We start from the raw sequence: 57671 nt of genomic DNA on the forward strand, positions 1-57671 counted from the left end.
ATTTTCATTAAAACAATGGCATTATAAACTGGAATAGCGGCTTCCCATCGTTTTCTTCCTGCGCTCTCGTATAATTTCCATGTTCCTAAAAAGTGTACTACTTGTAGAATAAGGAAAAATATAAACCATTGATATGCTGACATAGTTTTTTGTTTAAAGTTTGAAGTTTAAGGTTGTCTCGTTAAAAATTTGCTTAAACAGCCGAATAATTTTATTTTAATTCTAAAACATCTTTCATTGTAAAAACGCCTTGTTTGCCCACAATCCATTCTGCGGCAATTACAGCGCCTAGTGCAAATCCTTCGCGATTGTGTGCAGTATGTTTTATTTCGATCGCGTCTACCGCTGAATTGTAAGTCACCGTGTGTGTTCCTGGTACCGTTCCAATGCGCTTGGTTGCGATGTGAATTTGCTTGGTGTCTGGAGTTTCTAAAGTCCAGTCGGTATAGGAACTATTTTCAATTACTCCTTTGGCTAATGATATTGCTGTACCGCTAGGTGCATCAAGTTTTTGGGTGTGATGAATTTCTTCCATTGAGACTTTATAACTATCGAATTTTGACATGATTTTAGCCAAATATTCATTGAGCTCAAAGAAAATATTCACTCCTAAGCTAAAGTTCGAACTAGAAATAAATCCGCCATTTGTAGCGGCACATAGTTTGGTCATTTCATCATACTGTTCCAGCCAGCCTGTTGTACCGGAAATAACAGGTACGTTCGCATGAAAACAAGCAGAAATATTGGTCACCGCAGCTGTTGGAACGCTAAAGTCAATAGCTACATCTGCTGTAGAAAGTCCCTCAAAAGTGTTGTTTTCCTCTTTTTTCAAAACAATTTGATGGCCTCTTTCCAATGCAATTCGCTCAATTACCTGGCCCATTTTTCCGTATCCTAAAAGCGCAATTTTCATTTGTTTATTTTTTAAATTTTGAATACTGCAGCAGTCCTGCAAACAGCAGTCCTAGCAGAATTCCAGCGATGAACCCAGAAAAGAAATTATTCATTCGAATAGGTTCCAAGGCATGAATTTCTGAATAATTTATTAAAGTAATTAACAGTAAAACTGTGGTAATGATAAAAAAATATTTCTTACCTATTTTAGTGAGTAATGACATACTGATCGTTTGTTTGATAGCTTTCTTGTTTTCGAATTTGGACTAGAAAGTATAATTAAATGTTAGTCCTACATTTGTCTTTAATGTTACATCATTTGGGTAAAGAACGGGTCTTACAGATAAGTTTTCATCGACATTGAACTGTATTAAAGCCGCATCTACATTGGCATCAAGAATATTTAAGGCATAAAATGCCAAAGTAACTAAAGCTGATAAATCGCGGTTGCGTTGGTAGAATTTTTGTCCGGCAATTAATCGATTGTTGTCTAGGAAAGCTAAGTCATCTGTGACTAATCCCTCCAATCTGCTTTTGTAGGCGTCTCTATATTGATTGTATTTTTTATTGTTATCAATATAAAAATAAATACTGGTTCCTAGCGCCCCGTATACAAGGGGTATTTTCCAATATTTTTTGTTATACGCTTGGCCTAATCCCGGTAAAATAGCCGAATAGAATGCTGCCTTTGCAGGAGTCAACGGGTCGATATCATTTGATTTCAAAGTATCTCTAGCGACCAACACCGCTTCTGTTTCCGTTTGTGCAAAAACGGCAGTGTTTCCTAACGAAAAAAGGAATAGAGCGATGAAAATGATTTTATTCACTATTCGTTTATTAGTTTGATAATTCTGTTAAAATCTTCTTCTGAGTGAAAAGGAATGGTTATTTTTCCTTTACCATTACCAGCGACTTTAACATCTACTTTGGTTCCAAAATAATTGGTAAAAGTGCTTTTTTGAGCATCTGCGATTTCAAATGACGCTGCTTTTGGCTTAGATGCTGTTTTTGGTTTTAAGCTTTCCTGATAATTTTTTACCAAAGCTTCCGTGTCACGTACCGAAAGATTTTGGCTTACAATTTTCTGATAAATATCCGTTTGAATATCTTGATCTTCAATATTGATTATAGCTCTTCCATGACCCATACTGATAAAACCATCACGAATGCCCGTTTGGATGATTGGATCCAACTTTAAAAGTCTCAAGTAATTAGCAATTGTAGAGCGTTTTTTACCAACGCGTTCACTCATTTGTTCCTGTGTCAATTGAATTTCATCAATCAAACGTTGGTACGAAAGGGCAATTTCTATTGGATCTAAATCATGGCGCTGGATGTTTTCCACCAAGGCCATAACCAATGATTCATTGTCATTTGCGATTCGGATATAAGCGGGCACGGTTGTTAATCCAACCAAAGTAGAAGCACGAAGACGGCGCTCTCCAGATATTAATTGGTATTTATTAAAATCTAATTTCCTAACGGTAATGGGCTGAATAACACCAAGTTCTTTAATAGATGTGGCTAATTCTCTAAGGGATTCCTCATTGAAATTACTTCGGGGCTGAAAAGGATTAATCTCAATTGCTTCAATTTCAAGTTCAATGATGTTTCCTACCACTTTATCTGCATTTTTATCTGCAACAGATTTGATATCGTTCTCAGGATCTTTTAATAACGCGGATAATCCTCTGCCTAAGGCTTGTTTTTTTATTGCTTTTGCCATAAAACTATTTACTGTTTTTCTTTATAACTTCTTGAGCTAGGTGCAAATAATTAGTTGCTCCTTTGCTTGTTGCGTCATAATTTATAATGCTTTCGCCAAAACTTGGTGCTTCACTCAATTTCACATTTCGCTGAATTATAGTCTCAAAAACCATATCATTAAAATGTTTCTGCACCTCTTCTACCACTTGATTGGACAAACGCAAACGGGAGTCGAACATCGTCAATAACAATCCTTCAATGTCTAAATCTGGATTGTGAATTTTTTGGATACTTTTGATGGTGTTCAGCAATTTTCCCAAACCTTCTAATGCAAAATATTCGCACTGAATTGGGATAATTACAGAATCTGCCGCTGTCAAAGCATTTAATGTAAGTAATCCTAACGATGGTGCGCAATCTATGATGATAAAATCATAGTCGTCCTTGACACTTTCTAGTGCCTTTTTAAGCATATATTCCCGATTTTCTTTATCTACCAATTCAATTTCAATGGCTACAAGATCAATATGCGAGGGAATCACGTCTACATTTATTGCAGTACATTTTATGATGGCCTCTTTTGGTGTGTGACTGTGTTCTAGAATTTGATACGTTCCTATTTCAACAGATTCGACATCAATTCCTAATCCTGATGAGGCATTTGCCTGTGGATCAGCATCAATAAGTAATACTTTTTTTTCTAAAACTCCCAATGAAGCCGCAAGATTAACTGATGTTGTAGTCTTTCCAACGCCTCCTTTTTGATTAGCAATCGCGATGATTTTGCCCATTTATTTTTCTAAATTTTGAACCGTAAAAATACAATTATTTATGGTTTCTAAAAATCTATTTTGTTAACATTTGTTAAAGCTTGATTCCTCGCTATTTGACATTTCTAATTAGTTAAAATAGCTTTGCTTGTGAAAGAGCGAACGCGGTATACTATCTGACTCAAGAAAAATGCGAAATCCGAATGTCGCGGTTATTTACTGCCATCCTAGCAAAGACTACTGACGCTCAAAAAGCTACGGTCGACAGTGATGTAAGCGAATTGCTGTTCTAATAAAATTGCGTCTTAATTTCTACAATAGTTTGCTTAAGCCAAAAATAATGCTATCTTTGCACCCGCTTTCGGGGTGTAGCGTAGCTCGGTTATCGCGCCTGCTTTGGGAGCAGGAGGCCGCAGGTTCGAATCCTGCCACCCCGACAAAAGCCGAACAATATGTTCGGCTTTTTTTATTTTACAGCTATGTACATTGTCTACATAATTCAGAGTGAAACTTCTTTTAAATACTACACGGGTCAAACGCATGACCTTGTCGATAGATTATACCGACATAATTCTGGCTTTAGTTTGTCTACAAAATCTGGAATGCCATGGATTTTGATTTATCAAGTTGAACATTCAACACGTTCAGAGGCTATGATTTTAGAAAATAAAATAAAAAAAAGAGGCGCGAAAAGATATTTAGAAGATCTTGGTTTTTTTAAATAAATGTTTGGTAGCTCGGATGTAGCGTCCCGCATAGGCGGGAAGGCCGCAGGTTCGAATCCTGCCACCCCGACAAAAGCCGAACAATATGTTCGGCTTTTTTTATTTTACAGCTATGTACATTGTCTACATAATTCAGAGTGAAACTTCTTTTAAATACTACACGGGTCAAACGCATGACCTTGCCGATAGATTATACCGACATAATTCTGGCTTTAGTTTGTCTACAAAATCTGGAATGCCATGGATTTTGATTTATCAAGTTGAACATTCAACACGTTCAGAGGCTATGATTTTAGAAAATAAAATAAAAAAAAGAGGCGCGAAAAGATATTTAGAAGATCTTGGTTTTTTTAAATAAATGTTTGGTAGCTCGGATGTAGCGTCCCGCATAGGCGGGAAGGCCGCAGGTTCGAATCCTGCCACCCCGACAATAAATCCTTTCTGTAGTAGTACAGAAGGGATTTTTTTATTACCAAATAATTAAAACTGATACTACAACGTCCTTTGTACCGTAATTATATCCTATTTTTGCACGGTAAAAATTATAATTCACATCATTATGTCTGATACAATCGAAAAAATTAAATGTCTTATTATAGGTTCTGGTCCTGCAGGTTATACTGCTGCTATTTACGCCGCCAGAGCAAATATGTTTCCGGTTTTATACCAAGGAATGCAGCCTGGAGGCCAACTAACAACAACTAATGAAGTAGAAAACTGGCCAGGGAATCCTGAAGGAATAACGGGGCCTGAAATGATGGTTGGGTTACAAGCCCAAGCGCAGCGTTTTGGGACTGATGTTCGTGATGGTTGGGCTACAAAAGTTGATTTCTCTGGAGATGTTTTCAAAGTTTGGATCAATGATGTAAAAGAATTGCATTGCGAAACAGTAATTATTTCTACTGGAGCTTCGGCTAAATATTTAGGGTTGCCTTCTGAGCAACACTATTTAAAAATGGGAGGTGGAGTGTCGGCTTGTGCGGTATGTGACGGTTTTTTCTATAGAAATCAAGAGGTAGTAATCGTTGGAGCTGGAGATTCAGCTTGTGAAGAGGCACACTATTTATCTAAATTGTGTAAAAAAGTAACGATGCTAGTGCGTAGTGAAAAATTCAGAGCTTCTAAAATTATGGAAGAGCGCGTTCGCAAAACAGAGAATATTACCATTTTGATGAATCATGACACGATCGAAGTTTTAGGAGATGAACAAGTTGTTACTGGTGTAAAAGCACTTAATAAAACGACAAATGAAACTTTTGAAATTGAAGCCACTGGTTTCTTTGTCGCTATTGGCCATAAACCAAATACTGATATTTTCAAAAAATACATCTCCTTAGATGAAACAGGATATATTGTTAATACTCCGGGAAGTTCTAAAACAAATGTGGAAGGTGTTTTCGTAGCCGGTGATGCTGCAGATCATGTGTATCGTCAGGCAATAACTGCTGCAGGTACAGGCTGTATGGCTGCTCTTGATGCGGAAAGATATTTAGCTGCTAAAGAATAATTATAGTTAGATAAGTTACATTGAAAAAGTCCCATTTGCCATAGCAAGTGGGACTTTTTGTTGGTTATTATATATAGTATCAATCCAGTTTTTCTCCCGCTCCTTTGGAGAGGGTCGGGGAGAGGATTATTTCAATTTCTTAATCAATTTTGCTTCATCAGCAAATTTTCGTATTTCAATTTTTGGAGAACCAAGTAATTGGATTTCTGATTTATTAGCAGCATCAATAATCACGGTAGTTTCCACAAATAAACTACAGTTGGTATAACTTTCGGAGGTAATATCTGCATTTTTTGTTGTGAACTTATTTCCGGTAAATGAGGCATTATTGTCCAATCGCAGCATCGCATTTACAGCGGTACCTTCAAGTGTAGCATCTGATTTTTGGTACAAATCTATTTTCAAATCAGTAGTGTTAACTAAGGCTTTCAACGATGAATTTTTGCTTAATTCGAGGATTGTATTTTCTGATTTTAAATTCAATTCTGTTTTTGATTTATCGTCTGCCTGAAGTAAGAAATCCTTGGTATTGACATTCAAAAATAATTTGGACTCATCATGTGCTTTTAGTGTAATGGTATTCAGTAAAAGTTCTTGTATCGCATTAACGGTCGCTTCATCTTTTGCCGTAATGAGATTTAAATCTTTGGTATAGGTCACTCTGACTATTATTTTTTTGTAATTTGTAGCTTGCTGTGTGGTATAAATGCGCAATGTGTTATCACTTAAATCCAATGAAATAATATCGTGCAGGTTGTCATCGGCCTCGATTTTTAGTTCCGTTTTTTCTCCCCTTTCTAGATGTACCTCCAGGTTGTCCTCGACTAGTAATGCTTCAAAATTGCCAACGGCTCTCTGCTCAACAGTTACTGTTTTTGATCCTTTTATTTTTTCTTTTTTCTGCGCGAATAGTAAGGTAGTAAATAAGACGAATAGGAGTACAGCGGTATGTTTTTTCATGATAAGTTGAATTAGAGTCCGTACAAATATAAAAAAATCATCCACTTGTGATGGATGATTTTTTAATTTAATATGGGGCTGTCTTATTGTTGATTGATGCTGCCACCAGAACTTATATTTTTCTGCACTGTTTTTGGTTGGACGTTATAGATAATAGTACCTCCGCTAGACGCTTCGGCATCCAAGCTAACAATAGGGTGAACAGTGGTATTGGCTCCGCTTGAAACATCGGAAATAATTGTATTAGCTAATAAATCATCGGCATTGATTGCACTTCCGCTTGATGCGGTAGTTCTCATTTGTAGCGCTTTTCCATTGATTGTGATACTGCTTCCGCTGCTAGCATCACAGTTGATATCATCGGATTCGATATTCAGGTCGATCGTCCCTCCACTAGAAGTGTTGAGTCGGATATTTTCTCCTTTTAATGTATTCCTACTGGTAATGGTAGCGTTGCTTGTGGCTTCTAGCTCATCTATCAAAGGCATTTTAACCGTCACTTTTTTGGAACCGGTATTGATAAAATAATTTTTGTCACAAGAAATAATCAGGGTTCCATTTTTAACTTTCGTAGTGATGTGTTTTTGTAAATTATCATCTGCCTCCACAACTATTTCTGTTTTATCAGCTTGTACAATAACTACATCAATGCCATTGTTAACCTCTATGCTCTTGAAATCATCTTCAACATTTCTTTTCTCGGTTGTGACATTTCCGCTTCCTTCTATTGAATTCAAATTAATGGAGTGATTGCACGAAGCGAATAACAAAGCTGTTAACGCTATTACAATAAACTTGGTGATTAAGGTGATGATTTTTAACATGACTAATTCGTTTTAATGATTATCCCGTCTTTATTTATTTTTAATTCTTTACGATTCTTTTTTGAATTAATTAAAGTATCATTCGTTACAGAAACTCCGTTTTCATTGATAGTAACTGACGTTTCAATGCTGTCATTTTCAGTAGTAGCACCCACGTCATTATACTCGTTTTCATCTGCGGGACAATTTAAACATTTTATTTGAGAATTTTCTACTTTATAAATGTAATTATCTGAACTGTAGTGTAAATTGAAATATTCATCATCTGATCTATCGTAATTTTGTACACTAGAATCCACTTTCAGTAGCAATCCTTCTGGTACAAATAATGTTATTTCAATCTCTTGGTCTCTGTATTTGTTTTTTAATTCAGTTAGTAAATAATTATCTAAAATCAATTGGTTGCCAATAATTTTGTAACTGTATTTAATTTGTTCGGCTCTTTGTTTTGCATCAGATAAGGATTTTCCTCTAGCCTCTTTTTCAATTTGGATATAAGGTGCTTTCTCCTCTGTTTTTTCAATTTTAAAACTAACTTCATTTGAATAAATGATATCGTTTCCGGTTGAATCTTGGGTTACCATGAAATCATTACGGTCTTCTACATTTTTAGCAAAATAATCATTGTGTTTGAAGGCAATGAAAAGCGTGTCATTAGGCATCAAATTAATGGTTTCTTTTTTGACTACTCTACCATCAATCGCAAAAGCAGAGGCTTGTTTTATTCCAATCGAAATTAAGAGCGCTATTGCAATGATCCATAGGGCTAACAACGTGTATTTTGCTATATTTCCAATGGATTTTATGTTAGGTGATACTAATTTAAATCCTAAAAGTATTAAGAAAAAGTTTGGAATTCCCACCGCAGTAACTACTAATACTCCAAAAAACCAAATGGGATAATCAGTGAAGTTTCCAGATTCAATAAATTGATGAAAAGGAAAGCTACTGAAGTTGGCAGAACCCAAAGTCAATGCACCAATTAGGAAAACGATTATCATCGCTAAACCGGATAGGATTAAAATGATACCTAAAAATTTCGCAAAAACCTTAAAAACAGTAATAATAAAATCACCGAAAGAGCTTCCTATTTTGCCAGCACCTGTTTTTATTTGATTGCCGTATTTATCGTAGTCCGCATTTTTAATTTTGTCGGAAACATTCTCAAATTCTTCCCGAACTTTTTTTTCGATATTTGAAATCGTCACGGGTTCTCCCGTCATTTCTAGTTTTTCTGAGGTAGTCACCGCTTCTGGAGTTACAATCCAAAGAATGATGTAAGCCAGGATTCCAGTTCCAAATCCAGCAAAAACTAATAAGATAAGTACGATTCTGATCCACACAGCATCTACGCCAAAGTAATGTCCTAATCCAGCCGAAACTCCACCAATCATCCCTTTTTCTCTGTCACGGTATAGTTTTTTTGTTCTTCGGCTAGCAGTGCTGTACGCAGTATTTGCTTCTTTAAAATCATCTTCAATGATATAGTCTTCTGGTTGTCCCATTACGGCAATCACTTCATCTACATCTTTCAACCCAATAACATACTTATCGGTTTTTTGCTTGTCATGCAATAATTCCGAAACGCGCATTTCAATATCTTTTATGATTTCATCATGACCAGATGAGTTGGATAAAGAACGTTTTATGGCGTCAAAATAGCGGGTCAATTTTTGGTATGCGTCTTCATCTATGTGAAAAAACATGCCGCCTAGATTTATATTTACTGTTTTGTTCATGACTATTATTTTTGGTTGGTTATTAGGTTTACGGCATCTGATAATTCAGTCCAGGTGCTATTTAGTTCATTTAAAAAAGTTTGTCCAATTTCGGTCAGGCCGTAATATTTTCTCGGTGGTCCTGAGGTCGATTCTTCCCAACGGTAGTTGAGTAATCCATCATTTTTCAATCGGGTTAAGAGAGGATAAATCGTTCCTTCCACGACTAATAATTTTGCGTTTTTCAAAGTGTCTAATATTTCCGATGTGTAGGCATCTTTTTCTTTCAATACAGATAAGATGCAAAACTCGAGAACACCTTTGCGCATCTGGGCTTTTGTGTTTTCAATGTTCATAATTCCTTTTTTTTGATTTTGTGTTGATTAAACAGTTCATTTTTTGATTGATTTATTTTATTTGGAGCTTATTCCTGCTTTCCACTTTATCTTTACTTGCTTAAAGAAAGCAAGTAAAGGATGCCGTTGCAATCAGGGCTAGTTCGTTCGCTTTGTGTATTACGTTTATTCTCTTTTAATCTCTTTAGCTTTAATTCCTCGAAGCGCTGTTTGGTTTTTTTAGCCAAAGATTCACAGATTTTCAATACTCTTTTTTAATTTGTGAATCTGTGGCTGTTATTTTGCTAATACCTATGGGACTCTACCTCGAGATAATTTGTTCGGATTAGGTCTTATTTAAGGAACGGAATCGTTATTGGATATTTGTATTTTTCTCCATTTAATGTTTTGATTGAAGCATAAATGATTAAAAAGAATTCAGCCACTTTCAAAAGTCCAAAAATTAAAACACAAATTATTCCCAAGGTTAGTGCTCCAATATTATTCTCAAAGTTGAAATTTGAATAAGTAAATTCATGGTCGTGCATCAACGTGTTAAGGGGCATATCCTTAAATACAGAAATAAGAAATGAAGGAATTGCAATCGTAATTAGCAACAAAGAGTATAACAATAAGCTCAATTGAAAGTTAAGCACTTGTTTGCCGTGATGATCCACAAATTCAGAGTCGTCCTTTTTTGTACTCCATAATATAATTGGAAAAATATAATTTCCAAACGGAATAAAATATTGAGTCAAGGTACTCAAGTGAGTAAAAGTGGCGATGTTTTTTTCAGTAGTGGTTTCCATTTTTTTTGATTTTGATGATGATTGAAACTGGTTAACTATAAAAGCATTTAGGCTACATAGTAATTTCTTATACAAATATATATCTAAAAGACAGTATCTTGTTTCGCATAGTACCAAATATTAACATAAAATTAACAAATTAATTTAATAGGCACGCATAGTATTTTTTTGTATTTTAGCAAAAAACCCAGTGATATTGAACTCGCCGTATTCAATCCCGAAGTTTCGGGACATAAAAAAATAAGCAACAATGGTGATGCCCTATTGCTTCGCCTGTTCGCTGTCGTTCGAGTCCAATAAAAAAAAATAGTAGCTACATATGAAACTTACAGCATCAAAACTTAATAATTTTCTATTGTTCAAATTACCGTCGGCATTTATTTGTGGGGTGCGCGTAAAAACAATTGATGAGAACCAATGTGTGGTTTCGGTGAAGCACCGTTGGATCAACCAAAATCCATTTAACTCCATGTATTTTGCGGTGCAAGCTATGGCTGCGGAACTTTCTACGGGAGCTTTGGTCATGTTTCAAATTCAAAAAAGCGGTCGGAAGATCTCCATGCTGGTCGCCAACAACAAAGGTAATTTTACCAAAAAAGCTACGGGAAGAATCACTTTTACCTGCAAGGACGGGCATTTAATAGAAAAAGCGATTCAAGAAACTATTGCCACTGGAGAAGGGCAAACCTTTTGGATGAAATCCATAGGAACCGATGAAAAGGGAATACAAGTTTCCGAAATGGATTTTGAATGGAGTGTAAGGGTAAAATAAAAACAGTTTCCAAAAGAATATATAACTAGAAAACGCCTCTTACTGATGTAAAGAGGCGTTTTCGTTTGTATCAAATTCAAATGCAATAAATCAACTTTTAGTTAGCAAGCCGTTTTGCACGTTTTACCTTCCGCCTTGCATTTAGCTTTACACTTAGCCACTTCTGCAGCAGTCATAGTTTTAGCTTTCGTGTCTTTATTGGCACAACAAGATTCTTTTTTTGCTTTTTCTTTTGCGACAGCTTTTACTTCCTGAGCATTAACGCTTAGGGTAAGGAATGCGATTGCTACAAATGTTACAATTTTTTTCATTTTATACTGTTTAATTGGTTTTCTTTCTTTTGATATTATCTCAAATTTCTGACCAAATATATATAATAATTCAAATTAATCTTTAATATTTGGATTAATATTTACTTAAGTGCCTTGATTTTGCTCCTAAATAAACCTGTTATTTAATGATTATTTTTCTGCTTAAAACTCCTGTCGATGTTTTAAGTTTTGCAATATAAACGCCAGTGCTCATTTTTTTGACAGGAAGCTGAATATTTTCCTGACCTTGGTTTTCAATTTCCCAATTGGCAACTGCTTGTCCCAATATATTGAATAAGGTAACTTCTTGAACTGTTGTATCCAGCAATTTATTATGGATTACAAGTGAATTTCTATTTTGTGAATAGAGGAATGTAAGGTCATTTTCATTTTTAATTTGTTCAGTTGTTCCTAGCGTTTTATCTTTGAAACGCAATGAAAAACGGCTGTGGAATTCCCCTTCTGGAAGCGTAATTTCAAAAGTTTCGTTCCGGATGTTATGGTACATTTTAGTTTCGTCATCATACACAAAAATGGGTTGGTTTGTTTCAAAATTCTCAATAGCATCTATCATGAATTTTACGGACCCTTCACGATCTGTTTTTACGCCAATAGGGTAGGAGGACTCGCGATCAAAGAAGCCTTCGCCTTGAATGACCAATTGCTCTGCACCGTTTAGAAAATACATGTCAGTAGGAAAATCGTCTAGAATATAGCCGTCATAACCATAATCAATTGCACTCGTTGCTTTTTCCTGCATGAAGGCCAGCAATACTTGGCGGTGAAAATTAGATGCCGAATTGAAACCCAAGCGGATTCTTTTTAGGGTATCTTTTATTACGGGATCATTAGCATTTGTATCCCATGAATTTTCTTCTTTTGTTTTAGCTTTATTTTTGAAAAGAGTGTTGGATGTAGCGTCCGTTTCTCTTTGGAATGTTCGTTGACTATTATTAAAAATAACAGCACCGCCACCCCCAGTTTTTCCATAGACAAAAAATCCTTGCCCAACGGGAATGTGCTGCTTTGGAATTTTAGTACTCAAACCTACACCGCTAATCAAGTCTGGAACTACGGGAGGCAAGCCTCCTGATAAATTGAGCATGGCATATCCGCCTAAATACTCTTTGAGAACATGGGAATTGTTACTAGAGGAATGTTCCCAGAAATAAATGGTTCCGTCTAAACCCGTGTCTTGCGGTCGGTCTACTGAATTCAGATTGTCATTTATAAACGCATACGCATCTAAAGCGGATGGGTATGGGTTTCCAGTAAGCAATAATTGCTCCGCGCTAACGGTATTGGTTAGAATAGTTCCATTATTAGGTTTTCCTACAAAGGTATAATTTTGAGTTCCAGAGACTGCTCCGTCGCCTTTTAAGGTAAATCCTTGACCTACTCGCAACGGACTTGTTTCATTTATTTGTACCCAATTTGCGTAAGCGCTTGCATAGTTGTCAAACTTATAAAGCCAGTAGCGGGCCAGACTAATTGGACTTGTAGGAGCACCGTTATATCCACTTATCCACGAAATATTTGCTGGTGCTGCAGGGTTAGTTCCGTCTTTAAAAACGCTATTTACACTATAGTCTGTATTGTTAGTAACAGTACTTATTGGGCTTACTGGTGAACTCCAATAGTTGTAATTGTACAAGTTAGATTGTCCTTGCTGATCTCGTTCTATTGATCCAGCACTGGCTACGTCTAAATCGCTCTCCGTTGTTTGGACTAATTGTGACATACCTGCAAGATCAATAGAACCATCTAATTTCAGATACCAGTCATTCTGTATTTTGGTATCGTTATTCATCACAATTTTCTTTCCAGAATCTACCATCATTCCTAAATCAATGTTGTTGGCCGTTTCGGTAATGTCATGCTGCACTTTTACAATGGACCAGTCCTGCTCCATAATGTCATTTCCTATGATTTCTTTGGTAGGGCTATTTACTGCTTCGGCAAACCTACCTGTTCGTTCCGTTAAAAAAGGCATGGGTGCTTGTTGCTGATAAATGTTTTTGTGATTGTAAATTTTAGTGCCGCTGACATCAATTGCAGGTGTTGATAAGTCATCAATAATGTCATCTTTATAATAATCCATTCTGTAATAGCGGAGCAGATTGGCAAAAGGCAGTGTAGCAGGAGTGGAGGCAATATTTTTAGGAATACTACTGCCTCTAATTTCTGAACCAAAGTTCTCGATTTCTTGATAAACCATTCTTTGTAAATGTGAAGCCGTCAGCGCCACATTAAAAACGCGTATCTCGTCTATTTTTCCTTTTAAATAACTGCTGTTTGCTAGGGGGTCTTTACCTAAAGTCAGCAGTGATGCGTCCGCTGCGATGCTTCCCGTTTTAGTTTGGGTTGCCACCAAAGCACCATTAAGATACAGTTTTATTGTACTGCTATCATAAACGGCAGCGACATGGTACCACCGAGAACTGTTTAGTGCTGTAGCATAAGTTACCAAAGTGCCATTCACGACGGCTTCTAGTTTTTTCGCAGCAGAAACTCTAATTTGGAACTTATCCTGACCCACAACTACCCCAGCAGTTGAAAAAGTTGAATTTAAATTAATCCATCCCATCAGCGTGGCACTACCTAAACCGCCAAGAATCGACGTGCTTTGCCCGTAATCGTTTCGACCGTCAAAGTCCAGAAATAATTTGGTACGAAGGTCTCTTGGAGAACCAAATTGCGCTGTATTAGTGTCAAAGTTGTCTAGAATACCATCTTTATCTACATCAGCAGTTCCGTCAATACTACCGTTGTTATCAGCGTCCAAGGTTTTATAAGTATAGAGCAGCAAGTTGTTGGCAATATCAAAGGTCAGTCCGTTGGATTTTACATCAATATAGTTCGGAATTCCATCGCCATCGGTATCGAGAAGATAATTCAGAAAAGGAGCCACTGTACTTCCTTGTCCTAAATTGCCATATTGATTCAGGCCTGTACCATAATCATAAATATCCAGTATTCCATCACCAAAAAGTTCATTGATTCCATTGCCATCCGTGTCTTTGCTTCTAAAAGTTTCCGTATCTAATCCGTCTCCAGTACCATCGCCATTAATGTCTCCATCCCCGTTGATGAATCCTGCAACCGCATTTGAATTCCCTGCACCCGATTCGTCTACATCAAAAAGACTATCGTTGTCACTGTCTAAATCTAAGTAGTTTGGAATTCCGTCTCCATCAGAATCTAGTGCTGGCAGCATGGCGATAGCCTCCGCATTGTCGTGCAGTCCATTGCCGTTTGCGTCTGCCCATGCGGTAGCTATTTTTCCTTGACCACCGCTCAAGTGGGCTAAACCAACTTCGATTACATCTTCAATTCCATCATTATCGGAGTCTAAATCAAATACATCAGCAACGCCATCGCGGTCTAAATCACACAACGTTTGTGAAATTAAAATATCATCTAAAGCCAAATCATTACCGCCACCTCCAGGGGCATTATTTTTGAAACGGATGGTAAAGGCATTGATATTTCCTAAGTTGACACTGGTGGTAAATTGTTTCCAAACTCCTTGAGCGCAACTGTTATCTGTGGTGCTTCCAGAACATCTCCCAATGTCTCCTGTGTTGAATGACGTTAGAAAATTATTTGACAAATCATAAAATTCAACAGTAATGTTGGGTAAAATAGAATTAGGAAACGTATTTTTTGCCATGATATTTAAGGCCCAAAAACTGTAGGTTATTGGTAAATTAGACAAAACGCCGGTGATGGTGGTTTCATAAAAAATACCTGGAGTAAAACTGGCATTAAAAACGGCCATTCTACCATTAACGTCCCCTGGGGTATGATCTTCTCCATTGTACCAAGCTAAATCGCCGTGAATATTTTCAGGATCGCCGGCTGTTGTCCCCGTTATTTTAGAGACCACGGTGTATTCACCGTCATCCAATATTTTACTGGATTGAAAAGGACATTGGGTTGTATTCGGCCCAGCAATTCCATCCTCGTAGCAATAGGTTGTTGTGGCATTATAGGCGGCCGTAAAGCTGGCAGTTCTTCCTCCTGTGCCAAAGGTTTCATTTAGGAATTTGTAGGCTACTTTAGTACCATTTGCATTGTTACAATTTAGTTCTTCGGTAGCATCTAGTATACCATCATTGTCATCATCTATATCAAAATTATCATAAATACCATCGCCATCACTATCAAAAAAAGTTTGGATTCCTGTTCCTTGGATCGAATAATTATACGGATTTTCATCAATGTCATTATTTACTATCGAAAGGGCAGCCGTTTTTAAACCGAGGGTGTCTGGGTCAAAACGAACCGAAAAGCTACTGCTTCCTCCAGCGGGAATTATAGCATTTGGACTCGTAGCAAGTGTGAAATTAGCCGCATTAGCTCCTGAAATTGTGATAGCTCCTATGGATAAATCAGCCGTACCCGTATTTTGAATGGTGTAGGTTTTAATGATGGCTCCCGTGCTGGTTTCCATAGATCCAAAATCGGTCCAATCCGTACTCGTTGGAGTAGTGTCCCCGTCGACTATAGTCGCCGCATTACCCAAAATAGTGATCTCGGGATCAGCATAAGTCTTTAATATGGGGCTTGGAACTAAAAGTAGTTCGTTTTTATTGTCTGTTGCGGATTGGTGTGAATTACGGGCTCCTTCCGTTGCAATAACAACAGCACTTGGATCTGATTTTTTTTTAGTTTTCCAATGGTCTGTTGCAGTAGGAGCGATAGTGTTGTTCGTATTCTCAATTGCAATGCCATTTGCATTTGGCTTAAAGCACGAACCACCACCGAATGTTTCGATCGAACGGGTACTGATTCTAGTTTGCACAACAAAAGATTCTGATAAAATAAATGTTTGTAGTTGCGTAAATCCTAGAAACGGAAGGAGGATACATACCAATGTTGCATAAAGCTTTAGAGTAGTTTTTTTCATAATTTACTCACTGTATTTAATTAATTATGGGTCAAGTAACGAGGTCAAGTAAAAATAAATCTTCAAAAAAGACCTATTTTGTAGCTCGAAATTAAACTTATAATTTAAATAAATCAGATGAAGTACCTATAAAATCGATTAAAAGCATAAAAAAGTAAAAAATGTAAGTATATAATTATTTTAAAATAAAAATTTAAAAATGATTTTTTGCAGTGCACTTTCATAAATCCTCCCTTCACTTGATTTTGTAGGATCAAAAAAAAACTTCCCGATGAAGAGAAGTTTTTATGATGGTAAAAAGGCAATTTAAATTACTTAATAATAATTTTCTTGCTTATATTTCCTTTGGTTGTTTTGAGTTTTACGATGTATACGCCTGAAGATATGCTTGGAACTTGAATCTTTATATTTGTTTGTTCTTTATCAGTAATCTTCCAGTTTGAAATTGATTTTCCTTGAATGTCGTAAAGAGATACGGATTCTATCGTATTGTCTGCCGTTTTATTGGCAATATTCAAAATTTTAGTGGATTGCGTGTATTGAATAATAATTGTATTTTCATTGGTAAGGTCATTAATTGCAAGACTTTTATCAGTGAAGCGGAGTACAAAACGTTCCTCAAAATCACCAATTTCTGTTTGAAAAACATACGGTGTATCTTTTAAATCATGGATAATCCCTAATTCCTTATCTTCTAAAAGAATATTTTGATTGACAAAGAGCCCGTCTAAATGGTCAATTCTTACAGATAGTTTTCCTGAAATTTCAGAATAGTAGCCTAGTAAAACCCGATCGTTTTCATCAAATGGCAATGCACGCCCTTGAATGGTTAATTGTGCTTCAGGTATGATGGAATGGAAGCCAACATTATTTCCGCCGAAGGATTCTCCATCAAAACTCCTGTCCAAACCTTGCGTGGCACCCTCAATATACCCTACAAGTATTTGACTGAAAGCGCCCGAGTTATTAGTTAAGTTCAACCAGATACGGTGTCTCTCTATATCTGAAACATTTTTTGGAATTGCTTCGTTTTTTTGGTTTTTATTCATTTTGAAGAAATCACCATTCTTTCCTTCTACACCTACTCGCATACTATTATTGAAAGTTGCGAATTGTATAGTTCCATTATTGGCTGTACCAGTAGCTGCTTTGACAAAGAAGGCTTGACCCGACGCTATATATCCTGATGGCGGAGAACCACCAGTTGAAGCTGCTGCCGTCGCTGTGCCTCCAGACTTATTGAATGCGGCATAATCAGAATCTGTATAGTTTAATCCATAATCGCCATAGAAAGGATCTGGATATGAATTGGCCGGCAACGTATTGTGAGTCCATAAATATAGAGTTCCATCGATGATGTCGATATTAGAAGCCAAATTCAAAAATGTTGTAGCGTTAAGTGCTGATGGGTAAGGATTTCCAATTAGGTTCCATTCATCATCTTCAGCATTATCTAATACAACTGTGCCAATTAATTTCCCCTTTTTTATAGGTGCTGTTATATCACCATTATTTGGTGTACCAAAAAAAGTTGCAGTATAAGATACTTTACTAGATGAACTGTAAGAATTAGGAGCTTTCACAATATAGCCCTTTGTTGGATCCATTTTAGAGGACGTAGTTTCACTTTTCCAATTACCAGGACCATCAGAAATAGTTGGTTCCCAGCTAAACATCAAAGTACTATCAGGTGATAATAAGCCTAAAGTAAAGTTAGACGCAAAAGTAACAGGTGAATTCCAATAGGTATAATCTAGATTGAACATTGGTTTACTAATTCTTTCCATAGTAACAATACCTTCATTAGTTACATTATCTATTTGTATTAAGCTTGAATTATTTTTAATATTAAAAGTACCACCTGCGTTTACAGTTGTAGCTTCTTTAATAGTCAAAGTTTTTCCAGATTGAATTTCTAGTTTTCCCCCATTTTTAATTAATAAATTTTTACCATTTCCATCTTCTCCAGTACTTAATAAGGATTGATTCGTTGTCAAAGGTATTACTATACATGTACTTATATCGGGGATGCCGGCAGGTAACCAGTTATTAACGTTATTCCAGTCATTACTTGTTCCTTGCCAAGTTTTAGTTTTATTATAAATAGTAATCAATTTAGATATAGGACAACCATTTCCTAAAGTGGCAGTCGCCGTAAATGACCAAGTAGCAGTAGTAATTTGTGATCCAGATGGCCTTACATAAATACTTGATACTGATTGATTTGTGTAGGGTACAGTGCATGCCAAATCTGTAAATGCAGTAACTGTGCCTCCGCTCCAAGTAAAAGTGGTGTTTAGTGGTCTCGTTCCGTATACTTGAACATCATCTAAGGCCCATCCATCACAAAAAGCAGAGCCTTGTAATTGATATCTAAATCTAAATAGTACAGAGGGCAACCCAGCATAGGAACTAACGTTGATAACTACGTCATTGAATTGTCCAGCAAATCCTTGATTAGAAACATACTGTCTTAAGTTTGTCCAGACTATTCCACCATCTGTTGAAACATCTACATCAGCAAACTGTAACTCCTCTCCATCATAGTATGAAAAATAATGTCTAAAACTTAAATATAAATCTGAATATGCAGTAGTATTTAAAACTTTTGTTCTAATTTGAGTATCTTTTGGTACAGGTGCAGCGAAATCTGAAACTGCTAATGCAAATTTATTACCAATTGTTCTGGATGTAATTGCAGGTTTCCAAACTGACCCAGAAGGGACATATGGACTAGTTCTATTTGTCCACTGACTATTTACATCTGCAACACCATTTGTTCTAGTTAAAACCCCAAATCCAGTGCCTTCAAAATTTTCATTCACTAAATAATCGATTACAAGATCACCAAGTGCTGCGATTGTTACTATATTATTCTCTCCACATACCTCAGGTGTTGAAGGAGAAACAGTAATAGTTGTAGTTGGTTTTATTATCGCTTTTACTTCTGTCCGGTACCTTGATTCGCATGTCCCATTCCAAGCTGTAGCATAATAACTTGTATTACTTGATATTGATGGTGTAGTCCATGAAGTAGTTTCCGAAGTTCCAATCAATACCCCTCCAGTTCTTGCGCTGTAGTAACGATATTGAGTAGTTCCTGCTGATCCGTTTGCTGTAAGAACAACTGTACCGCTGTCACATCTGTTACCATCAACTACGCTTGTTATGTTTACTGTGCAATCAGCAACAACTATTAAGCTATAGTCTTCAGTTTCTCCAGTAGCTAAGTTTCCACATGGTCCAAAAGTTTGAGATGCTTCAAATGATCTCATTCGTATTCTATAATTTCTTGGTGGAGTTGTAGAGGGAATTACAAAACCAGCTGAACCAGCAATTGTTAGTATTCCACCAGTTGTATAAACTAATTCTGGAGCTGCATCTGTAAATATGCCATCGTTATTCCAATCTACCCACACTTTAACGAATTGTCGTGAAATGGCTAATTTATAATCTAAAGTTACGCCACCATTAGGGATTTGCGTAACAGGAGGTATAGCAGTATAATCCACATAACCATTTGTAGCTCTACCTGTATTAACATTTGTAATATTTGTAATATAACCTGCCGTAGTTACATTATTAATGTATCTACTGCTATTTGTAGATGTTGAAACACAATAATCAACGGTCCCTGTTTTAATATTTCCCGTTAGAGCGGAAGTAGCTAAATAAAGTGGACCTCCAGAACATAAACTATTAAAAGAGTATATGTAAAAATAATAGGTTGTTGAGCTTGTTAAACCGGCTACATAAAAAGCTGTGTTGGAATCATTATCAACAACAGAATATCCTGTTGCAAGTGTACTGCCAACTGGATAGGTAGTCTGGTTTATTGGTCCGGCAGGAGGTGTAGCTGAAGTGCTCATTACTACTAAGTAATTGCCAATAGCAGGGCTGGCTGCAGTAAATGATCCTGAAATTATAGTTGCTTGCGATGTTAAAACTAATGTGGTAGGTTGAGCTGTTGGAGTTTTACATGGAGGAGTTTCATAGGTAATTCTAATTTCTCCGCGAGCTCCGTATCCTCCTATAGTTGAACAGCCGCAACTTCCACCACCTGTTGCACCACCGCCACCGCCACCGCCCGGGGATGATCCAGGATTTCCTGCATCCGTGCTATTTGAGCTAGGAGAATTTGAATTTGAGCCTCCTGCGCCTCCCGCATTCCCTCCATTCCCCCCTGCAGTTCCATAAATACAAAAGCAGCGGATAATGAAGAGCCTCCTGAAATTATTGTAGTTCCTATACTACCTGTCGTTACAGCTGTTACTACACCTCCATTTGAAGATTTCCCTCCTAATCCTCCATTTGCATTCAGGATTGTATTTGTATTAAACCATGAAGAATCACCTGAATTCCCATTTGCTCCTGATGAAGCCGCTGTAGTTTGAGGTGCAACGTAAAGGTTGTATAATGTGCCTGCAATTACGTTGCTAAAAATACTCCTAACGTAAGTTCCTCCACTTCCTCCAGAACCAGTTACATTTTTTCCACTTGCGCCTCCACCAGAGCCTCCAGCTCCCCATACCTCAACGGTAATTGAACCAGTTACTCCCTCTGGCACGGTCCATGTTCCAGCACCAGTTGTTGAAATGGTTACAGTAGTTATTTGAGCAGATAAATCTAATCCTAATAAAAGAATTGTGAAGAGACTTAAAGAGGTTGCTAAAGATTGGACTTTATGTAGCTTTACTCTTGAGATAGCAAAGAAGGAAAGAGGATTAAATTTTTTTGTTAAACGTAAAGTTTTATTCATATTATGGAGATATATTATTTATCATGGTTTTATTTATAAATTACTAGGTCGCACTTTACTCATCACGCTTTATTCATGAGTTTTAATCCTCAATTAATTAGTGTTTTAACATTGCAACTTAACATTTCAAATGTGTCATATTTTTTAGTACACTATTCTTTTTTTATCGTTTAAAAACTATTATAGTCATTTAAACTCATAAAACCATATTTTTTAGACACTTTTAATCAAAAATGAAGTCGATTGCAAATGCATTATTTTTATTTTCAATACCTTACTTTTAAATCTTTATAATTATGATTTACTTGGTTAATTATAAACGAACATAATTTATTATCGATTGCTGATATCAAATATTTCTGATGATTCCTTTTTTAATAAATAAGAAATTTTGTTAACTGACTTCATTAATAAAGTCAGTGGTTACAATCAACTGGTTTTAAATCCAGTTGGTCATAATTTCAATAAGTATTATAATTATTACCATAATTGTCTTTTTTTTAATTTTTAGTGTTCTGGTTATTAGTTTAGTATTTGTAAAAGCTTTTATCGATATTTAAATTTCTAATTTAATTGAAACTTTTTTGCTTTATATGCGTCCCAGGAATTATCCCAAGCAGCATTCGGTCTTTTTACATCACTTATTCGAGCTGTAAATTCCTGAGGAATCTCATTGTCTGTTTTAAGAACTTGATAGGTGATGCCGTAGGTTAAAAATTTTTGAAATTGTTCTTTGTTAGCGTAGGCTTGGACTTCCAGCTTAGCTTGATCGACGTGTTGATGACTGATAGAAAGAATTTGATTTAATTCTAAAAATTGACTTTGATTATTCGCTTTAAATCTAATAATAACCTCTCCTTTCGAATCTAAATATTTTTGAGCATTTTTTAAAGATTCTTTTGACTGTGCAAAAGAGAATTGGTTCAATAGCAAAATAGTAAATAAAGCTAGAAAGTAATTTTTTTTCATAAAGGATTTGGTTTTGAAGGCCCAAAACTATATCAAATAATTAAAAAAAACAATAAATTTTACGGTATAACGTATTATTTAATCGATTAAAAACACCATGACTACTTTTTCGCTATTTTAATTGTTAAATGATGGGTGTTTTTTTAAATGAAACAAAAAATTTTTTGTAGGCTGCCATTTTGTTATTCAGTTTCGAAAAGCAAGTTGTCACAACCGCAAATGCCTATTCGCAATACTATCCAAAATGCTATGAATCAATTAAAAATGCTTACTAGAAGATCATTTAATTGTTTGTTTTTAGCATTATTGCTGTTATTACATTTCTTTTTTATCCGTAAAATGGTGTCTTTACGGTAAACCATAAAAAGGTCAAGAACGAATACGTTATATTTGGTCAAAATTATCTTTTTTCTTACAGTGAAAACAGATGTATTCTAGGTTTACTTTTTTAAAATACAGTTATGAAACACCTTTACAGGATTCTATTTTTCTTTGTTTTACTATTTTCAGTTCATCAATTAAGCGCTAAAGTCACTAGTAGCTTTTTAATTAAGGAGAAAAAGATCCTAAATAAGGGAGACACTAATTTAGCTCCACCTACAGCAACCATAACTACCAGTACCTCTTCTGTTTGTAAAGACGGATCCCTGCCAGTAATCACCTTTACAGGAGCGGGAGGAACGGCGCCTTATACGTTTACCTATAGTATTGATGGAGTACAACAACCTACTTTAACCACTACCTCAGGCAATGCTGCAACAATCAACGTGCCAACAGCTACTATAGGAAGTTTTCTATACACCTTAATAAGTGTTCGAGATGCATCGATGCCAATCGTAGAAATTCTGCAAAATGGAAGTGTTACCGTAACTGTTACTGCGCCTCCAGTTGTTGATTTTACTTTTATTGATAACCTATGTTCTGGAACTGCAGTTCAATTTACTTCGGTTGTAGTAGGTTCAGGACCTTATACTTACTTGTGGGATTTTGGCGGTAGTGGTACTAGTTCAACAAGTCCGAATCCTTCTCATATCTTTAACAACGTAATTGGAGGCTCATCGCAGTCATTTAACGTAACTCTAAAAGTTACTGACACTTTTGGATGTGTGAAAACTATCTCTAAAGTTGTTACTGTCAAAAATCCAGATGCTTCCTTAAATTCTAGTGCTGAAGCTGCAATTTATAATGGTTTTCCAATTTTTAAAGTCTGTACAAATGATGTGTCGCTTATTAATTTTATAAATATTTCTACAACTAATTCAACAAATACAAAATACGTTATTAACTGGGGAGATTCTTCGCCCGATTTTGTTTCTTCCACCTTTTCTGCCGCAACCTCACATACTTATTCTGTAGGATTGTGGACGTTAACTTATGTTGTTACAGGTCAAAATGGATGTGCAATTACTAAAATATACAAGGTGTTTGTAGGGAATAATCCAGCGGTAGGAATTGGTAATCCTGGTAATACTAACATTTGTATCTCAACCGCACTTACTTTTCCAATTACTGGAACCGAAAACAACCCACCAGGAACTATTTACACCGTTACTTTTAATGATGACTCAGTACCAACAATTTTCAATCATCCACCACCAGCTTCCATCACTCACTTATTTTTAAAATCATCTTGTGGCGTTACAAGTGCAAATCAACAAAATTCATTTTCGGCAACTATTGAAGCGTCTAATCCTTGCGACGTATCATTTGGCATAGTCGTTCCAATTCGTGTTTCTACTCCTCCCATTGCAAATTTTAATATGCCTAAATCTGAATTATGTACTAATTCTCAAATATGTTTTACAAATGAATCAATTAGAGGTTCAACTGCCACAAGTGCATCTTGTATTGCGTCAAAGGTAGTTTGGATAATTTCTCCTTCAACAGGCTTTTCATTGAACAGTGGTCAATTAGGAAGTGATAGTAACGGATCTACAAACACAAATACGTGGCAAGCTGGAACAAATTCAATATGTCCAGTTTTTAATGTGTCGGGAACCTATACAATTACGATGAAAATTGGCAATGGCTGTGATATTGATGAAATGGTAAAAACTATTTGCATCGAATCCCCTTTCATTCCTCAATTTACTTTAAATACTACTGAAGGGTGTTCTCCTTTAAACGTGGTAACTACAAATTCAACGAGTATAATAAATCCCTGTACTCCGACACTTTACGCTTGGGAAGTTGCTTATGCAAGTGGATTTTGTGGTGCTGCACCAGCCGTTTGGAATTATGTAACGGGAAGTGAAACATCAGCAAGTCCCACGTTCAATTTTGTTACTCCTGGGACATATTCGATAAAACTTACAATGACGAATTCCTGCGGACCCGTTACAACTTTAGCTAAAACGGTAATCGTTAAGCAACCGCCTACTGTCAGCATCAATTCGATTGCCAATCGTTGCCAATCGGTACCTATTACAGTTATAAATCCAATAGCTATAGTAGGAAATTGCGGGATACAAACCGCTACTTATGCTTGGGAATTTACAGGAGGAATACCAGCGACGTCAACAAGTGCAACGCCTTCCATTTCATATAGTTCACCGGGAAACTATGAGATCAAATTAGTAGTAACGAATGAATGTGGGACAACAACAGCTACAAAAGTTAGCTTTACCATCAACCCCACGCCAACAGTGGATGTAATTTCAGGTCAATCAAAATGTAAAGGGCAACAATCTGATGCCATATTATTTGCGGGAAGTATCCCCAATACCGTTTACAACTGGACAAACAATAATTCAGCCATTGGGTTGCCTACCAATGGAACAGGGAATATCAACCCGTTTGCGTTGATTAATATGGGAACGACTGTTTTAACAGCTACGATAACGGTGACGCCAACCCTAAATGGATGCACAGGAACAGCAAAAACATTCACGATAGCAGTGTTCCCTGATCCAATAGTAAATGATATTGCTTCTATCACTTTATGCAACAATGCAAATCAAAACAGTATTGCTTTTAGTCCCATTGTACTTGGAACCACCTTTTCGTGGACAAATAGTAGTACTGCTATAGGTCTTGCCGCTTCTGGAACCGGACCAATTCCGGCCTTTACAGCGTCTAATACTGGTCAAACTACAATTTCATCCACACTTACTGTCACTCCACAAAATGCCTCTGGTTGCACCGGAACACCAAAAACATTTACGATAACGGTACATCCAACTCCAAATTTACAACCGCTTCTAGATAAAGAATATTGCAAAGGAGTTGCAACAGCAGTGCAGACTTTCAGTGGTGCAGTTCTTGGGACCACTTATGCCTGGAGTAATTCTAATGCTTTAATAGGATTGGGAGCTAGTGGCACTGCATCTATTCCTTCTTTTGTACCTGCAAATTCAGGAACAACACCAATTACAGCTGTAATAACGGTGACACCTTCGGCAAATGGTTGTCCAGGAACACCTCAAACTTTTAAAATTACGGTTAATCCATCACCAGTGGTAACTTTCTCTCCAAGTATACAAACTATTTGTTCGGGGAATGGAAGTGCGTTAGTTACCCTTAGTAGCACTACACCTTCAGTAATTTTTAATTGGACTGCAACTGTTCCGGCAGGGATTACAGGAATGACAACAAGCGGAACGGACACCATTCCGGTGCAGGTATTGTCAAATAGTACTGCTACTCCTATACTAATTACCTATGTAGCAACTGCATCACTTTCGGGTGGGGCATCCTGTTTTGGAGCGGTATTTAATTATACCATTAAGGTAAATCCAAAGCCATCGATAACAGCCACGATAAATTCCACCAGTTGCAGCAGTGAACTATTTACAACAACACCATCTAATACAAGCCCAAATATAATTCCAAGTGGTACGACCTATACTTGGAACATCCCAACTGTTACAGGCGGTTTATCTGGTGGCGTCTCAGGAACGAATGCTTCTACTATAAGCGGTACTTTGACAAACTTAACCGCAATACCCCAGACAGCAACTTATTCGGTAACACCAATGGCAAGTGGATGTCCCGGACTTCCCTTTGATGTTGTAGTCACTGTAAATCCAAAGCCAACGGTTCATGTTTTAAACAATATAATTCTTTGTGCTGGTCAAGCCAGTACTCAAATCGTTTTTTCAGGAGACGTTTCAGGTACTACTTACAATTGGTCTAGCACTAGTTTAGCCGTAGGATTGAGCACTTTATCTGGTTCAAATGATATTCCTGTTTTTACGGGAACAAATTCAGGTACGATTCCAATAACAGCAACAATTACGGTAACGCCTTCAGTAAATGGTTGTGTGGGAATGTCAAAAATATTTACAATTACGGTTAATCCTTTGCCAATAGTCAATACAATAGCCAACAAGGCTGCATGTAACAACCAGTCCAGTGCAGCCATTAGCTTTAATGGCGCCGTGGCTGGAACTACCTTTGCCTGGACCAACGATACGCCTTCGATAGGGTTAGCGGCCTCTGGAACTGGAAATATTGGCAGTTTTACCGCTTTGAATACAGGTACAACTCCACTTATTGCGACTGTAATTGTTACGCCTACGGCAAATGGTTGCCCTGGAATATCAAAATCATTTACAATTACCGTAAATCCGACTCCAACTGTCGAACAGCCCCTTAATCAGGAAGTGTGTAATGGTTTGTCAACAGTGGCTATTCCTTTGACAGGAAATATTCCTAGCACAACATATAGTTGGACAAATTCAAATTCATCTGTAGGTTTAGTCGCTAGCGGATCAGGAACTATTCCTTCCTTTATAGGAAGTAATGCCACTTCCTCTCCAAAAATTGCTACCATAACTGTGACACCATCAATAAATGGATGCCCAGGAACAACTAAAACTTTTACAATTACTGTAAATCCATCACCAGTGATAACTTTTACTCCTGCACCACAAACGATTTGTTCGGGAGAAAATGCTGCTGCAGTAACATTAAATAGTAGTACTATGGGAGTCACTTTTAGCTGGACAACAAGCCAGCCAGCCGGAATAACTGAAACCATAGCTACTTCAGGAACCAATACTATTCCTGCACAAACCTTGACCAACACCACAAATACAGATATAACTATTGAATATAATGCCACAGCAACCGTAGCAGGAGGAGGTGCATGTTTAGGGGCACTTTATACCTATACGATTACAGTAAAACCAAAACCAAGCATAACATCTCCATTGGCACAAACCATTTGTAGTACTACTGCATTTTCAATTACACCAGTTGATGGCTCAGGAAATAAAGTTCCAACCGGAACCATTTATACTTGGAGTGCGGCTGTAATTAGTCCGGTAGGAGCCATTTCGGGAGCAAATGCACAAAATACACCTCAATCTTCTATTAGCCAAACGCTAGTTAATGTTACCGATCAAAAGGCTATCGCAACTTATATGGTAACTCCAAAATCAGGAACTTGTGCAGGAACAGCTTTTCCTGTAGTAATAACGGTTAATCCATCTCCCAAAGTGGTGTTCTCAAGTGTGAATCAGAAAATCTGTTCTGGAAATGATGCTGCCGCAATAAATTTATCAAGCCCAACTACTGGAAGTGTAACTTTTAATTGGACTGCTTCAATTCCTCTCGGAATTACTGGAGCAACATCATCAGGAACAACTGCTGTAATTCCTATTCAAACGTTAACCAATACTACTGCAGGTCCACTGACAGTTATTTATACAGCAAAAGCAACCCTAAATGACGGAGTGGTTTGCCAAGGTCCACCTAATACCTATAGCATTACCGTAAATCCAGCGATTATAACCTCCAGTGTTTTGTCCAATTATAATGGTTTTAACCTTAGTGCTGTTGGTGCAAATGATGGCTCTATTGCTGTATCGGTATCGGGTGGCTCCGGATCTTATACCTATTCCTGGTCAGGACCCAATAGTTTTTTGGCTTCAAGCCAAAATATTGCTAATCTTATTGCAGGAGATTATACGCTTACCATAAATGACGGACTATGCGATCCCGTAATTTTATCTTTTACTTTAACCGCGCCGCAGTCCTTAATCATTCAAGAAGATGCAGCGGCACACGCTAACATTTTTTGTAATGGCTATTCAACGGGAAGCATAAAAGTGGTTATTACCCAGCAATCCATTGGACCTTACAAATATGAATTAATTTTACAAGGCGGAGGCATTGTTCAGAGCAGTCTAAACAATTCAGCTTTGGATTATACTTTTGATGGATTAGTTGCAGGTACTTATGACATCAAAGTTACTGATAGCAATGGAAGCGTGAAAACAATTGTAGGAGTTATTATTTCCCAACCTTCAGGTATAACTGCTTCGATAAGTGCACAAACAAATATTCTTTGTTTTGGAGACAGTACGGGAAGCGCGACCGTAACTGCTATTGGAGGTAGTGGCGCTTTGACTTACTCTTGGAATACAATTCCCATTCAGACTACGCCAACGGCAAGCGGATTAACAGCAGGAACCTATGTGGTAACCATCACGGATACTAATTCATGTTCAACTACCCATCAAGCTGTAATTACGGAACCAAATCGTTTGGTTACATCAATAAGTGCGCAAACAAATATTTTATGCTTTGGAAACAGCACTGGAACGGCCACTATTGCTGTTAGTGGAGGGGAAGTACCGTATGCTTTTTCTTGGAACACTTTGACAAATAATACTGCGGCGACAGCATCCGGACTTTCAGCGGGTACGTATACTGTTACGGTAACAGATGCCAATAATTGTACAAAAGTGCAACAAGTTACTATCACACAACCAACAGCCGTGCTGGAATCATCTATAAGCAGTTTTAATAACGTAAGCTGCTTTGGTGGAAGTGACGGTAAGGCGACTGTTGCTGTTACAAATGGATCAGCGCCGTACACGTATTCTTGGAATACAGTACCCGTTCAAACAGTGGCAACAGCGACTGGATTAACGAAAGGAAATTATACCGTTAGGGTTACTGATTTTAACGGATGTGAAACAACTTCTGCGGTTACAATTGAACAACCAGCAGCAATTTCTACTTCTATCTCAGCACAAACTAATGTTGCCTGTTCGGGAAGTAATACGGGATCAGCAACGATTGTGCCAAATGGAGGCACCGCTCCTTATACTTTTTCATGGAATACGACACCAATGCAAACAACTGCAACAGGGATCAATCTGGCCAAAGGAACCTATTCCGTAACGGTTGTCGATGGCAATAATTGTTCGGCAATTCAACAAGTAGTAATAACTGAACCAAACGGACTAGTGACTGCTATTGCGTCCCAAGTCAATGTCGATTGCTTCGGAAAAAGTACAGGTTCAGCCACGGTATCTGTTTCTGGAGGGACAGCGCCATTAACCTATTCATGGGATACCGCTACTGTAAACACAACCTTAAGTGTCTCAGGATTAGTCGCAGGAAGCTATCATTTAACCGTTTCTGATGCTAACGGCTGTCAAAAAATACAGGAAGTTAATATCACAGAGCCAGCTGATCTTGCTATCACTACTAACTTGGAAAAAGACGTCACTTGCTTTGGCGATTCAGATGGAGCAATAAAAATAACGGTGAGTGGAGGTACTTCAGTTTACAGTTATTCGTGGACCAAAGATGGAACCGCTTTCGCCAACACTAAAGATTTATTCAATTTAAGTCCAGGAATATATCAAATAACGGTTTCGGATGCGAATAATTGTGGACCAAAAACAGCCACTTTTACTATTACAGAACCGCCAGTTTTAGATGTAACATTTGGTAGTAAAACTGATATTAAGTGCTTTGGCACTGCAACGGGAGCCATAAATGTTACTGTAATAGGCGGGACTCCTTCCACTTCTGGTTATAATTTTGCTTGGACGGGTCCAAATGGTTTTGCTAGTGCCAGCCAGAATTTAATAGCTGTTTTTGCTGGAACCTATAATTTGATCGTAACCGATAATTCAGGATGTACCGATAGGCTAACAGTGATTTTAACACAGCCAGCCCTGGTGACAGTTTCAGCCATTACAACTCCCATTGTTTGTTATGGCGATAATGATGCCTCCATTCGTCTGGCGGTTTCCGGAGGAGTTGCACCATACACAGTTTTATGGAGTAATTTGGCTGTTGGAATAATTCAAGACAATCTTTCAGCGGGAGATTATATAGCTACGATTACGGATGCTAATAACTGTATCAAAACGATAACAGTAACTATACCCGAGGCTCCAATATTTAAAATGGACCCCAATGTTACTCAAATTTCTTGTTTTGGCGCTCGAGACGGAAGCATTAAATTAAACTTAGTGGGAGGAATACCTAATGTGAAGTTAGTTTGGAGCGACAACAGTTTGGCCGGAACAACTAGAAATAATATTGGACCAGGCACTTATACCGCTACAATAATTGATGGTACACCGTGTCAAATTACTAAAACTTTTTTAATAATTGAACCACAACTATTAGTCTTAGCTGCAAATACCACCAATGCATTAAATTGCGATGATGCTAATAGTGGTGCAATTAATTTATTAGTTTCAGGGGGAACACCGCCTTTCTCTTACACGTGGTCAAATGGTGCTGTAACAGAGGATTTGAATGCGATTCCTGCTGGTAATTATTTGGTTACCGTCACTGATGCTAGGAAATGTAGTGCATCCGGAAGCTACTCAGTTATCCGACCGGCAGCCATAGCTGTAAAAGTAGAGACGGTTACTGATTTTAACTGTGAAACTAAAGTTGTCAAGCAGTCTTTTATTGCCAGAACTTCAGGAGGAGTTCCACCTTATCAGTTTGTTTGGTCAAGTGGAAGTGTGAGTGGTCCTAACAATGAAATAATGAGTACATCGCAAAACGGATTAGTGGTGCTGAATGCAATCGACTCTAGAAATTGCAGTACAACGTATACATTTGACGTCGCTATTCCCCAATTAGGTACGCCATCCTTTACTACTGCCTCAATAGGATATAGTACTTACGGAATTTACGCTATTGAAGATCCTATTCAATTTACCAATACTGCAACCGGAGATTACACTGCTATGACGTGGGATTTTGGTGATGCTACTTTTTCAACCGAAGAAAATCCAACTCATATTTATAAAAAGGAAGGAACTTATATCATCAGTCAAACGGTTACTTATCCTTTTGGATGTGTATATGTACACCAAATCAATCTAGAGATTGAGAAAGGATATCGCTTAATTCCTCCAACAGGATTTACGCCTAATAACGATGGTATCAACGATTATTTTGCTCCTGTTCTTTTAGGATTAAATGATATCCATTTTGATGTTTACGATACGTGGGGCAGTTTAATTTATTCTGAATCTGGAGAAAATATTAGAGGCTGGGATGGAAAAATCAATAATAAAGAAGGCGAAAATGGGAATTATTATTTCACTATTACCGCTAAAACATTTTACGGAAAAAAAATTAAGGATGAAGGAGCATTAGTGCTTATAAATTAAAAAAAATGAAATTAAAAATACTGTTTGCCTTATTATCTTGCTGCTTTTTCAATCAAGCAAAAGCGCAAGATCCAATATTTACTCAATATTTCCTCATTCCCGAAACACTAAATCCAGGTTTTTCTGGTTTTTTGGAAACAACTTATGCTGGGATTATCCACCGATCGCAATGGCCAGATTTGGATTTGAAAATTGATACCGATTATGCTTTTATTAATACATGGAGCGAAAATAGCAATAGTGGTATTGGTTTTAGTATTTTGAATCATAGAGAAAACAAAACGCAGTACAGTTTTACCCAATTCAATGTCAATTATGCTTACAGAGTTAGGCTCAATGATAATTGGTATTTTAGACCTGCTATTGAGGTTGGTTTTGGAACCAAATCGTTTGGTTTTGGTAATCTAGTATTAGAAGATCAAATTAATATAGGTTCTGGAACTATCAATCCTACAAGTGGAGATCCTTTAGTACTGAATGATAGATTTAAGTTTTTTGATTTTACCGCAGGGATGGTTTTTAATAATGAGAATGCGTGGTTTGGACTTTCTTTAAAACACATCAACAAGCCTAATATTTCTTTTGTTGCTGATAAAAACATCCCTCTGAAAATGTTTTTTTCTGCCAGTGGGGGATATGAATTTTTAGTTGTTGATTATTTAGATGTGGCTTTGTTTCCCTATGAAACAAAGTTTTTACTGACAGCGAATTACATGAACCAAGGCGAATACAATCGTTTGGATCTTGGATCTTCCGTTATGTTTAAAACGGTATTTTTTGGTTTGTCTGCTGCTACAAATCCCGGAACCAAGTCAGACAACAGTCATTTAGTGACGTCGTTAAATGTTTTTGGCGGATTACAATATGAGCACTTAAAATTTGGGTTATCACACGATTTTAGTACCTCAAAAATAGGGAAAACAGGAGGGATCTATGAATTGTCCTTGACGTATCAGTTTGATCTTGATGTAAAGTGTTTTGGCTGCCCCAATTATGCAAAAAATTATTGATTTACTCCAGCAACAGGGTCGTAAAAAAATCAAATAAGTGGGCGTTTATTACACAGTGATAGCCTAACGGTATGAAAATAAGAACTAAACCTTTAGATTTACTAATTAAGTAATAAGAATAAAACAATGACGTATTTTTTTTACCATATAAGTCATTGAAGTTTCATTTGTGTAAGACTGATAACTTAAGCAATAATAAGGTCATTTAAGGTTTATTGCTTACATGACTTTTTATGTTAAATAGTATTTCACTCATTTTATAGTACGGCAATGAATAAGTCCAACTACTTATATGAAAATAAAGGCACTTTAATTAGCTTAAAAAAAGAGATTACATAACAATTTAGGCAGCTAGTCAATTTGTCTTTTTGTATTGTAATAAAGGATTGATTTCAAATAAACGTAATAGTGCAATTATTTTCACTGTTACTATAAACACGATTGTAAAGAATTGTCATAGCAGTCTTAATTAAGAAAAGAGACTCTAAAGAACAAAACGTCACTCCTTAACGTCACTCTTAATAAAAAAATTGGTTTTTTAGAAAGTGTTATGCATAAAAAAACCCCTAAACAATTACTGTTTAGGGGTTTGTAAGTAGCGAGACCGAGATTTGAACTCGGGACCTCAGGGTTATGAATCCTGCGCTCTAACCGACTGAGCTATCTCGCCAAATGTTCTAAGGAATACTGCCCTTGAACGCGGGTGCAAATATAAAAATAATATTAGAGCTTGCAAGTATATTTTTAATAAAAAAAAATATTTTTCAAAACACTTTTTTTTTGTAGTTATATTCTATATATTTCGGAAAAATAAAACGCAGCTCATGGATCAAAAAGTACGTTACGAAATCGAGTTCCCCATAAATTCCTCGCCTCAATTATTGTATCAATATATATCGACTCCATCAGGTCTGTCTGAATGGTTTGCCGATAATGTAAATTCTCGTGGTGAATTTTTTACTTTTATTTGGAATGACTCCGAGGAAAAAGCAAGATTAGCCTCCAAGAAAACAGGTGAAAAGGTGAAATTCAAATGGGTTGATGAAAATAGTAAGGATACCGAGTACTTTTTTGAATTGCATATCTTAGTCGACGAACTTACCAAAGACGTTTCTTTAATGGTTGTTGATTTTGCTGATAAAGATGAGGTAGATGAAGCTACACTATTATGGGAAAATCAAATTTCGGATCTGAAACATCTCATTGGTTCTGTATAGTAAAATCATATTTTATGACTTATATTTGCCCTGAATAAAATTTAGGGCTTTTTTTATGATTAATTTTAATGGAACTATCGTGTCGCAAGACGACAATATATTGACCCAAAACCGTGCTTTTTTATACGGTGATGGTGTTTTTGAAACACTTAAGATAATAAACAATAAAATTCTTTTTTTGGAAGATCATTACTTTAGATTGATGTCTTCCATGCGGGTGGTTCGAATGGAAATCCCCATGAATTTTACTATGGAATATTTGGAAGAGCAAATTCTTTCGGTGGTAGCTACAAATGGTTGCTCGGCTTCTGCTCGTGCTCGTATTACGGTATATAGAAATGATGGTGGCTATTATTTACCACAAAGTAATACAATATCGTTTCTGATTCACAGTCAACCACTTGAAAATACTTTATATGAAATTGAAAAAAAGAATTATGAAGTAGATTTATACAAGGACTTCTATATTACAAAACAATTACTTTCGTCAATAAAAACGACCAATAAAATAATAAATATAACAGGAAGTATTTTTGCAGATGAAAATGGTTTAGACAATTGCTTGTTGCTAAACGATAGTAAAAATGTGGTTGAAGCATTGCAAGGAAATCTCTTTATGTTAGTAGGAAATAAATTAATTACGCCGCCGGTTTCTGAGGGATGCTTAAATGGTGTGATGAGGAGACAAATTCTAAATTTGGCTAAAAAAATAGAAAATTTAGAGGTGGAAGAGACAGTAATCTCTCCGTTTGATCTTCAAAAAGCAGATGAATTATTTGTTACCAACGTTATAAAAGGAATTCAACCGATAACCCAATACCGTAAAAAGAATTTTGAAACGAATACAGCGCTGCAACTGTTAGAAAAACTCAATGAAATGATTAGTAGTACCTAATTTAGGTATGGATTTTCAGGTGCATTGGACCAAATTACATATTCTCCACCTAATTCCATGATTTGTTCTTTCCAGAAATGCGTTGCCGATTTTCCTATGATTTTGTTTTCGTAGCTATTAGCGGTGATGATCCATGAATTGCTCTCCATTTCGCTTTCTAATTGATTTTCGTGCCAGCCGGTATATCCTAAAAAGAATCGGATGTTATCGTTGCTAATTGCTCCTTTATTGATCAGCTCTTTTGTAGATTCAAAATCTCCTCCCCAATAAATTCCATTCGATATCTCAATACTGTTGGGAATCAGTTCTGGAATGTTATGGATAAAATAAAGATTGTCTTGTTCCACGGGACCACCATTGTAAATCTTAAAGCGTGCCTCAATATCTGGTATCAAATCGTGTATCGTGTACTTTAAAGGTTTATTAATAATAAAACCAACGGACCCCTCTTCGTTATAGTCAGCTAATAAAATTACCGATCTATTGAACGACAAATCCCCTATTATCGTAGGCTCTGCTATAAGCAAATAACCTTTTTTTAATTTATCTGTGATCATCGGAGTAGATTTTTTATTAAATTTAAGTTTTTTATTATTATTATGCCAAATAAAATCGTTGAAACGTATAAAAAAACCTTCCAGATGGAAGGTTTTGCTTATATTGGGGGAACTAAAACTAGTTTACCGCACCTTCTAATTCTGCACCTGCTTTAAATTTCACTACATTCTTAGCAGCGATTTGGATAGTTTTTCCTGTTTGAGGATTTCTACCGTCTCTTGCAGCTCTAGCAGAAACAGACCATGATCCGAAACCTACTAAAGATACTCTTCCACCGTTTTTCAAAGTACCTCCTACGTTTCCTAAAAATGACTCTAAAGCTAATTTTGCTGCAGCTTTTGTTATTCCTGCATCAGCAGCGATAGCATCGATTAATTCTGATTTGTTCATAATAATAGTTATTAATTGTTGGTTATAAAAAATTGTTAATACACAAATTTAATAGGAAATACGTTCCTTGCAAGTGTTTTGTGTTAATTTAGTTTATTTTGTTGATAACTTAATTTTTTTGTTCATAAATCAACGATTATTTCTGGTTAAAGTCAAAAAAACCCCGTTTTTGTTGACTTTAATAGGCTTTTGCATCAACTGAAAAAGCAAGCCCATTTAGTAATTCCGGAGTACTCATTTTCTTTTTGCCTGGAAACTGTAGATGAAGTATTTGGATAAATCCGTTTTTTACCGCAACCTTCATTCCTTTTTTGGTACAAATTAAACTCCCAATGGCGTAATTGTGTTCCTCAGTACTTATTGTAGCCTCGTATATTTTAACATTCCATTCTTCATTTTTATCTCCAAAGAAACACCAAGCGGCTGGATAGGGACTCAAACCCCGAATCAGATTGTTTATTTCCAAAGCTGATTTTGTCCAATCGATTTTGCAATTTTCTTTGTTGAGTTTGTAAGCTGTTTTGATTTCGGCGGTGTCTTTTTGGATTTCTCTCGACACATTTCCTTTTTCAATCATTTCCAAAGTGTCAATAACGGTCTTGCTTCCCAATTCCATTAATCGATCATGCAAATGTCCTGCATTTTCGGTTTCATTAATTGGAATTTCTGAACTTAAAATCATTGCCCCAGTATCAATTTTATCATCGATAAAAAAAGTGGTGACCCCCGTTTTAGTTTCTCCATTGATGATTGCCCAATTAATCGGTGCGGCTCCGCGATAATTCGGCAGGAGTGAAGCATGAAGATTAAAAGTGCCTAAAGATGGCATTTCCCATACCACTTTTGGTAACATTCTAAAGGCAACTACAATTTGTAAATTCGCATTCAACGCTTTCAATTCCGATAAAAAAATCTCATCTTTTAGACTGATAGGCTGCAGTAGAGTAAGGTTGTTCGCCAATGCATATTCCTTTACTGCAGAATACTTTAATTTTTGTCCGCGGCCTGCTGGTTTATCTGCAGCAGTGATGACACCTACAACCTCATAGTTGTTTTTGATTATTGTGTCTAATATTCCCACGGCAAATTCGGGCGTACCCATAAAAACAATTCGTAATTTTTCCATTATGATCGTAAAGTATATTTGTTATTTGGTTTAACCAAAATTGTGTTGTTTTCTAATAAATCCTGCAGTACGCCAATAACTTCGTCCGGACTATTTTTAGTTTTGTTTTGAATGTCTCTTGAGTTTAAATCTTCGGCTCGTAATAAAGCAATTATTGCTGTAGAAAGCAGCGATACATCCTTTTTCTTTATTTTCTTGGTAATGCAAAACGAACAAATACCGCAATCTACGGTTGTTTTTTCACCGAAATAATTTAGAATCAACTTGTTTTTGCATACTTTTTTCTCACTGATGTAGTGGATTACAGATTGAAGCTGCTCTTTCTTTAATTGATTTTGATTCTCTAAATGTTTTGAAACCCGATTGATGGTTCTGTCATCTTCGCGAACTTCATTGAAAATTAATGTGGCGTCATTATTTTTCGAATGGTAATCTATAATTTCTTTTTCTTTTAATTTATGTAAAACAGCCTGGATTTCAGTTTCCTTATGATTTGATTTTTTGGCAATCAGCTGCAGGTTAAAAGCGGTTTGCATTTCGTAAATTCCTGGGTAGGTTCGCAAAATAGCTAAAATAATTTCCTCGTCGTTCGGATTTAAACTCATATACCGAATCACTTCTTTCGATGAAATTAAGAATTGCAAGGTGATTTTTTCTGAAAATTCCTGGGACAAGCTAATGATTCCTTGTCTATCCAAGAATTGCATGGCATTGTACGTTTTCAAGGTTGGGAATTCATATTTTAAACAAAAATGATGCAAATTGAAGTTGAACTGTTCGTTGATTCCTTCTCCGTAAGCGATTTGAAAATAGTTGCAGAGCTTGACATACATGAGTTTCAAAAACTTTTTATCGGGAAGAATATTAATGAATTGGCTTTGAGCCTGAATACTATCAGATGGACTGGTCAATAAAACCGCAAAGGCTCGTTCTCCATTTCTTCCTGCACGTCCGGCTTCCTGATAATAATTTTCCATGTTTTCTGGAAGCTGAATGTGGATGACCGTTTTAACATTGGCTTTGTCAATTCCCATTCCAAAGGCATTGGTAGCCACAATAACTTGTACTTCTTCGTTCATCCAAGACTGCATGTTTTTGTCTTTTTCTTTGGACGAAAGTCCGCCGTGATAATACGTAGCTTTAAATCCTAGCGAATTCAGTTGGGAAGAAATATCCAGACACGATTTTCTGTTTCGCACATATATTATAGAAGGTTGTGGATTTTTCTTCAGAATTTGTTCTATTCTAAAAAGTTTATCCTCGACCTCAAAAATCATATAAGCAATATTTTCTCTAGCAAATGATTTTTCGAAAACTTGTGGTTTGTGTAATCCCAACTCATTGATAATATCTTCTTTGACTCTTGGAGTCGCAGTGGCGGTCAAGGCTAAAAAGGGCACTGTTGGAAAATGCTTTTTTAGTTCTGAAATTTTTAAATAAGCAGGTCGGAAATCATGTCCCCATTGGGAAACGCAATGCGCTTCATCGATGGTGATTAAATTGATAGGAAGATTTTTTATTCGTTCCAAAATCCAATCAGACTGAAGACGCTCTGGTGATAAATAAAGGAATTTGTAATTTCCGAATTGGCAATTGTCCAATAAATCAATCATTTCCTCGGATCGAATTCCGCCTGTTAATGCTATGGCTTTGATATTTCGCTTTTGCAAATTGGCTACTTGATCTTTCATCAGCGCTACCAAAGGCGAGACGACGAGGCAAATGCCTTCCTTCATCATTGCCGGAATTTGGAAACAAACTGATTTTCCGCCGCCGGTTGGCATCAGTGCAAAGGTGTCATGTCCGCTTAAAACGGAATCTATGATTTCCTTTTGCAGCGATCTGAATTTGTCGTGCTTCCAATATTTTTGAAGAATAGCTACTGCTTCTTGCATAAAGTTAAGATTTCATTTCATTGAAAAACAGTCCAAAGCTTAAATCCTAAGCCTGCAGCCTATTTAGAAATTTCATCTAAGATAAAAAGAATTCTGTTATCCATTGTATCTTTTGGAACTTCTATCAGTTCGTAACCGTAATTCTGATAGGTTTCCGTAAGATGATTGTAGATGAGTTTCGCTTGTTCGAAGTTTTCGTAACGTTCGTGATCACTGATATAAATTTCCTCCCAAGGCGGAAGAATGAATATTTTTGAGTAGGTGTGTTCGCGGCAAGCGGCATCAAAAGTAGCTGGATAGCTATCGCCAATATAATGCATGTAAGCCAAAACATCGGGAATTCCACGATCGATAAACACAACTTCACGAGGCTCTTTTGTAGCATTTTGAAATTGTTTCTTTCTTCCTTCAAGAAGTAATTCGCTAAATAACAAAGGTTTTTCAAGGAACAATTGCTCGATTCCTTGTTTTTTTGCTTCCAAAGTCACTTCCCGGGAAATTTCGGGATAACAACAATGTCCTTTAGCGACCAATCCGTCGATAATAGTGGTTTTACCTGTTCCTGGACCGCCAATGATAACTATGATTTCTTTTTGCACTTTTAAAAAATAAGGGGCAAATTTACTTAAACTTATCGGGATTTGAAAAAATCATTGCGGTTAAAATGCGATTAGACAAAAAATCATAATTCAAAATTCATAATTTACGTTTGAAACCGTATATTTGCCTTTATTTTTAAATAGAAAATGGATAAGAAGACTGAAGAATTTTATGATAGATTAAAAGTGGAGTTGGATATGAGCAATACATGGCCAGCAGTATACTTATTTAAATTTATTGTACCAACAGAAAGTGACAATGTAGAACGAGTAGAGTTGGCTTTTGATTGTATGGGCGCGGTTATTAAAACCAGAAAATCCAAGACAGGAAAGTTTACCAGCATATCTGTTGATGTCACTGTGAAAGATTCACAAGAAATAGTAGATAAATACCTAGAAGTTTCTACAATAAAAGGTATTATTTCCCTTTAAATACAACACAAGATTTTGATGTGCTAATTTCGAATGGTATTACGATTCGAAAAAAAGTCATTAGGAATCAAAACAGATACTTTCGAATATGAATTCAAAATACATTAAAGAAAACTCGAATGATGTTGTGCATCATTTGGAATACAATGCCGAGAGATCGCATTTGATTATTCCAGAGTACGGCCGTCATTTGCAGAAATTGATTGATCAAGCAACTCAAATTGAAGATGATGTAGAACGCAACAAAGCGGCAAAATACATTATTCAGGTGATGGGTAGTTTGAATCCACATTTGCGTGATGTTCCTGATTTTCAACATAAATTGTGGGATCAGCTGTTTATTATGTCTGATTTTAAATTGGTGGCGGATTCTCCGTATCCAATTCCATCACGTGAAGTGTTACAGCTGAAACCGGATGTCCTGAAATACCCACAGAATTTTCCAAAATACAGGTACTATGGCAACAACATCAAATATATGATTGATGTGGCCAATAAATGGGAAGATGGCGAGATGAAAAGTGCGTTGGTGAAAGTGATTGCCAATCATATGAAAAAATCATACTTGAGTTGGAATAAAGATACGGTGAAAGATGATGTAATTTTCGAACATTTATATGAACTGTCCGATGGGAAATTGAATTTGATTCAAAGTACCGAAGAATTATTAAACACCACAGATTTATTGCGAACCAATAAACGGGTTTCGAATAAAATCTTACCGGTTGGCCAACCAAAAATTCTTAGCAATAAGAATATAAAAACGGGAAAACCAAATCCAGTTCACAAAAACCAAAATAGAAAACCTTTGTAAGGAAGTTATCAATTAGGGGTTTTTAGTTATGAATTTTTTATAACTTCTAGCGCTCAATTTTTAACTTATATCTAATAATTTATAACTCATAACTGTAAAAAATGGGAATTTTCAAAATAGAAGGAGGCATTAGTCTAAAAGGAGAAATCACGCCACAAGGAGCTAAAAATGAAGCGTTACAGATTTTATGTGCCGTTCTTTTGACTCCTGAAAAAGTAACTATCAATAATATCCCGGATATTATCGATATCAATAAACTAATTACGCTTTTAGGAAATTTGGGAGTTAAAATCCAAAAAACAGGATCAGGATCGTATACTTTTCAAGCTGATGAGGTGAATATACAATATTTGGAAACAGAAGCATTCAAGAAAGAAGGCGGTTCTCTAAGAGGTTCTATTATGATTGTTGGACCACTTTTGGCACGATTCGGAAAAGGATATATTCCAAAACCAGGTGGTGATAAAATTGGACGCCGAAGATTGGATACGCATTTTGAAGGATTCATCAATCTGGGCGCTAAATTCCGTTACAACAGAGAAGATCATTTTTATGGTGTAGAAGCACCAAAAGGATTGAAAGGTGCCGATATGTTATTAGATGAAGCATCCGTAACCGGAACTGCAAATATTGTTATGGCTGCCGTTTTGGCCAAAGGAAAAACAACCGTTTATAACGCTGCTTGTGAGCCTTACTTGCAACAATTGTGTAAGATGTTGAATTCCATGGGAGCTAAAATAACAGGAGTTGGGTCTAATTTATTGACTATTGAAGGGGTAGAAAGTTTAGGCGGTTGCGAACATAGAATTCTTCCGGATATGATTGAAATCGGAAGTTGGATTGGTCTTGCTGCCATGACAAAATCAGAAATAACTATAAAGGATGTGAGCTGGGACAACCTTGGATTAATCCCAAATACATTTAGAAAATTAGGAATCATATTGGAACGCAGAGGCGATGATATTTACATTCCTGCTCACGTAGATGGGTATGAAGTAAAAACGGATATTGACGGTTCTATTTTGACAATTGCTGATGCGCCTTGGCCTGGATTTACTCCGGATTTATTAAGCATTGTTTTAGTCGTTGCCACTCAAGCAAAAGGCGATGTTTTGATTCACCAAAAAATGTTTGAAAGCAGATTGTTTTTCGTCGATAAATTAATTGACATGGGAGCAAAAATCATGTTATGTGATCCACACCGTGCTGTTGTTATGGGACATGATTTTAAATCACAACTCAAAGCAACCACAATGTCCTCACCAGATATTCGTGCTGGAATTTCCTTATTGATTGCGGCGCTTTCTGCAAAAGGAACGAGTACAATTCAAAATATTGAACAAATTGATAGAGGATACGAGCGCATTGACGAACGATTGAGAGCCATTGGAGCGAATATCGTACGCGCGTAAATAACATAAATCATAAAAAATATCGTTTAAGTAAGCCAGAAAGGATTTTAATATAAAATTCAATTCGGTTTACTTAAACGATTTTAGTTTTACTTCACCTATAAATAAAATACATGTCAAGCGAACAAACGGCAATCAAGGCGACTTATTTTAGTATTATAGGAAATACTTGTCTGGCAATAATAAAAGGTTTAGCCGGTTTTTTTGGAAATTCGTATGCCCTAATTGCAGATGCAATTGAATCGACTACGGATATTTTTGCTTCTTTTTTGGTGTTGTTTGGAATCAAATATTCCAATAGACCCGCGGATAAAAACCACCCTTACGGACACGGTAGGGCAGAACCTTTGATTACTTTTTTAGTGGTAGGTTTTTTGATTACTTCGGCTACGATTATTGCCTATGAAAGTATCATCAATATTGGAACGCCGCATCAATTGCCAAAACCATGGACATTAATCGTTCTGGCTGCAATCATCATTTGGAAAGAATATTCTTTTCGAATCGTGATGAAAAGAAGCATTCAAACCAATAGTTCCTCACTAAGAGCCGATGCTTGGCACCATCGCAGCGATGCAATTACTTCTGTGGCGGCATTTCTTGGGATTTCCGTTGCATTAATTTTAGGGAATGGTTACGAATCTGCAGATGATTGGGCAGCACTTTTTGCTTCTGGATTCATACTTTATAACAGTTACCTTATTTTCAGACCCGCTTTGGGCGAAATAATGGACGAGCATTTATACGATGATTTGATCGAGCAAATCCGAATGATTTCTATTCAGGTGGATGGAATTATTGATACCGAGAAATGTTTCATTCGAAAAGCCGGTATGCAATATCACGTGGATTTACATGCAACGGTTGATTCAAATATTACGGTGAAAGAAGGGCACGATCTCGCTCATAAACTAAAAGATACTTTGAGGGAAAAAATCCCGGAATTGGGACATGTGTTAATTCATGTGGAACCAAATGATTAGATTGGTATCCAATAAAATTAAAAAAGGCACCGAAATTATTTTCGAGTGCCTTTTTTAATTTACTTATATTTTGTCACATCGAGCGCAGTCGAGATGCACTAAGTGTTCTCATCTAAACTCGAACTGATAAATAGAATCTTTGTTTACTCCAATATATTCAAAAACTTTAGCCCAAAAACAACTCCGTCACCTTGAAAACCATTTTGGTAGGAACGTACATAATCAACACGAAGCATTTTAAATTTACCAAAACCTAAATTGTCTAGCCCAACTGTGACTTCAGTATAAGGTTTGTTATTAGGAGTAGACAATGCATGAGCACCTAGTATCAAAGTTGATTTTAGTTTGTTCAACAATGGTATTTTATTTATGATATAGCCTTTATCATTGTATTCCGTATGCGCTTCAAAATAGCTGTCATTCGTACTGTTAGAATAATATGGAAGCAAATTAAACACATTCAAATAACGCGCTGTTTGTCCAATGTGGGTTTGGTTTCCATTAAAATGTTTGTAATCTATAAAAGCAATATTATCTGCATTTAGAAACTTTCCTGCTTTTAGATTCAATCCTAAAACGCCTTTATTGCCCAATATCAAATCATACGTTATTCGGGTATTGAAATGGTCAAACTCATACTTCTTTTCGTTTGCCGCAATTGCTTTTTCGTAACCTAAATAGAGCGTTGGATATTTTTCATTTCGGATGTTGAATTTCCCACCAGGACGGGAGGAATATTTATTTCCAAAATTGATTCTTGCAAGCAAATTAATTTTCGTCAAATGATGCTTTTCAAAAGCAGGACTAGCGAAATCATTCGGAGCCAACGGATTATTCGACGTGTATAAATCGGCTTTGCTAAACAAAGAAAAATCAGTATTGTTAAATAATGGTTTGCGTTGCTGGTAGTCTATTTTTCCATTTAGATTTACACCATTTGCAATATCTTGGCTGTAGCCAATTGCAACCGATTCCAGATTATACAGCTTCATGAAATTGTTCTTGAAAGCCAAAGAACTTATTGTATTTATCACTTTGCTAATTGGCTCATTCGGATTAAATTGCTTTACGGAACTACCACCAGTCATATATAAAGTGGCATAATTCTGATTATTGAAACGGTGGATAAATTGTCCAGTGACGCGCAAACGATCTTCAGCAAAACCATAATTGAGTTTGGTACTGATCGAAGTATATATTCCTTTACTTTCCTGATTTTTCCAGTTGGTGTATCGGAACCCCGAATCAAAATTATATCCTTGAACGGTATTGAAACTGAGCGAACCAAGATTTAATAATCCTTCGTAACTAAAACTGTGTTTTTTGGTGCTATTTTTATAGGTGTAGCCGGTCAGCAGCTTTAATGGTTTGAATTTATTTCCTTTGGAATCAATTGAATCTAAGTATTTTTCTGAATTTCGAACTTTGTAAATGCTGTCTTTTCTAACATAATCCGTACTTTCTTCTATTGTTAAAGGAATGGGTCTGTTCGCATTCCAAAATAAGCTGTCTTTTTTATTGGCATTTATTTCGATGCGCGTAATTTCATTTGTAAATGTTTTGGGAGCAAATGCATTTATGAATTCGTAATTACTATACACGTAATTGTATTTTCCAGTAAATTTTATTCCAAAAGCACCAGCTGTAATTTCGAGACTTTGAGTGTTTTTGGCCCAGATTTTATTGCTTTTGTTGTAGCTAAAGTTTTGTTTTAAGGTCATCACATCCAGAAACTCTTCTTTTATTCGGTAGCCTTTTATATCTAAATCAACAGCGTAAATTGCCCAGGAATCTTCCACAATGTAGATATATCCTTCAAAAACAGGTTCGCTATCGCGCTTTGCAATTACTTTTATTTTGTTAATCATGTTGGCATTCTCGTCAATAAATGTGCTTTCTAACTTGTAATTATAGTAGTTAAAAGCATTATTCGCTATAGGAGAAATCATTTGAATGCCAAAATCGATAGTGTTGTCATAGAAATCATAGAACGAAGATCTGGCCGTATTGTAGCTGTAGCCATTGTTGCTGCCACTTACTTTTGAGGCTGTAACGACTTCTTTTAAATTGTTGGGTTTTTCAAAAGCTATTTTAGAAAAGGTCTCAGACAATGAAATAATTCCGGTTCCGGTAGAATCCAAAGCACCATCCAAGTCGCCAATTTTTTGCCCTAATATTTTTTTAGGTGCATTTTTTAGTTTAAAAATACCTCTGGAATAAAAGTCGGCGTTGAATCGATTGGTTTTTTCGGTGTTTTGTTTCCTGCGGGCAATCGCACTTTTTATAATTGCCAAAGCCGGATTGTTTTTTTTATTGATGATTACTTCGTTTAATGAGAAACTCTCTTCGATCATTTTGATGTTCAACGAATAAGGTAATTTATCAATTTGGATGGCTACTTTTTGGGTTTTAAAACCTAAAAACTGAAAAACAACGGATTGTTTTCCTTTTTTATTTAAGTTGAACTCGTAATTTCCCTGTTCGTTAGAAGTAGTTCCATTATAGGTGTCTTCCTGGAAAATAGTGACAAAAGGCAAGGGATTTCCTTTTTCGTCTGAAACAGTTCCTTTTATTTGTGCATGGCTGCCAAATGAAGCTAAGAAGAGCAGAAGTAAGTAGTATTTTTTCATGAAAGTTTTTTCTCTCACAAAAATAGAAGAAGTTTAAAAAGAGCCTATTAATTATTTGTTAAAGATTTCTTTGGAAGGTAATTATAATGTAGAACTACAAAAAAGATTGTATCGCGAGTTCGTAACTCTTTAAACCAAAACCCAGAATAACTCCTTTGGCATTTCCTGAAATATAGGATTGATGTCTAAAGCTTTCACGTGAAAAAGTATTCGAAATATGGACTTCAACAACTGGAGTAGTAACGGCTTTTACGGCGTCGCCAATTCCTATAGAAGTATGCGTGTACGCTCCAGCATTTAAGATAATTCCATCGAATGAAAAACCGTATTCTTGAATTTTATCGATTAATTCACCTTCAATATTACTTTGAAAATAAGTAAATTCAATCGTTGGAAATTGGATTTGCAAAGTGGTAAAATATTCTTCAAAAGTTTGACTTCCATAAATTTCTGGTTCGCGTTTACCAAGAAGGTTGAGGTTTGGTCCGTTGATGATACTAATTTTCATAATGCTTGTTTTGGTAAAAATAAAAAAACCGTTCCAATTTATAGAACGGTTTAGTAAATTTAATTTTATAGTAGTGCTAGAATTTAAATCCAGCTGAAATTTGAAGCACGGAATTCTTAACTTCTGCTTCTTTTGAAGCTTCAGTTAATCCTAATACATAACGTCCTTGAAGAAAAAAGTTTTTAGTGACATTCAAACTCAATCCGCCTGCTACTCCAAACTCAAAAGTTTCTGCATTTTTAACATCAAATTCGTTTCTTTCGCTTAATAAAAAAGACGCTTGTGGACCTAGATCCAAACTCACAGTTTTGTTTAGGTTAAATTTGGCCAAAACCGGAATCGATAAATAACCCAATTCATTTTTGAATTCTTCAACTGCATTTTTGTAAGTAGCTCCCTGAGTTGAATATAGTAATTCAGGTTGTATCGAGAAACCATCTGTTAATTTAAGTTCAGCCACTAAACCCGCATGATAGCTGGTTATCGCATCTGTATTGTAATTGTCGCTGTTTACTGTGATTTCACTACCATTTTGGTTTGCGTAGTTTAAACCACCTTTAAATCCAAATCGTACTAACTGTGCTTGCATATCTACTGATCCGGCAAGAAGCACTACTGCAACTAGAATTATTTTTTTCATAATTTTTTTTATTGATTATTATTAATTAAAATGGGACTCTTACTTAAAACTGTTTTGTTTATTAATTATTGTGAACCATTTAAAATATGCAAAATACAAAAATTGGTCCAAAACTTTGTTGAATTGTGCTTCGTTGCCTTTTTCTAGTGCATTTTTATGGGTGTACAAACTTTTTTTTAATCTAATTGTTTAAATAATAGCGTGTTATGTTTCGTGCAATTATTCTGTATTTAATTTTTTTATTTAGTATTAATTTTTAAATGATCACTTAAGAAGGTAGTATTTATATTTTATGTGGCATTGGATGATTTAATTTTTATCCAGTAAAAAATGTTAACAACTTGTAATGGTAAGAAGTGTATTACTTTAAAATTAGTATAATTTTATAGTCCTATTAATAAAAAATTTAAAAAATGAAAAAAGTTATTTTATCAGTATGTATTGGTTTGTTTTGTCTCAGCGGAAACGCACAAAATGAAGGTGGTTTTAGAGTGGGCTTAGATTTAGGTGCTGTTCCAACAAACGGTGGTGGAGGAATCTTGCTGTCATTAGAACCAAAATACAATATTAAAGATAATATGAATGTTGGTTTACGTATAGGAGTAGCTGCGATTGTTCGCGATATAAATGATTCGGGTGCCACTACTAGTGCAAAAGTGGCTGCTAATGGTTCGTATGTTGCTACTTATGATTATTATTTCAACGGCGCGGGGAAATCTTTTGTTCCTTATATAGGCGCTGGTGCGGGTTATTATAGTATTGCAAATGTAGAGGTGGATGATACGGATAATAACAATGATTTTACTGTAGATGCAACCGGTAAAATGGGAGGATTAGTTCGTGGTGGTTTTGAGTGGGGAAAATTCAGAATGGGATTAGAATATAATTTAGTGCCTGAATCAACTTTACAAGATATCAATGGAAATAATCAAGGTACTGTAGCAAATTCCTATGTTGGGATTCATCTAGGATTTTATGTAGGTGGCGGTAAATGGGGAAAATAGTTTTTCAAGTTTAAATTGTTTAAAAACCACTCTTAGCAGTGGTTTTTTTTAGCTCAAAAAGAGTTACTTTGTAGCCATGAATTGGGACAGTTATATAAAGAGTTATCAATCGTATCTAAAAATTGAACGCGGTTTGTCAAAGAATACAATAGAAAACTATTCTTTTGATATTGAACGATTGTATCTTTTTTTAGATCAAAATAATAGTATGGTTTCGCCAATAACTATTGGCGAGGAAATGGTGCAACAATTTATATATAACATTTCAAAGGAAGTTAATCCACGCTCACAAGCTAGAATTATTTCAGGATTAAAAAGTTTTTTTGGCTATTTAATTTTTGAAGAGTATCGAAAGGACAACCCCTTAGAAAGTATTGAAACGCCTAAAATAGGTCGGAAGTTACCTGATGTTTTAGCTGTAGATGAAATCGACAGACTTATAGAAGCCATTGACTTTACTACAAATGAAGGGGAACGTAACCGAGCCATACTGGAAACTCTCTATGGTTGTGGTCTAAGAGTATCTGAACTAGTTGCATTAAAAATATCCGATTTATTTTTTGAAGAAGGTTTTATTAAAATCACAGGAAAGGGAAACAAACAACGTTTTGTTCCTATTAGTGAAATCACTCAAAAGTACATTCAGTTATACCGCGAAACTATTAGAAATAATGTAAATATCCAAAAAGGATTTGAAGATACTTTGTTTTTAAATCGACGCGGGAGGCAGTTAACTAGAGCTATGATTTTTACCATTATTAAAAATTTAGCGGTAAAAATAGATTTACATAAAACAATTAGTCCGCATACTTTGCGGCATTCTTTTGCCACACATCTTTTAGAAAATGGTGCTGATTTACGTTCCATTCAGTTAATGCTAGGCCACGAATCGATAACAACAACAGAAATTTATGTGCATCTTGATCGAAAGTTTTTGACGGAAGTGCTGCATTCATTTCATCCACGAAAGAATTTTTGATTGCCTTTAGTAAACTCAAAAAAAGCCACCGTCTATAGTAATGATAAGACACAAAAAAGACCTGATGAATTTTTTCATTAGGTCTTTTTTTATTTCTCCTTTGGATAGGCTCAAGGATGTTACTTGGCAATATTCACCGCTCTTGTCTCGCGAATAACAGTTACTTTAACTTGTCCAGGATAAGTCATCTCTGTTTGGATTTTTTGTGAGATATCAAAGGATAAACTAGCAGCGTTTTCATCTGAAACTTTTTCACTTTCCACAATGACACGAAGCTCTCTACCAGCTTGAATAGCGTACGCATTTTTCACACCGCTAAATCCGTAAGCTACTTCTTCAAGATCTTTCAAACGTTGAATGTAAGAATCCAATACTTGTCTTCTTGCTCCTGGTCTTGCTCCTGAAATAGCATCACAAACCTGAATGATTGGCGATAATAATGATTTCATTTCAATTTCATCGTGGTGCGCTCCAATGGCGTTACACACTTCTTCTTTTTCACCATATTTCTCCGCCCAATGCATTCCTAACAAGGCATGTGGTAAATCACTTTCAGCATCGGGTACTTTACCAATATCGTGCAATAAACCAGCACGTTTCGCTAGTTTTACATTTAAACCTAGTTCAGCTGCCATAATTCCGCAAAGTTTAGAAACTTCACGAGAGTGCTGCAATAAATTCTGACCATAAGAAGAACGGTATTTCATACGTCCTACCACTTTAATTAATTCAGGGTGTAAACCGTGAATTCCTAAATCGATTACGGTACGTTTACCCACTTCAATAATTTCATCATCAATTTGTTTCGCAGTTTTAGCAACTACTTCTTCAATACGTGCGGGATGAATTCTTCCGTCAGTCACTAATTTGTGCAAAGCCAAACGTGCAATTTCTCGACGTACAGGATCAAAACAAGAAAGGATAATAGCTTCTGGTGTGTCATCTACAATGATTTCTACGCCAGTTGCGGCCTCTAGTGCACGGATATTTCTACCTTCACGACCAATGATTCTACCTTTTACATCATCTGATTCTATGTTGAACACAGAAACGCAGTTTTCTACCGCTTCTTCTGTACCAACTCTCTGTATTGTATTGATGATTATTTTTTTAGCCTCTTGTTGCGCTGTCAATTTAGCTTCTTCAATCGTGTCTTGTATGTGAGACATCGCTTTGCTTTTAGCTTCCGCTTTCAAACCTTCTACTAATTGGTTCTTCGCTTCTTCAGCAGATAAACCAGAGATTACCTCTAATTGTTGCAATTGACTTTTATGCAATTTTTCAACTTCAGCTTGTTTTTTGTCTAGATTCTCAATTTTAGAAGTGTATTCTGTAGTTTTAGATTCAAAATCATCATTAACTTTTTTAGCTTTTGATAATTCATTTGAAATTTGAGATTCTTTGTCACGAACTCTTTTTTCTATTTCAGCAACCTTTTTATCCCGGGATAAAATAACTTGTTCATGTTCTGATTTTAATTCAATAAATTTCTCTTTAGCTTGTAGAATTTTATCTTTCTTTATGTTTTCGGCTTCAAGATTTGCATCTTTCAAAATGGAAGCCGCTTCTTTTTTTGAATTTTTTATTAAGTTAGATATGTTGCTTTTTTCTATCAATTTGGCGATACCAAAACCCGCTGCAATCCCTATAATTCCTGAAATAATAATCGTTAATATGTTGTCCATGTTTGTTAAAATTTATATATAAAAAAGCCTACATTAGAGTGATTGAATAAACTCGAAAAGACAAGTTTTGAGCTAACTCACTGTTCAAGTTTCCTCGCCGGAGCGTGGCATGCTTTAGTAGTGATGATTTGCTCATTCTAAATTGTTAGTGTTGAGTTTACCAAATAAGAACTAATGTAGGCAGTATCTTAGTTTTTGTAAAGAACGTTTATTTGTCGAGATATTGATCTAAAACCGCGTTGATTTTTTTAATTCTTTCAATGGTCGCTTCTCCATCAATGGTGTTGTCAATTTGTTTTTGTTCTGTCTGTGAGGCAAACTGCAGGGCACACATAGCCAATACATCTTGTTTATCTCGCACCGCATAATTTTCTTCAAATTGCTTTATCATCTTATCAATTTTTTTAGAAGCACTTCTTAGCCCTTCTTCCTGAGAGAGATCTACCGTTAAAGGGTAAACCCGGTCTGCTATTGATATTTTAATTTTAAGCTTTTCGTCCATATCTTTTATTAATCGGATAGCTGTGCTATACAGTAATCAATTTCGCGAATTAATGAATTTATTTTAAGCTTCGTATCTCTTTTATCTTCGTCACTGCCTAGTAATGTATTTGCTATTTTGAGTGCTTCATACTGCGTTTTTAGCGCTTCAATCTCTTTTGATTGAGTTTGTATTATGGAGGCAGTTTTTGTTAATTCGTCTTTCAAATCTTGATTGTTTTTCTCTAAACCTTTCATTTTCATAAAAAGTTTTTCGACTTTATTTTCAAGAGTATCAATAATTTCTGCAATTGCACTCATTATATATCCTATTCATTACATAATCATACAAAGTTAGTATTCCTTTTTAATTTTGCAATATTTTATTATTTTTTTTGCATTAAATTAATTAAATCCCAGCGTCACAAATGGTTATGAAGTTATTTTCTATAGAAGTTTTAAATACTTTTTTTACCTTAGCAAAAATGTAAACCATGAGATTTTCGATATTCTTTTTATTTTTCAGTACTACTATTTTGGCACAAGTTGACTATCCAAAAGATTATTTCAGAACTCCATTGGATATTCCAATGCAGTTGTCCGGTAATTTTGGAGAATTGAGACCCAATCATTTTCATGCAGGATTTGATTTAAGAACACAGCAAAAAGAAGGCTTGAAAGTATATGCAGTTGCGGATGGTTATGTGTCAAGAATTAAGATTTCTACTTTTGGTAATGGAAAAACGATTTATATCAACCACCCCAATGGATATACTTCCGTTTATGGACACCTAAAAATGGCCAATGGTGAAATAGAAAGGTTTATTAAGAAAACCCATTATAAAGAGGAATCATTTGAAATTGAAATGTTTTTTAAGCCAGATGAAATGGTGGTAAAAAAAGGTGATATTATTGCCTTTTCTGGAAACACTGGCGCTTCAGAAGGGCCTCATTTGCATTTTGAATTTCGAGATTCTAAAACGGAGTTTATCATCAATCCAATGCTTTTTGGATTCAATACATTTTTAAAAGACACCAAGAAACCAATCGTATCAGGAGTTTACGTATATCCCTTAGATGCTAAAACTACGGTTAATAATTCTAAACGTCCTTTGTTACTGAATGTTTCTTTACAAAAAGATGGGACTTATCTATCGGATAAAGTGGTTGCAAATGGCGCAATCGGTTTTGGGATTTCGGCTTATGACTCTGATGATGTTTCTTTTAATAACAATGGAGTGTATAAAGTGCAGTCCTTTTATAATGGGAAACCAAATTTTGGTTATGAATTCAATACCTATTCCTTTGATGACATGCGTTACATTAATGCTTTAATTGATTATTCAAGATACAAGAAAATGCAACAACGCGTTCAGAAGCTTTTCATGGAAACTCCCTATAATTTGAGTTTTATTCAAGCCGATGAAAATAAAGGGGTTTTGCAAGTAACACCTAATTTAGCCTCGCTGTATCGCATTGAAGTTTCGGATTTTTTTGGAAATAAAAAAACGATCGCAATTCCGATCAAATATGATATCTTGACTACTATAATCAATAAGGAACCTGCGCAATCCAATTATTTTGTTCGAGCAAATAAAGACAGCAATTTTGCTTTAGAAAACATGTCGGTTTTCTTTCCTGCGGGTACTTTTTACGAAGATTTTGATTTGAATTTTGATGTAAAAAATGATACGTTGTTTTTGCATGACGATACGGTTCCTGCGCACTCTAATTTTACAATTTCCATTGAAGATTCAAAATCTTCGGAAGGGCAGAGAGAGAAAATGTTTATTGGCAGAATCGAAGGCAAGAAAATAAATTATAATCCAACGTATCGAAAAGACGGTCTTTTTACATCAAAAGTTAAAATCTTGGGAAAATATGCTTTGATTGCTGATACGGTAGCTCCAAAAATAAGTATTGCAACACCAATTGAAGGAAAATGGATCAGTGATCAAAAAACAATTCAGCTCGTGATTAATGATGAAGGATCGGGTATAAAATCTTATAATGGCTATTTAAATGGTAAGTGGGTATTATTTGAATATGATAATAAAACCAAGAAGTTAACGCATTTTTTTAGCGATGGAATAGCGTCTGACGGGGGTAATGATTTAAAAGTGGTTGTGGTTGATAATGTAGGAAATTCAACTACCTTTGAAAGTCGTTTTTTTAGAAGTCAAAAATAATAAAAATCAAACCCTTTGAACGCGAATCAATTAGTTTCTGTATTCTTTTTTTACTTATGTAGCCTCAGTCTTTCTGCCCAAACGGCTCGGATTAAAGGGGTTATTTTAGACAAAAACAATCAGCCCTTAGAAAACGTAAATGTTTCCTATTCCAATATTGGTACACAGTCCAATAAAAACGGATTTTACAATCTAAAAGTCCCTGCGAACCAAAATGTAAAGGTCGTTTTTACGCATGTCTCTTTAAAGAAAATCACGATTACCTTTTATTTGGATTCTAATGAGGAGAAAGAGTTCAACCCAGTGATGAGTGACCAAGAAGAGCAAATGGGGGAAGTTATTGTTACGGCGAATAATAGAAAGTTGATTCAAGGAATTACTACAATTGAGCCGGAGATCCTTCGAAAAATTCCTGGTGCTAATGCTGGAATTGAAAATATTTTAAAAACCTTGCCAGGAGTAAACTCTAATAATGAATTGAGTACACAATATGCAGTGCGCGGTGGAAATTATGACGAGAATTTGGTCTATGTTAATGAAATCGAAGTGTATCGTCCGTTCTTGATTCGTTCAGGACAACAAGAAGGTTTAAGTTTTACCAATACGGATTTAGTTCAAAATGTTGAGTTTTCAGCAGGTGGTTTTCAAGCCAAGTTTGGCGATAAATTATCTTCGGTATTGGATATTATCTATAGAAAACCGATTCAATTTGGCGCAAGCGTTGAAGCTAGTTTTCTTGGCGGAAGCCTTTCGGTTGATGCGGTTTCCAAAGATAAAAAATGGTCAGCTGTTACGGGAGTTCGATATCGAAACAATAGCCTTTTGGTAAAAAGTCAAGAGACGCAAACTAATTTTACGCCATCATTTGCTGATGTACAAACCAATATCAATTATCAAGCCTCCGCTAAATGGCAGTGGAGTTTCCTAGGGAATATTTCTCAAAATAAATACCAATATCAGCCCTTAACAAGACAGACTAAATTTGGAACGATAGACAATCCTATGGCGCTTACTGTTTTTTATGAAGGTCAAGAAAAGGATAAATACGATACTTATTTTGGAGCTTTAAAAACAACCTACAACGTCTCAGATAATTTTACCCTGAAATTCATAGGGTCTATGTTTCATACTTTAGAACAAGAATATTTTGACATTTTTGCGCAATACCGCCTTGGCGAAGTTGATGCCAGTATAGGTTCTGAAACGTTTGGTGACGTAGCTTTTACGAGAGGAATTGGTTCTCAGCTGAGTCATGCTCGTAATGATTTGGATGCCTTGATTGTAAATACCGAAATCAAAGGATTTCATGATTGGAAAGAAAGCCAATTTGAATGGGGAATTAAATACACGCGAGAATCCATTCGGGACAGAATAATTGAGTGGGAAGTTATTGATTCGGCCGGTTTTTCTTTGAATCCGCCAATTATAGATTTGCCAAAAAATAATCAGCCGTATTCGCCTTACACCGGGCCACTTGTCCCGTATCAAAATATCCGTGCGACTAATTTTAATTCCATTAATAGATTCTCAGGTTATGGTCAGTGGAGTATGAAATCCAATATTGGGACTAGTGAGGTCTGGTATAATGCTGGCGTCCGAATGCACAATTGGGAAGTTTCAGGAGCAACTATTATAGGAAAATCCCAAACAACTTTCAGCCCTAGAGTGCAATTTGCCATTAAACCAGATTGGGAGAAAGATATGGTCTTTAGACTTTCAGGAGGATTATACCATCAGCCACCATTTTACAGGGAGTTAAGAGATAGTAATGGAAAAGTGCAACCTAATACGGAAGCGCAGCAATCGGTTCATGTTGTTTTGGGGAATGACTATAGTTTCAAAATGTGGAATCGTCCTTTTAAATTGGTTTCAGAACTGTATTATAAAGTGCTAACAAATGTCAATACCTATACAATAGACAATGTTCGGATTCGATATGCTGCTAATAACGATGCTACGGCTTATGCACAAGGGTTAGATGTGCGCTTGAATGGGGAATTTGTTCCTGGAACAGAATCGTGGTTTAGTTTTGGTTATTTGAAAACGGAAGAAAATAGCAATGAAAAAGGATTTATTGCAAGACCCACGGATCAAAGATTGAAATTTGGACTTTTGTTCCAAGATTATATGCCTGCCATTCCAAGTATAAAATTATATTTGAATTTAGTTTACAACACGGGATTACCTGGCGGTTCCCCCTCGTATGCCGATCCCTATTTATACCAAAACCGATTGAATGATTACCGCCGTGTAGATGTAGGTTTTTCTAAGGTTTTTATTGATCATGCTACTAAAAAGGAAAATAATACGGGCTGGTTGAAAGATTTTAGAGAGTTGGCAATAGGCTTAGAAATTTTTAATCTTTTTGACAATCAAAATGCGATTACCAATACTTGGGTTCGGGATGTGTATTCGAAAAATCAATATGCAATTCCTAATTATATGACCACCAGAGTTTTTAATGTAAAATTGACAGCGAAGTTGTAATGGGGAATTCTAACGAAGGTAGGGTCCAATTTTTATTAGTTAAATCAAGTATTGAATGGCGTTACCATTTTTAAAAATGATTACATTTGAATTTTAATAGTACAACAACATGAAAAAAATACACATCACAATAATAGGAATTACAATTTTACTTTTAACAAGTTGTAAAGAGGAAGTCGAAAGACCAAAAGTTACTTATGATGGCACAAATAGAGCAAAAGAATTAAGCAAAGCTGATTCTACTCAAATACAAATTGCTGATTTGCCACTTCAAATGGAAGGTACGGACTACCTGCTTCATCCTATTGCAGATTTAAGTATTCGGGAGCGAGGAGTAAAATCTAGATACGGTTCCTCTAGTGTCAATGATTTGAGTTTTACGATCTCAAACTACGGCGAATATGAAATCACCGGTTTTTTACAGAATATAAAATTTCAAAAGGTAGATTCAGATTCTATTAGAAAATTAACCGAAAGACCTGTTTTGATTCAAACAGCAACCTATTTGAAGTCGGTTGCGGATAAGACCAATAACCAAATTATGGTCTATACCATGGTAGATATGGACACGAATAAGGATGGAAAATTAGACACAAGTGATATTAAAGCATTGTATTTAAGCGATATTAGTGGTGAGCGATTCACTAAGATGTCATCTGATTTTCAAGAATTAATCGATTGGAAATTGATTGGATCTAAAAACCGATTGTACTTTCGAACCGTTGAGGATACCAATAAAAATGGTGAATTTGATAAAAATGATGTCGTTAACTATTACTATATCGATTTGTCAAATAAGGAATGGAAAATTATTGGCTATGAGCCAGTTTAGAAGCACTGATTTCAAATCAAAATATCACTCTCTAAATCTGATTTTTCAATTTTGAAATCAAAACCCAACTGTTTTACTAATTGAATCACAAGGTTTTTATACCAGTTCTCGGATTTGGGATGAATGTATATTTTTTCGATTAATACATTGATGTCTACATTGATTTTCAATCCTTCATTAATTTTAATCTCGCTTTCACCAATATCAGTAAGGATACGTACTTCACCTTCATATTGAAAACTTTTGCGCTTGAATAAAAAGGGAAAAAATAAATCATCAAACGGAATGTGCTCTTTCTTGTAGTCGATGTAATTTACTTGTCCAATATATTGATTGAAATTTACTTCCGGAGCTAAGGCTTCTTGCAAACGCTTAATGGTAGATTGAATGGCTAAACCTTCACTGTTTTGCGTGAAAATTTGCCACATGGCAAAGGATTCATATTCATTGATATGCCAGCTGCTGACGGCTACTTTTTCCCGATGTGTTTTATAATAGTTCAAAAAATCAGGATTGTCTATCGAAAGCTTTTTTATTTCTTCAAAAGTGGGTTCGCTAAAAGTACCTTCATATTGATCTTCGAATTTATCAGATCGTGACATGAATAGCTTTTCAGACATTAATAAATCCAAAAACTTAGATAAGTCTAGGTATTTCCAAACAACGGTGTTTGGATTTTCAGGGAGTTTTATCGTTGGATTTTTGATGTACATTTTTTTTATTTTAACTTTAAAAAATAATACTACTTCCTAAATCTCGCTGCTACTCAAAAGACTGCAGCGTGACTAATTTATTATACACGCCATTTAAAGCGATTAGCTCTTCGTGGTTTCCTTGCTCTACTATTTTACCTTTTTGCATTACAACAATTACATCTGCTTTTTGAATTGTAGATAATCGGTGGGCGATTACAATCGAAGTTCTGTTTTGCATCATGTTTTCTAAGGCGATTTGAACAAATTTTTCGCTTTCGGTATCTAGTGCTGAGGTCGCTTCATCCAAAATCATAATTGGAGGATTTTTCAGTACTGCACGTGCAATTGACAAACGTTGTTTCTGACCACCAGAAAGTTTGTTTCCGCTGTCGCCAATGTTGGTATGAATACCTTTTGGTAAATCTTTAACGAATTCATAGGCATTGGCAATTTTCAACGCCTCGATAATTTCGTCATCGGTAGCGTTTAATTTTCCTAATGAAATATTTGCTTTTATAGTGTCATTAAATAAAATACTATCCTGTGTAACTAAACCCATTAATCCGCGAAGTGACTGCAAGTCTAGATCTTGTATATTGGTCCCGTCAATAGCGATTGTTCCTTCATTTACATCGTAAAAACGGGTTAATAAATTAGCAATCGTACTTTTTCCGCTACCAGATTGTCCTACAAGTGCAACTGTTTGTCCTTTTTTAACTTGAAGCGAAAAGTTCTTTAGCACATTTTCGTCTTCATATTTAAAGTTGATGTTTTTAATAGTGATGTCTGATTCAAATGTATTTTTTTGAATCGCATTTTCCTTAGAGGTGATTTCGTTCTCCACTTCTAAAACTTC

The 57671-nt window shown here is 35.9% G+C and carries 46 protein-coding genes and 2 tRNA genes (2 of these 48 cut by a window edge); 18 read left to right on the top strand and 30 right to left on the bottom strand.

The window, feature by feature from the left end:
- The 6 genes from lepB to BUC11_RS00270 form a co-directional block, all read right to left on the bottom strand.
- Positions 1–143, bottom strand: the start of a protein-coding gene (gene lepB / locus BUC11_RS00245; protein ID WP_073350706.1) for a signal peptidase I. Its footprint begins 1411 nt before the window's first position; 143 of the gene's 1554 nt are visible here — the first part of the coding sequence; its start codon is at positions 141–143; its stop codon lies off the left edge, out of view.
- A gap of 68 nt (positions 144–211) precedes the next feature.
- Positions 212–913, bottom strand: a complete 702-nt coding sequence (gene dapB, locus BUC11_RS00250) for a 4-hydroxy-tetrahydrodipicolinate reductase (protein WP_073350708.1) — start codon at positions 911–913, stop codon at positions 212–214.
- A 4-nt stretch (positions 914–917) separates the two neighbouring features.
- Entirely contained in the window at positions 918–1118 is a 201-nt protein-coding gene (locus BUC11_RS00255; RefSeq protein WP_073350709.1) for a hypothetical protein, read from the bottom strand.
- Between the two features lie 42 nt (positions 1119–1160).
- Complete coding sequence (locus BUC11_RS00260) at positions 1161–1721, bottom strand: DUF5683 domain-containing protein (protein WP_073350711.1); 561 nt, start codon at positions 1719–1721, stop codon at positions 1161–1163.
- Positions 1721–2620 (bottom strand): ParB/RepB/Spo0J family partition protein, encoded by a 900-nt coding sequence (locus BUC11_RS00265; protein WP_073350714.1) that lies wholly within the window; start codon positions 2618–2620, stop codon positions 1721–1723. Before BUC11_RS00265 ends, BUC11_RS00260 begins: the two co-directional genes overlap by 1 nt.
- 4 nt (positions 2621–2624) lie before the next feature.
- The gene (locus BUC11_RS00270; RefSeq protein WP_073350716.1) at positions 2625–3392 is read right to left on the bottom strand and encodes a ParA family protein; all 768 of its coding nucleotides are present in this window, start codon (positions 3390–3392) and stop codon (positions 2625–2627) included.
- A 341-nt stretch (positions 3393–3733) separates the two neighbouring features.
- Here BUC11_RS00270 and BUC11_RS00275 point away from each other — a divergent pair.
- From BUC11_RS00275 to trxB, 4 genes are all read left to right on the top strand, one after another.
- Positions 3734–3808: transfer RNA gene (locus tag BUC11_RS00275), tRNA-Pro, on the top strand.
- Between the two features lie 42 nt (positions 3809–3850).
- The gene (locus BUC11_RS00280) at positions 3851–4096 is read left to right on the top strand and encodes a GIY-YIG nuclease family protein (RefSeq protein WP_073351039.1); all 246 of its coding nucleotides are present in this window, start codon (positions 3851–3853) and stop codon (positions 4094–4096) included.
- A gap of 112 nt (positions 4097–4208) precedes the next feature.
- On the top strand, positions 4209–4454 hold the full coding sequence (locus BUC11_RS00285; RefSeq protein WP_066082664.1) for a GIY-YIG nuclease family protein: 246 nt from the start codon (positions 4209–4211) through the stop codon (positions 4452–4454).
- Positions 4455–4655: 201 nt separating this feature from the next.
- Entirely contained in the window at positions 4656–5603 is a 948-nt protein-coding gene (gene trxB / locus BUC11_RS00290) for a thioredoxin-disulfide reductase (RefSeq protein ID WP_073350718.1), read from the top strand.
- 126 nt (positions 5604–5729) lie between these two features.
- Here the strand turns inward: trxB and BUC11_RS00295 are convergent, their stop codons facing one another.
- From BUC11_RS00295 to BUC11_RS00315, 5 genes are all read right to left on the bottom strand, one after another.
- Complete coding sequence (locus BUC11_RS00295; RefSeq protein WP_073350720.1) at positions 5730–6563, bottom strand: GIN domain-containing protein; 834 nt, start codon at positions 6561–6563, stop codon at positions 5730–5732.
- Between the two features lie 83 nt (positions 6564–6646).
- Positions 6647–7387 carry a head GIN domain-containing protein gene (locus tag BUC11_RS00300; protein WP_073350721.1) on the bottom strand — a complete coding sequence of 247 codons (741 nt, stop codon included), beginning with the start codon at positions 7385–7387 and terminating at the stop codon, positions 6647–6649.
- A gap of 2 nt (positions 7388–7389) precedes the next feature.
- Positions 7390–9126, bottom strand: coding sequence for a PspC domain-containing protein (locus BUC11_RS00305; RefSeq protein ID WP_073350723.1), 1737 nt, complete (start codon positions 9124–9126; stop codon positions 7390–7392).
- A gap of 5 nt (positions 9127–9131) precedes the next feature.
- A complete protein-coding gene (locus BUC11_RS00310) occupies positions 9132–9461 on the bottom strand; it encodes a PadR family transcriptional regulator (RefSeq protein ID WP_066081941.1) in 330 nt (109 codons plus the stop codon).
- A gap of 332 nt (positions 9462–9793) precedes the next feature.
- Positions 9794–10249 (bottom strand): DUF4870 domain-containing protein, encoded by a 456-nt coding sequence (locus BUC11_RS00315; protein WP_073350726.1) that lies wholly within the window; start codon positions 10247–10249, stop codon positions 9794–9796.
- 319 nt (positions 10250–10568) lie between these two features.
- Here BUC11_RS00315 and BUC11_RS00320 point away from each other — a divergent pair, with 319 nt between their 5' ends.
- A complete protein-coding gene (locus BUC11_RS00320) occupies positions 10569–11021 on the top strand; it encodes a DUF4442 domain-containing protein (protein WP_073350728.1) in 453 nt (150 codons plus the stop codon).
- 101 nt (positions 11022–11122) lie between these two features.
- Here BUC11_RS00320 and BUC11_RS00325 read toward each other — a convergent pair whose 3' ends face one another.
- From BUC11_RS00325 to BUC11_RS00345, 5 genes are all read right to left on the bottom strand, one after another.
- Positions 11123–11332 carry a hypothetical protein gene (locus BUC11_RS00325; protein ID WP_073350730.1) on the bottom strand — a complete coding sequence of 70 codons (210 nt, stop codon included), beginning with the start codon at positions 11330–11332 and terminating at the stop codon, positions 11123–11125.
- A gap of 139 nt (positions 11333–11471) precedes the next feature.
- Entirely contained in the window at positions 11472–16244 is a 4773-nt protein-coding gene (locus BUC11_RS00330) for a LamG-like jellyroll fold domain-containing protein (RefSeq protein ID WP_073350732.1), read from the bottom strand.
- A 311-nt stretch (positions 16245–16555) separates the two neighbouring features.
- A complete protein-coding gene (locus tag BUC11_RS00335) occupies positions 16556–20113 on the bottom strand; it encodes a T9SS type A sorting domain-containing protein (RefSeq protein ID WP_073350734.1) in 3558 nt (1185 codons plus the stop codon).
- 161 nt (positions 20114–20274) lie between these two features.
- Positions 20275–21003 carry a glycine-rich domain-containing protein gene (locus BUC11_RS00340; RefSeq protein WP_073350736.1) on the bottom strand — a complete coding sequence of 243 codons (729 nt, stop codon included), beginning with the start codon at positions 21001–21003 and terminating at the stop codon, positions 20275–20277.
- A gap of 564 nt (positions 21004–21567) precedes the next feature.
- On the bottom strand, positions 21568–21972 hold the full coding sequence (locus tag BUC11_RS00345; protein WP_073350739.1) for a hypothetical protein: 405 nt from the start codon (positions 21970–21972) through the stop codon (positions 21568–21570).
- A gap of 461 nt (positions 21973–22433) precedes the next feature.
- Here BUC11_RS00345 and BUC11_RS00350 point away from each other — a divergent pair, with 461 nt between their 5' ends.
- Together BUC11_RS00350 and BUC11_RS00355 are read left to right on the top strand one after the other, a co-directional pair.
- Positions 22434–31355, top strand: a complete 8922-nt coding sequence (locus tag BUC11_RS00350) for a PKD-like domain-containing protein (RefSeq protein ID WP_073350741.1) — start codon at positions 22434–22436, stop codon at positions 31353–31355.
- A gap of 5 nt (positions 31356–31360) precedes the next feature.
- Positions 31361–32365, top strand: a complete 1005-nt coding sequence (locus BUC11_RS00355) for a PorP/SprF family type IX secretion system membrane protein (protein WP_073350743.1) — start codon at positions 31361–31363, stop codon at positions 32363–32365.
- 596 nt (positions 32366–32961) lie between these two features.
- On the opposite strand, the gene BUC11_RS00360 is transcribed toward BUC11_RS00355, so the two are convergent.
- Positions 32962–33035 (bottom strand) — tRNA-Met (locus BUC11_RS00360).
- Positions 33036–33189: 154 nt separating this feature from the next.
- Between BUC11_RS00360 and BUC11_RS00365 the strand changes: the two genes are divergently transcribed.
- Together BUC11_RS00365 and BUC11_RS00370 are read left to right on the top strand one after the other, a co-directional pair.
- Positions 33190–33582 carry an START-like domain-containing protein gene (locus BUC11_RS00365; protein ID WP_066077711.1) on the top strand — a complete coding sequence of 131 codons (393 nt, stop codon included), beginning with the start codon at positions 33190–33192 and terminating at the stop codon, positions 33580–33582.
- A 55-nt stretch (positions 33583–33637) separates the two neighbouring features.
- Positions 33638–34477, top strand: coding sequence for an aminotransferase class IV (locus BUC11_RS00370; protein WP_073350745.1), 840 nt, complete (start codon positions 33638–33640; stop codon positions 34475–34477).
- Here BUC11_RS00370 and BUC11_RS00375 read toward each other — a convergent pair.
- The 5 genes from BUC11_RS00375 to BUC11_RS00395 all read right to left on the bottom strand — a co-directional run bounded on the left by BUC11_RS00375 (position 34474) and on the right by BUC11_RS00395 (position 39045).
- Positions 34474–35034: a YqgE/AlgH family protein gene (locus tag BUC11_RS00375; protein WP_073350747.1), complete on the bottom strand. Its 561-nt coding sequence runs from the start codon at positions 35032–35034 to the stop codon at positions 34474–34476. The genes BUC11_RS00370 and BUC11_RS00375 overlap by 4 nt on opposite strands.
- A 118-nt stretch (positions 35035–35152) precedes the next feature.
- On the bottom strand, positions 35153–35425 hold the full coding sequence (locus BUC11_RS00380; protein WP_066077716.1) for an HU family DNA-binding protein: 273 nt from the start codon (positions 35423–35425) through the stop codon (positions 35153–35155).
- A 178-nt stretch (positions 35426–35603) separates the two neighbouring features.
- The gene (gene fmt / locus BUC11_RS00385; protein ID WP_073350751.1) at positions 35604–36551 is read right to left on the bottom strand and encodes a methionyl-tRNA formyltransferase; all 948 of its coding nucleotides are present in this window, start codon (positions 36549–36551) and stop codon (positions 35604–35606) included.
- Positions 36551–38446, bottom strand: a complete 1896-nt coding sequence (locus tag BUC11_RS00390) for a RecQ family ATP-dependent DNA helicase (RefSeq protein WP_073350753.1) — start codon at positions 38444–38446, stop codon at positions 36551–36553. Before BUC11_RS00390 ends, fmt begins: the two co-directional genes overlap by 1 nt.
- A 59-nt stretch (positions 38447–38505) precedes the next feature.
- Complete coding sequence (locus tag BUC11_RS00395) at positions 38506–39045, bottom strand: AAA family ATPase (protein ID WP_073350755.1); 540 nt, start codon at positions 39043–39045, stop codon at positions 38506–38508.
- A gap of 147 nt (positions 39046–39192) precedes the next feature.
- Here BUC11_RS00395 and BUC11_RS00400 point away from each other — a divergent pair, with 147 nt between their 5' ends.
- From BUC11_RS00400 to BUC11_RS00415, 4 genes are all read left to right on the top strand, one after another.
- Positions 39193–39477 carry a DUF493 family protein gene (locus BUC11_RS00400; protein ID WP_073350757.1) on the top strand — a complete coding sequence of 95 codons (285 nt, stop codon included), beginning with the start codon at positions 39193–39195 and terminating at the stop codon, positions 39475–39477.
- A gap of 88 nt (positions 39478–39565) precedes the next feature.
- The gene (locus BUC11_RS00405) at positions 39566–40291 is read left to right on the top strand and encodes a DUF4290 domain-containing protein (protein WP_073350760.1); all 726 of its coding nucleotides are present in this window, start codon (positions 39566–39568) and stop codon (positions 40289–40291) included.
- A 101-nt stretch (positions 40292–40392) separates the two neighbouring features.
- Positions 40393–41703 carry a UDP-N-acetylglucosamine 1-carboxyvinyltransferase gene (gene murA / locus BUC11_RS00410; RefSeq protein ID WP_073350764.1) on the top strand — a complete coding sequence of 437 codons (1311 nt, stop codon included), beginning with the start codon at positions 40393–40395 and terminating at the stop codon, positions 41701–41703.
- Between the two features lie 113 nt (positions 41704–41816).
- Positions 41817–42686 (top strand): cation diffusion facilitator family transporter, encoded by an 870-nt coding sequence (locus BUC11_RS00415; RefSeq protein WP_073350768.1) that lies wholly within the window; start codon positions 41817–41819, stop codon positions 42684–42686.
- 143 nt (positions 42687–42829) lie between these two features.
- Here the strand turns inward: BUC11_RS00415 and BUC11_RS00420 are convergent, their stop codons facing one another.
- The 3 genes from BUC11_RS00420 to BUC11_RS00430 form a co-directional block, all read right to left on the bottom strand.
- On the bottom strand, positions 42830–45316 hold the full coding sequence (locus BUC11_RS00420; protein ID WP_073350771.1) for a DUF5686 and carboxypeptidase regulatory-like domain-containing protein: 2487 nt from the start codon (positions 45314–45316) through the stop codon (positions 42830–42832).
- Positions 45317–45410: 94 nt separating this feature from the next.
- Positions 45411–45824, bottom strand: a complete 414-nt coding sequence (aroQ, locus tag BUC11_RS00425; protein ID WP_073350773.1) for a type II 3-dehydroquinate dehydratase — start codon at positions 45822–45824, stop codon at positions 45411–45413.
- A gap of 76 nt (positions 45825–45900) precedes the next feature.
- On the bottom strand, positions 45901–46464 hold the full coding sequence (locus BUC11_RS00430; RefSeq protein ID WP_073350775.1) for a porin family protein: 564 nt from the start codon (positions 46462–46464) through the stop codon (positions 45901–45903).
- Positions 46465–46877: 413 nt separating this feature from the next.
- On the opposite strand from BUC11_RS00430, the gene BUC11_RS00435 reads away from it, so the two are divergent.
- Both BUC11_RS00435 and xerD read left to right on the top strand, forming a co-directional pair.
- Positions 46878–47468: a hypothetical protein gene (locus BUC11_RS00435; protein ID WP_073350777.1), complete on the top strand. Its 591-nt coding sequence runs from the start codon at positions 46878–46880 to the stop codon at positions 47466–47468.
- Between the two features lie 76 nt (positions 47469–47544).
- On the top strand, positions 47545–48447 hold the full coding sequence (xerD, locus tag BUC11_RS00440; protein ID WP_073350779.1) for a site-specific tyrosine recombinase XerD: 903 nt from the start codon (positions 47545–47547) through the stop codon (positions 48445–48447).
- A gap of 119 nt (positions 48448–48566) precedes the next feature.
- Here the strand turns inward: xerD and rny are convergent, their stop codons facing one another.
- From rny to BUC11_RS00455, 3 genes are all read right to left on the bottom strand, one after another.
- The gene (gene rny, locus BUC11_RS00445; RefSeq protein WP_073350781.1) at positions 48567–50132 is read right to left on the bottom strand and encodes a ribonuclease Y; all 1566 of its coding nucleotides are present in this window, start codon (positions 50130–50132) and stop codon (positions 48567–48569) included.
- 208 nt (positions 50133–50340) lie between these two features.
- Positions 50341–50634, bottom strand: a complete 294-nt coding sequence (locus BUC11_RS00450) for a cell division protein ZapA (RefSeq protein ID WP_066077743.1) — start codon at positions 50632–50634, stop codon at positions 50341–50343.
- An 8-nt stretch (positions 50635–50642) separates the two neighbouring features.
- Positions 50643–50933, bottom strand: a complete 291-nt coding sequence (locus tag BUC11_RS00455; RefSeq protein WP_073350783.1) for a hypothetical protein — start codon at positions 50931–50933, stop codon at positions 50643–50645.
- Between the two features lie 173 nt (positions 50934–51106).
- On the opposite strand from BUC11_RS00455, the gene BUC11_RS00460 reads away from it, so the two are divergent.
- The 3 genes from BUC11_RS00460 to BUC11_RS00470 all read left to right on the top strand — a co-directional run bounded on the left by BUC11_RS00460 (position 51107) and on the right by BUC11_RS00470 (position 56120).
- Positions 51107–52801 (top strand): M23 family metallopeptidase, encoded by a 1695-nt coding sequence (locus tag BUC11_RS00460; RefSeq protein ID WP_073350786.1) that lies wholly within the window; start codon positions 51107–51109, stop codon positions 52799–52801.
- Between the two features lie 15 nt (positions 52802–52816).
- Entirely contained in the window at positions 52817–55288 is a 2472-nt protein-coding gene (locus BUC11_RS00465) for a TonB-dependent receptor (protein WP_073350788.1), read from the top strand.
- A gap of 109 nt (positions 55289–55397) precedes the next feature.
- The gene (locus BUC11_RS00470) at positions 55398–56120 is read left to right on the top strand and encodes a hypothetical protein (RefSeq protein ID WP_073350789.1); all 723 of its coding nucleotides are present in this window, start codon (positions 55398–55400) and stop codon (positions 56118–56120) included.
- Positions 56121–56131: 11 nt separating this feature from the next.
- On the opposite strand, the gene BUC11_RS00475 is transcribed toward BUC11_RS00470, so the two are convergent.
- Both BUC11_RS00475 and BUC11_RS00480 read right to left on the bottom strand, forming a co-directional pair.
- Positions 56132–56833, bottom strand: coding sequence for a hypothetical protein (locus BUC11_RS00475; RefSeq protein WP_073350791.1), 702 nt, complete (start codon positions 56831–56833; stop codon positions 56132–56134).
- A 49-nt stretch (positions 56834–56882) separates the two neighbouring features.
- A protein-coding gene (locus BUC11_RS00480; protein WP_073350793.1) for an ABC transporter ATP-binding protein crosses the window boundary here: on the bottom strand, positions 56883–57671 show its 3' portion. The gene runs 1041 nt beyond the window's last position; only the last 789 of its 1830 coding nucleotides appear in the window; the start codon falls outside the window, past its right edge — the gene reads right to left on this strand; it ends in the stop codon at positions 56883–56885.

The organism is Flavobacterium xanthum, from assembly GCF_900142695.1.
Lineage (GTDB): Bacteria > Bacteroidota > Bacteroidia > Flavobacteriales > Flavobacteriaceae > Flavobacterium > Flavobacterium xanthum.

What these genes read in the sequence shown, in the direction of transcription:
- BUC11_RS00270 (WP_073350716.1), bottom strand. Translation starts at nt 3,392, where the DNA reads ATGGGCAAAATCATCGCGATTGCTAATCAAAAAGGAGGCGTTGGAAAG.
- BUC11_RS00430 (WP_073350775.1), bottom strand. Translation starts at nt 46,464, where the DNA reads ATGAAAAAAATAATTCTAGTTGCAGTAGTGCTTCTTGCCGGATCAGTA.
- aroQ (WP_073350773.1), bottom strand. Translation starts at nt 45,824, where the DNA reads ATGAAAATTAGTATCATCAACGGACCAAACCTCAACCTTCTTGGTAAA.
- BUC11_RS00300 (WP_073350721.1), bottom strand. Translation starts at nt 7,387, where the DNA reads ATGTTAAAAATCATCACCTTAATCACCAAGTTTATTGTAATAGCGTTA.
- BUC11_RS00350 (WP_073350741.1), top strand. Translation starts at nt 22,434, where the DNA reads ATGAAACACCTTTACAGGATTCTATTTTTCTTTGTTTTACTATTTTCA.
- BUC11_RS00255 (WP_073350709.1), bottom strand. Translation starts at nt 1,118, where the DNA reads ATGTCATTACTCACTAAAATAGGTAAGAAATATTTTTTTATCATTACC.
- BUC11_RS00405 (WP_073350760.1), top strand. Translation starts at nt 39,566, where the DNA reads ATGAATTCAAAATACATTAAAGAAAACTCGAATGATGTTGTGCATCAT.
- BUC11_RS00475 (WP_073350791.1), bottom strand. Translation starts at nt 56,833, where the DNA reads ATGTACATCAAAAATCCAACGATAAAACTCCCTGAAAATCCAAACACC.
- BUC11_RS00320 (WP_073350728.1), top strand. Translation starts at nt 10,569, where the DNA reads ATGAAACTTACAGCATCAAAACTTAATAATTTTCTATTGTTCAAATTA.
- BUC11_RS00450 (WP_066077743.1), bottom strand. Translation starts at nt 50,634, where the DNA reads ATGGACGAAAAGCTTAAAATTAAAATATCAATAGCAGACCGGGTTTAC.
- BUC11_RS00335 (WP_073350734.1), bottom strand. Translation starts at nt 20,113, where the DNA reads ATGAGCACTTCAGCTACACCTCCTGCCGGACCAATAAACCAGACTACC.
- BUC11_RS00420 (WP_073350771.1), bottom strand. Translation starts at nt 45,316, where the DNA reads ATGAAAAAATACTACTTACTTCTGCTCTTCTTAGCTTCATTTGGCAGC.
- BUC11_RS00365 (WP_066077711.1), top strand. Translation starts at nt 33,190, where the DNA reads ATGGATCAAAAAGTACGTTACGAAATCGAGTTCCCCATAAATTCCTCG.
- BUC11_RS00325 (WP_073350730.1), bottom strand. Translation starts at nt 11,332, where the DNA reads ATGAAAAAAATTGTAACATTTGTAGCAATCGCATTCCTTACCCTAAGC.
- rny (WP_073350781.1), bottom strand. Translation starts at nt 50,132, where the DNA reads ATGGACAACATATTAACGATTATTATTTCAGGAATTATAGGGATTGCA.
- BUC11_RS00460 (WP_073350786.1), top strand. Translation starts at nt 51,107, where the DNA reads ATGAGATTTTCGATATTCTTTTTATTTTTCAGTACTACTATTTTGGCA.
- BUC11_RS00265 (WP_073350714.1), bottom strand. Translation starts at nt 2,620, where the DNA reads ATGGCAAAAGCAATAAAAAAACAAGCCTTAGGCAGAGGATTATCCGCG.
- BUC11_RS00305 (WP_073350723.1), bottom strand. Translation starts at nt 9,126, where the DNA reads ATGAACAAAACAGTAAATATAAATCTAGGCGGCATGTTTTTTCACATA.
- BUC11_RS00315 (WP_073350726.1), bottom strand. Translation starts at nt 10,249, where the DNA reads ATGGAAACCACTACTGAAAAAAACATCGCCACTTTTACTCACTTGAGT.
- BUC11_RS00435 (WP_073350777.1), top strand. Translation starts at nt 46,878, where the DNA reads ATGAAAAAAGTTATTTTATCAGTATGTATTGGTTTGTTTTGTCTCAGC.
- BUC11_RS00330 (WP_073350732.1), bottom strand. Translation starts at nt 16,244, where the DNA reads ATGAAAAAAACTACTCTAAAGCTTTATGCAACATTGGTATGTATCCTC.
- BUC11_RS00295 (WP_073350720.1), bottom strand. Translation starts at nt 6,563, where the DNA reads ATGAAAAAACATACCGCTGTACTCCTATTCGTCTTATTTACTACCTTA.
- trxB (WP_073350718.1), top strand. Translation starts at nt 4,656, where the DNA reads ATGTCTGATACAATCGAAAAAATTAAATGTCTTATTATAGGTTCTGGT.
- BUC11_RS00400 (WP_073350757.1), top strand. Translation starts at nt 39,193, where the DNA reads ATGGATAAGAAGACTGAAGAATTTTATGATAGATTAAAAGTGGAGTTG.
- BUC11_RS00470 (WP_073350789.1), top strand. Translation starts at nt 55,398, where the DNA reads ATGAAAAAAATACACATCACAATAATAGGAATTACAATTTTACTTTTA.
- BUC11_RS00310 (WP_066081941.1), bottom strand. Translation starts at nt 9,461, where the DNA reads ATGAACATTGAAAACACAAAAGCCCAGATGCGCAAAGGTGTTCTCGAG.
- dapB (WP_073350708.1), bottom strand. Translation starts at nt 913, where the DNA reads ATGAAAATTGCGCTTTTAGGATACGGAAAAATGGGCCAGGTAATTGAG.
- BUC11_RS00455 (WP_073350783.1), bottom strand. Translation starts at nt 50,933, where the DNA reads ATGAGTGCAATTGCAGAAATTATTGATACTCTTGAAAATAAAGTCGAA.
- BUC11_RS00415 (WP_073350768.1), top strand. Translation starts at nt 41,817, where the DNA reads ATGTCAAGCGAACAAACGGCAATCAAGGCGACTTATTTTAGTATTATA.
- BUC11_RS00355 (WP_073350743.1), top strand. Translation starts at nt 31,361, where the DNA reads ATGAAATTAAAAATACTGTTTGCCTTATTATCTTGCTGCTTTTTCAAT.
- fmt (WP_073350751.1), bottom strand. Translation starts at nt 36,551, where the DNA reads ATGGAAAAATTACGAATTGTTTTTATGGGTACGCCCGAATTTGCCGTG.
- BUC11_RS00375 (WP_073350747.1), bottom strand. Translation starts at nt 35,034, where the DNA reads ATGATCACAGATAAATTAAAAAAAGGTTATTTGCTTATAGCAGAGCCT.
- BUC11_RS00285 (WP_066082664.1), top strand. Translation starts at nt 4,209, where the DNA reads ATGTACATTGTCTACATAATTCAGAGTGAAACTTCTTTTAAATACTAC.
- BUC11_RS00280 (WP_073351039.1), top strand. Translation starts at nt 3,851, where the DNA reads ATGTACATTGTCTACATAATTCAGAGTGAAACTTCTTTTAAATACTAC.
- xerD (WP_073350779.1), top strand. Translation starts at nt 47,545, where the DNA reads ATGAATTGGGACAGTTATATAAAGAGTTATCAATCGTATCTAAAAATT.
- murA (WP_073350764.1), top strand. Translation starts at nt 40,393, where the DNA reads ATGGGAATTTTCAAAATAGAAGGAGGCATTAGTCTAAAAGGAGAAATC.
- BUC11_RS00390 (WP_073350753.1), bottom strand. Translation starts at nt 38,446, where the DNA reads ATGCAAGAAGCAGTAGCTATTCTTCAAAAATATTGGAAGCACGACAAA.
- BUC11_RS00380 (WP_066077716.1), bottom strand. Translation starts at nt 35,425, where the DNA reads ATGAACAAATCAGAATTAATCGATGCTATCGCTGCTGATGCAGGAATA.
- BUC11_RS00345 (WP_073350739.1), bottom strand. Translation starts at nt 21,972, where the DNA reads ATGAAAAAAAATTACTTTCTAGCTTTATTTACTATTTTGCTATTGAAC.
- BUC11_RS00340 (WP_073350736.1), bottom strand. Translation starts at nt 21,003, where the DNA reads ATGAATAAAACTTTACGTTTAACAAAAAAATTTAATCCTCTTTCCTTC.
- BUC11_RS00370 (WP_073350745.1), top strand. Translation starts at nt 33,638, where the DNA reads ATGATTAATTTTAATGGAACTATCGTGTCGCAAGACGACAATATATTG.